Raw genomic sequence first — 57671 nt, 5'->3', positions numbered from 1 at the left:
GTTGGTAATTTGTTCCATAAATCTTTTATTTCTCAGAATTTGATATCCCTGCAAAAGTAATAAAAGGTTTAGTATTTTTTACAGGACTTAGCTGCTGACTTACTTTATAACTGGATTAAGGTTTTAATTCTGTACAAAATGAATAACCGGCACAATGACGGTTAACCAACTTTTTTAAGTATGTTTGTATATTAAATCAGATAATTGATACTACTAATATGACCCCATTTTTATATAAGGTTGCATCGTGCTTTTACGATACTTATGGTACGGAAATAAACGAGTTGGCTTTTGTTTTCCCGAATAGGAGAGCCGGCCTTTTCTTCCAAAAGTATTTATCCGAAATTGCGCAAAAACCGATTTTCTCGCCGCTTACGCTCACCATCAGCGATTTGTTTACTCAACTCAGCGGAAAACAATCGGCCGACAGAATCAGCATGCTTTTTTCATTGTACACTATTTATATTGAAAAAAGCGGATCGCAGGAGTCTTTCGACGAATTTCTTTATTGGGGAGAGATGTTGTTGAATGACTTTGATGACATTGATAAATATATGGTAAATGCAGCCAAACTGTTTTCGAATGTAACAGATTTACGGGAGATCGAGTCAGATTTTAGTTTTCTCGATGCCGAACAGATAGCAGCCATTCGTTCATTTTGGTCCTCATTCTATCCGGTGAATGATTCTCCGAACCAGAAAGAATTCTTGCATGTATGGCAACTTTTGTTTTCACTTTATGAAAGTCTCAGAGAAAAGTTGGCACACGAGGGGAAAGGCTACGAAGGCATGATATTCAGGGATGTGGCAGAATCTGCTGCAGAAGATAGCTTAAACCTACCTTATAAAAAGATTGTTTTTGTGGGGCTTAATGCCCTTACCAAAGCTGAAGAGTCTTTTTTAGGTTATCTGAGAGATAAAGGGGTGGCCGACTTTTACTGGGATTATGCTTCTCCCATGGTGATGGATGCAGATAATAAGGCTTCCTTCTTTGTAAGAAGGAACCAGCAGCTTTTTCCTTCTCAGTATGTGCTGCCATTGGATGAAATTGATCAGCCCCGGATTGAGGTGATAGGTATTCCATCCGGCATCGGACAGGCAAAGCATGTGCATACCATCCTTTCCGAACTTTGTGAAAGTGAAGATTTTGGGGCTCCTGAAGCATTTAAGACGGCCGTGATTCTTCCGGATGAAACGTTGCTTATTCCGGTATTAAATGCAATTCCCCAAAACATTAAGAAGATAAATGTTACCATGGGATATCCATTGGCCGGAACTCCGGTAGCCTCTTTGATGGACTATATACTGGCATTGCAAAAGAACATACGTTTCCAGGATGGAAAGGCTCTGTTTTACTTCCGGGATGTATTGTCTATTTTGAATCACCGGTATATTAATACGTCATCGCCGGATCTTGTAAGCGAATTGATCCGCACGATTACAGAGAATAATAAAGTATATATAGAGTCGGACGAGCTTAGCCGGAACAGCCTTCTTTCTATTCTGTTTTATCCTGTTGCCGGAACCGATGCATTCTCTGAATATATTATCCATATACTGGAAGAGCTGAATAAAGTATTGTCGTCTGATAATGACGACGAAAACGAAGGCGAATTTCAGCGGACCCACGATCTGGAGCAGGAATTTATCTTTCATTATTTCGCAACCGTAAACCGAATGCAGGAGGTGATGAAGGATGCCGGAATAGAAATGACGGTTAATACTTTCTACCGCCTGTTAAGAAGGCTTACCGATACGATAACGATTCCTTTTCATGGAGAACCTCTTTCGGGTTTACAGATTATGGGGGTGTTGGAAACGCGCGCATTGGATTTCGACCGGATCATCATTCTTTCAGTAAACGAGGGCATTTATCCAACCAGAAAAGGGGCAAACTCATTTATTCCATATAATTTACGTAAAGGATTCGGTTTGCCTACTTACGAACATCAGGATAGTGTTTGGGCCTATCATTTCTATCGTTTGATATATCGCTCAAAGCAGGTCAGCTTACTTTATGATACGCGGAGCAACGGTCTTCAAACCGGCGAAGTGAGCCGGTTTGTTTATCAACTTCGTTACCATTACGAAATGGACATCAAGCAAAGTCTGCTGGTATACAACGTTTCATCTTCTAAAACTCCGGCTATCTGTGTGCCTAAAACCCCAAAGGTGGCCGAATTGTTGGCTCAATACAAAAAGGGAGGAAGAAAAGCCATTTCCGCCAGTGCAGTAAATACCTATCTGGATTGTCCGTTAAAGTTTTATTTTACAGTCCTTGAAGGATTGGAAGAAGAGGAGGAGGTGAGTGAAACTATTGAAAGTAATGTGTTTGGTAGTTTGCTCCATAAAGTAATGGAGGTATTGTATGAACCCTTCAGAGGTAAGATGGTTACTGCAGATCTGCTTGATAAAATTGTGAAAGATAAAGAGTTGCTAACACAGACCATTGCTAAAGCTTTTGCCGAAATCTTCTTTAAATCGGCAACTGTTCGTCCCCTTTCCGGTCAGAACTTTCTGATCGGTGAAATGATTCGCAAATATGTAATCAAGGTCCTGGAGCGAGATAGTAAGCTAACTCCATTTATATATATTGAATCGGAAAAAAAAGTGTATGCCGAATTTGTTCTTAATCCGAATGAAACAATTCAACTTAAAGGTTTTATTGACCGTATAGATGAAGTTAAGGGAAGCCTCCGTATTATTGACTACAAGAGCGGAAGCGGTACATCTGTCTTTACAACGGTTGACAGTCTCTTTGACAAATCACTGAAAGACAGGCCTAAGGCTGTTATGCAGGTTTGTTTGTATTCGTGGATGTATGGATTGACAGAACCAACAAAAAGTATTCAACCCGGTATATATTATATGAGAAATCTGTTTTCTGATGCGTTTGACAGTGCGGTCTATCAGAAACCTGCCAAAGAGAAAATACCATTAAGTGAATTCGCCTCTATTCGGGATAACTTTGCGGAAGAACTGGGTAAATGCCTTCGCGAGATATTTGATTATACCATTCCTTTCCGGCAGACTGAAACTGAAAATGCCTGTATGTACTGTGCTTTTACCGGAATTTGTGGCAAATGATTGGTCATTTATCTTATAATTATGTATGTTTGCAGTTATAAATTAAAAAAAGAAAAAGGATGAAAGGAATTGTTTTGGCTGGAGGTTCGGGAACCCGTTTGTATCCTATTACAAAGGGTGTATCCAAGCAGTTACTGCCGATATATGATAAACCGATGGTTTATTATCCTGTTTCAGTGCTTATGTTGGCCGGTATTAGAGAAATTCTTATAATATCAACCCCCCAGGATTTACCTGGATTCAAGCGTTTGCTTGGAGATGGTTCTGATTTTGGCGTAAAATTCGAATATGCCGAACAACCTTCACCCGATGGCCTTGCCCAGGCATTTATCATTGGGGCAGATTTTATAGGCAACGACAGTGTTTGTCTGGTCTTAGGAGATAATATCTTCTATGGTCAAAGCTTTACGCGTATGCTTCAGAGTGCGGTTAAGGATGCAGAAGAAGCTAATAAAGCCACTGTATTTGGATATTACGTAAACGACCCTGAACGATACGGAGTGGCTGCCTTCGATAAAGATGGTAATGTTATCAGTATAGAAGAGAAGCCAGCTCATCCCAAATCGAACTATGCAGTAGTGGGACTTTATTTTTATCCGAATAAAGTTGTCGAGATCGCCCGTAACTGCAAACCCTCAGCAAGAGGAGAGCTTGAGATAACAACTGTTAATCAGGAATTCCTTGATCAGCAAATGCTTAAAGTGCAGTTGTTAGGTCGCGGATTTGCCTGGCTGGATACCGGCACGCACGATTCCCTTTTTGAAGCCTCTTCCTTTGTTGAAGTAATTGAAAAACGTCAGGGATTGAAAATTGCATGTCTGGAAGAGATCGCCTATAAAAATGGTTGGATAACCGATAAAAAACTTGAAGAGGTGGCTCAACCAATGAGAAAAAATCAATATGGTGATTATCTTTTAAAATTATTAGACAGAAATATACATTAAATTGTAAAATATTGATTATCTTTGTGAACTTTGAAGTTTTGACGTGATTGCCTAATTCTCTTTTTGCTAGGCTTTTATATGGTTTTAATTACTTAAAATTCATATTTAAGCATCAATTAAAACAAAATTGTATAAACAATTATAGGTTTAATTTGTTTTAATTAAGTAAAAGAGTTAATTTGGTTTTTTAATTTTTATATGAAATTAGGTAGTTGATTGTTTAATTAAAAGTTTAACAAAATGAAAACGAAAGTTTTTCTTCTAGCAATTTTTGCAGGTTTTGTATTGTCTTCTAATGCACAGGAATTTAAATCTCAGATTGGTTCCAGCAAAGAAGCCGGATACAAAACAGATTTTAAGAAAAATAAATTTGGTGACAACTGGTTTATTTCAATTGCAGGAGGCGCAAGTATGCTTCTAGGTGATCAAAATGATAATGCAGATTTTGCAAATCGCCTTAACTTTGCTCCTCAGGTGTCTTTTGGTAAATGGTTTAGTCCTTATTTAGGTTTCCGTACTCAGTTAAATGGTGGTTCCATTCACAGTTTTCAGAATAAACAACCATTTATGCATCACAACAAATATATCGCAGCTCATGTCGATTTGTTGTGGGATGTTACAAACTTTTGGGGAAAGTATGATGAAGCAAAAGGATTCCGTTTGATTCCATGGGTAGGTATGGGTTATGCCAATAGATTCAAACATGAAAGTGTAATTCGTTCTGAATCTCCTACACTTAATGCTGGTTTGTTAACAGCGATTCGTTTAAGCAATCGTGTTGACTTGAACTTCGAAGCTCAGGGTTCACTGCTTCAGGAGCATTTCAACCGTGTACAGGAAGGTCATACTTCGGATGGTATTCTTCAGCTTACTGCAGGTTTGACATTTAAGTTGGGTAAGTCTAACTTTGAAGTGCTTGAGCCAATGGATTATGCTTTGTTAAATGATTTGAACGGCCAGATTAACAACCTGCGTGCTGAAAATCAGGAATTGGCAAAACGTCCTAAATCTTGTCCTGAATGTCCGGAACCAGTTGCTCCTGTTGTAACAAACAATGTAGTAGACAACGTAGTTTATTTCCGTTTGAACAGTGCTAAGGTAGACAAGAATCAGCAGATTAATATCTACAACACTTCAGAGTTTGTTAAAGAATATGGTACAGCTGTAAAGGTTATCGGTTATGCCGACAAGAAGACAGGTACTTCAAACTACAACCTGAAGCTTTCTGAAAAACGTGCGAGAGCGGTTGCGAAAGAGTTGATGGACAAATACGGAATTTCTTCTGATAAGATTACAATTGAGTGGAAAGGTAGTGACGAACAACCTTACAACGAAAACAATTGGAACCGTGTTGTTATCATGAGAGCTGAAAAGTAATATAAATTGATAAATAGAATAAGAAGGTTGCACAATAATGTGCAACCTTTTTTGTTATATTAATATTACATTTTCTGTTTGAAGAACTGACTATTTTATGGAACTCAACAAAAAACAGGCATACCTGATTCAGTGGCTTATTGGCATGGGAGATTTGATTGTAGTCAATCTGGTCTTTTTTGTAACTCTGTATATAACACCTGAGTTTTTTGTACAACCCATCTTTTATAAGATCAGAGAGGTTGTTTTGTTGTTAAATTTCTGTTACCTGTTTTCCTTATCCTTTGCCCCATTGCAACTGCATGAGTCGGTCATCTTTATCGAAAAGATTGCGCAACGATCTTTTTTACTTATCACTATCCATCTGTTGCTTTTTATTACCTGTCTCTTATTCCTTAATCTGGGTGATTCACTCGCAACATTCCTTGTTATATATTACGTCGCATCGGTATTGATTTTCACAACCTGGCGGATAATGGTCCGGGTTCTGCTAAAGTTCTACAGACGTAAGGGGCATAATTCAAAAAAAGTAGTTATAGTTGGAGCCGGAAAGAATGGTCTGGACCTGTTTCAGGTAATGAAGAATGATTTAGCTTATGGTTTTGATGTGGCAGGTTTTTTTGATGATAATGTTTCTTTGCGTTATTCGCTACCTAATTATTTGGGAATGACTCACGAAGTGGAAGATTATGTGAGTGAGCACGAGGTAGATGAGATATATTGTACACTTCCCGGAACGCAAGATGCCAAAATCTTGAGAATGATGAATTTTGCGGAAAAGAATATGATCCGGTTTTACATAGTGCCCGAACTGTATAGAAATGTAAAAAAAAGTCTTGTACTTGAAATGATAGAGTCTATACCCTTGCTGACAGTGAGGAACGAACCACTCCAATTTGCCTATAACCGGGCTTTGAAAAGGTCTTTTGATATTGTTTTTTCTTTTCTGGTACTTATAACCCTTTTCCCTGTTCTATATATTATCATTGGAATTTGCATAAAATTATCCTCAAGGGGGCCTGTATTATTTAAACAGGTACGCACCGGTATGTATGGCCAGGATTTTTATTGTTATAAATTCCGTACAATGAAAGTGAATGCCGAGGCCGATTTGCTGCAGGCGGTAAAAGACGATCCCCGTAAAACCAAAGTCGGAGATTTCTTGCGCAGAACCAACCTGGATGAATTTCCTCAATTTATTAACGTATTGTTTGGCGATATGTCTGTAGTGGGTCCGCGTCCTCATATGCTCAAGCATACAGAGCTCTATTCTTTTCTAATAGATAAATATATGATACGTCATTTGGTTAAACCCGGTGTAACCGGTTGGGCGCAGGTGACAGGCTACAGAGGTGAAACCAAAACCCTCGAACAAATGGAAGGCCGTGTAAAAAGAGACGTATGGTATCTTGAAAACTGGAGCTTTTTCTTAGATCTTAAGATTATTGTACTTACCGTAGTTAACATGTTTAAAGGCGAAAAAAACGCCTATTGATTTATTTGCTGCACACTTTTTGAGTATTTGTGTAACTGCATTCCGATTTTGTTATATCTTTGCAGCCGATGGGAAGAATTCTGGCTATAGATTATGGGCGCAAAAGAAGTGGATTGGCTGTTACAGATACATTACAGCTTATAGCCACGGGGTTGACTACCGTTCCGAGTGGTGAGTTGGTGAAGTATCTTTCCGACTATGTCTCGAAGGAACCCGTAGATTTATTTGTTGTAGGATTGCCTAAGCAGATGAACAATGAGCTGTCGGAAAATATGATACATATTGAAGCTTTTGTAAAACATCTCAAAAGAATTATTCCAACTATTCCCGTTGTGTTTTCGGATGAACGCTTTACATCCGTACTGGCTCACAGAGCCATGCTGGAAGGTGGCTTAAAAAAGAAAAAAAGACAAGATAAAGGCTTGGTTGATGAAATTAGTGCTGTAATTATCTTGCAAGATTATTTAGAAAGTAACAAATATCAGTTTAAGTTATGATTTTACCCGTATTTTTATATGGACAGGCCGTGTTACGTCAGAAGGCCGAAGATGTTGCAAAAGATTATCCTGAAATTAAAAAACTAGTCGCCGATATGTATGATACGATGTATCATGCGGATGGGGTTGGACTGGCTGCTCCTCAGATAGGTTTGTCAATACGTCTGCTTGTTATTGATGCAAATGTATTGGGTGATGATTTCCCGGAATGCGTAGGTTTTAAAAGAACGATGATTAATCCGGATATTATTGAAAGGAGTGAAGAGGAGATTCTTTTAGAAGAAGGCTGCCTTAGTATTCCGGGTATAAGTGAAAAAGTATCCAGAGCCAAAGTTATAAAGGTGAAATATCTGGATGAAAACTTTGTTGAACACGAGGAAACCATAGACGGTTTTGCTGCCCGCGTAGTGCAGCACGAGTGCGAACATTTGGAAGGTAAAGTTTTTATTGACAATATATCGGCCATACGCCGTCAATTAAATAAAGGAAAAATCAATAGTATTCTCAAAGGAACAGTAAAATGTTCTTACAGAGCTAAAGCTGTTGGTAAATAAATGTTTCATTTAATTTATTAATATGACATCATTAAGTAAAAACATTCAGGATCTTCGGGAACGTAAAGCTCTTGTAGAGATGGGTGGTGGTGAAGCTGCGATTGAAAAGCAGGTTGCGATGGGTAAATTAACCGCTCGCGAACGAATCATTACCTTATTGGATAAGAATTCTTTTCATGAATACGACTTGTTCGTTGACCATGACGGCCGTGATTTTGGCATGGAAAATAAAGTGTTGCATGGAGATGGAGTAATTACCGGTACCGGTACCATTTTTGGCGCACCTATTTGTATCTACGCTCAGGACTTTACAGTTGCAGGTGGATCTTTAGGATTAAAGCACGCACGTAAGATCACTAAAATCATGGATCACGCCTTGAAAATGAAGTGCCCAATCATTGGAATCAATGACTCGGGTGGTGCTCGTATTCAGGAAGGGGTAGGGGCTTTGGCTGGCTACGGAGAAATTTTTTATCGCAATACAATCTGTTCGGGGGTAATTCCTCAGATTTCTTTAATCTTAGGCCCATGTGCCGGAGGTGCAGTATATTCTCCAGCATTAACAGACTTCGTATTTGTGGTAGAAAATATTTCAAAGATGTTTATTACCGGTCCGAATGTAATTAAAACAGTTTTAGGCGAAGATATTTCAATGGAGGACCTTGGCGGTGCCCGCGTACATGCCGAAATTACAGGTAATGCCCATTTTTATGCACAGAGCGAGCTTGAATGTTTTGACCAAATCAAGAAACTGGTAAGCCTTATTCCATGGAATAACATGGAACGTGCAAAATCTATCGAACCAAAAGAACCTTCTGCAAAATTAAACATCGAACAGGTTGTTCCTGCAGATCCTAAGAAACCTTATGATGTACGCGATGTTATTAAGTGTATTGTTGACGACTCTGACTTCCTTGAAATTCAGGAGCTTTGGGCTGCAAACATTGTAATAGGATTTGGTCGTATGGGTGGCGAAACAGTTGGTTTCGTAGCTAATCAGCCTATGGTGTTGGCCGGTGTGCTTGATTGCGACAGCTCAGACAAGGCTGCTCGTTTTATCCGCTTCTGCGATGCCTTTAATATTCCTATTATTACACTTGAAGATATGCCAGGTTATCTGCCTGGAGTTGACCAGGAGCATGCAGGTGTGATTCGTCACGGTGCTAAGGTATTGTATGCTTATTCTGAAGCTACTGTTCCTAAGGTTACCGTAATCTTGCGTAAAGCATATGGTGGTGGTTACATTGCCATGAATTCACGTCACCTTGGTGCCGACTTTATGTTTGCATGGCCAAGTGCCGAGATTGCCGTAATGGGTCCGGAAGGTGCTGCCAATATAATTTTCAGAAAAGAGATTATGGAAGCAGAAGACCAGGATGCAATGCGTCAGGAAAAAGTGAAAGAGTATATTGAGAAGTTTGCCAATCCATATGTGGCGGCATCCAAAGGCTTTATTGACTCTGTAATTGAGCCAAAGGAAACACGTTCGTTGCTACTACATGCATTGAAACTGTCTGTATTGAAGAGCGAAGACCGTCCTGCAAAAAAACACGGAATACCTCCGTTCTGATCAATAAATATAAGAGCTGGCCTGTTGCCGGCTCTTATGAAATATATCTTTCATTAAACTGAATAAAATGGAAAAGAATGAATATGTTGATTTTGTAGTTACAGCACGTAAATACAAAACATTATTAACAAATAAATATTTAGCTCGCGAAGTTTGGCAGAAGCCTTTTCCGGGTGATGTTATTTCTAAACTTCCAGGAACCATTATTCGTGTAGATGTAGAGCAGGGACAAGAGGTTAAAGCCGGCGAATTGCTTCTAATACATGAAGCTATGAAAATGCAAAATCGAATAGTTGCTCCAGTGTCTGGTGTTATCATTGAGATGCATGTTCAGGAAGGAGAAAAAATCAGTAAGAATCATTTGATGCTAAAAATAGAACCTAAGTGAGATAAATTACTTATTTTTGCCTTTCAAACTTATGCAATTTAGGATGAAAAAGGCAATACTGTTTTTACTGATACAATTATGTTCACTTTCGCTGGTCGCTCAGATAAATACTGACAGGGTACTTGCTATTGGGAGGAATGCATTATATTTTGAAGATTATGTACTTTCTATTCAATATTTTAATCAGGTTATCAGATCGAAGCCCTGGTTGGCAGAACCCTATTTTTACAGGGCGATAGCGAAAGTGAATTTAGATGATTTCAAGGGGGCCGAAGAAGACTGTACTTTATGTCTTGAGCGGAACCCTTTTTTAGTACAGGCCTACTACTGCCGGGGTATTGCAAGGCAAAGTCAGGATAATTACGAAGGTGCCATTGCCGATTATACAAAAGGACTTGAGTTTAAGCCCGAAGACCGTCAGATGCTTGTTAACAAGGCGGTTGCAAATATTCAGATGAAAAACTTCAAGGCTGCTGAGACTGAATTCGATAAACTTATGAAGCTCTTCCCTAAATATACGGTAAACTACCTGACCCGTGGTGCTATGTATCTTGAAAAGGGCGATTCTATCAAAGCGTTGGCCGACTATAATAAAGCCATTGAGCTTGATCCCTACTATGCCCAGGCTTATGGCAACAGAGCGTTGTTGCATTATCAGATGAATAAACTTCCGCAGGCCTTGGATGATCTAAACGAAGCTATCCGTCTCGAAACCAGAGAAGGGGGATATTATATAAACCGTGGATTGGTGAAATACCAGCTGAATGACCTCAGAGGGGCCATGGCCGACTATGATCAGGTGATCTGGATGGATAGTCAGAATCTGATTGCCCGTTTTAACCGGGGATTACTCCGCTTCCAGGTTGGAGATAACAACCGGGCAATCGAAGACTTTGATGTAGTAATTGAACTGGAGCCCGATAACTATATGGCATATTACAACCGGGCCTTGTTGTTTATGGAAACGGGTAATTATAGGGGAGCTATAGCCGACTTTAATGTTGTGTTGGAGCAATATCCAAACTTTCTGCCGGGTTATTACAGCCGATCAGAGGCAAAACGCAAGTTAAGGGATGAGAAGGGGGCCGATAGAGATTATTGGACAGCCTTTGAAATGGAGCAGAAGATGAAGAAAGACAAATCGGCTGCCAAACCAAACAACGCTGCAGTGGCACAGAATGGTTCAGGTACGCAGACCGATAACGAAGAAAATACCCGCGAAAAATCGGATAAAAATATAAATAAGTTCAACAGACTTGTAGTATACGACAAAGAAGAGGAGCGCAAGAGCAAGTATCAGAGCGAAGTTCGAGGTCGTGTTCAGGACCGCCATGTACGTGTAGACCTGGAGCCGCTGTTCGTTCTTACATACTATGAAAAGGCAGAGCAGGTAAAGAAGATCGTGTATTACGACAAGATGATCGAGTCTTATAATTCAAAAATGCTGCTTCCAAGGAAATTGCTTGTTACAAATGAAGAGGCAGCCCTTACCGAAGCGCAGATTGGAATGCATTTTGCATCCATTAACGACTACTCTGCCAAGCTGGCCGCAAATCCGAATCTTGCCAATGCATACTTTGGCAGAGCGCTTGATTATATGCTGGTGCAGGACTTTGCCGAAGCAATTGAAGACTTTAACAAAGTGATCGAACTGGATCCCTCTTTTGCCATGGCCTATTTTAACAGAGCAGTTGTCCGTTACAAGCGTCTCGAATACGAGCTTTCGCAGACGGACACCTACAGCAGTCAGGAGCAAAATAACAGTCTTAACCTCAGTACAGCCTCTAAACAGCAGAGCCTCGTCGCACCATCGGCCGATGCTTCAACGGCTAAGTTGAAAGATAACAAACGTGCTTACGAACATGAACTGATCGTCCGCGACTATGATAAAGTTATCCAACTTAATCCGGGTTATGTATATGCCTATTTCAACAGGGGTAACCTGCGGTGTGTACAGCGCGATTTCAGAGCCGCTATCGAAGACTATAATGAAGCTATAAGACGTGATCCGGAATTTGCGGAAGCCTATTTTAACAGAGGACTTACGCGATTGTCTTTAGGAGATACCGATCGGGGTATTGCCGACTTGAGTAAGGCTGGCGAACTTGGAATTATAAATTCGTATAGCATTATAAAGCGCATGACAAGTAACCAGTAAATCCGTTGTTTGATAATAAGATGTTCCAATTTTAATTTTATTACAGTTGGATAATGAAGATTTTAGGTAAATAGTTAATAATTTAAAAAAAGAATGCTACCTTTGCATCCTAGTTTGAAAATGAATGTGCAGAATATGATAAAGATTACATTTCCGGATGATTCCGTAAGAGAATATGCTGAAGGAACAACTGCGATGCAAATTGCAGAAAGCATCAGTTCCCGTTTGGCACAGGATGTGTTGGCTGCCAGCGTTAATGGAGAGATATGGGATTTAACGAGACCTATTACTTCGGATTCGGCAGTTAAATTGTTTAAGTGGGATGACGCAGAAGGAAAGCATGCTTTCTGGCATTCCAGTGCTCACCTTATGGCCGAAGCGCTTCAGGAGCTGTTTCCCGGTACCAAGTTTGGTATAGGCCCGGCGATAGAGAACGGATTTTACTATGATGTAGATCCTGAAACGCCAATAAAAGATAGCGATTTTCCGGCTATCGAAGCTAAAATGCTGGAATTGGTTGCGCGCAAGGAGAGTATTAAAAGAGAAAGTATCTCCAAAGAAGATGCCATCAAAATGTTTGGCGATCGGGGAGAAACCTATAAAACAGAGCTGATCGGCGAATTGGCAGACGGTACGATTACCACCTACACGCAAGGTAACTTTACCGACTTGTGTCGCGGACCGCATTTACCAAACACGTCTTACATTAAGGCTGTTAAGATATTGAGCGTTGCCGGTGCCTATTGGAGAGGCGACGAAAAACGTAAACAGCTGGTTCGTCTCTACGGTATCACCTTCCCTAAGAAGAAGATGCTTGATGAGTATCTGGCTCTATTGGAAGAGGCTAAGAAACGTGACCACCGTAAGTTGGGTAAAGAACTTGAATTGTTTACCTTCTCTCAGGCAGTTGGACAGGGATTACCTTTGTGGTTGCCCCGTGGAACGCAATTACGTATGCGCCTGGAAGACTTCCTGAAACGTATTCAGAAGCGTTATGGTTATCAGCAGGTAATTACTCCGCATATCGGACAGAAGGAATTATATATTACCTCTGGTCACTATGCCAAATATGGAAAAGATTCATTCCAGCCTATCCATACACCGCAGGATGGCGAAGAGTTCTTGCTAAAGCCAATGAACTGTCCGCATCACTGCGAAATTTTCAAAGCATTTCCGCGTTCTTACAAGGATCTGCCTATTCGTTTTGCAGAGTTCGGTACGGTATACCGTTACGAGCAAAGCGGCGAGTTGCATGGATTGACTCGGGTTCGTGGATTTACGCAGGATGATGCCCACCTGTTTTGCCGTCCGGATCAGCTGAAGGATGAGTTCCTGAAAGTGATGGATATTATATTCATAATTTTCAAAGCACTCGACTTCGAGAATTTTGAAGCACAGATTTCATTGAGAGATCCGAATAATAAAGAAAAATATATCGGTTCTGACGAGAACTGGGACAAAGCAGAACGAGCTATTGTTGAAGCATGTCAGGAAAAGGGTCTTAAGGCTAAAGTAGAACTTGGCGAAGCTGCATTCTACGGACCAAAGCTCGACTTTATGGTTAAAGACGCCATTGGCCGTCGCTGGCAGCTTGGAACGATTCAGGTTGACTATAACCTGCCCGAGCGCTTTGAACTAGAATATACCGGAGATGATAACAAGAAACACCGTCCTGTTATGATTCACCGTGCTCCGTTCGGTTCTATGGAACGATTTGTTGCAGTTCTTATCGAGCACACCGGAGGTAAATTCCCCTTGTGGCTTACACCAGACCAGGTGGTAATCATGCCTATCAGCGAGAAGTTCAACGAATATGCATACAAGGTATCTTCAATACTCGAAGATCAGGATATAAGAGTCCTTGTTGATGATAGAAATGAGAAAATTGGCCGTAAGATACGTGACAATGAATTGAAGCGCATCCCATATATGCTGGTTGTGGGAGAGAAAGAAGCAGAAAATGATGAAGTTTCTGTAAGAAAACAGGGCGAAGGTGATAAAGGTTCGATGAATATTACTACCTTTGCATCGCTTTTGAATGCAGAAGTGGAAGAAATGATGAACCACTGGCAAAAGAAAGAAGGTAAATAACTAATAAGGAGGAGAATAAATCTTTTTGAATGAAGAATGACAATCTGAAAGAACAGTATCGAATTAACGAACGTATCCGTGTACGTGAGGTTCGTTTAGTGGGTGATAACGTAGAACAAGGGGTTTTCCCTACATCACAGGCATTGCGAATTGCTGAAGACTTGGGACTTGATCTTGTTGAAATTTCGCCAAATGCTGCCCCCCCCGTTTGTAAAGTAACCGATTATCAGAAATTTCTCTATCAGCAAAAAAAGCGTCAGAAAGAGCAGAAGGCTAAATCTGTTAAAGTGGTGGTAAAAGAAATTCGTTTCGGACCTCAGACAGATGACCATGATTATGACTTTAAATTAAAGCATGCTAAAGGGTTCCTTGAAGAAGGAGCTAAGGTTAAAGCTTATGTTTTCTTTAAGGGAAGATCGATCCTTTTCAAAGAGCAGGGAGAAGTTTTGCTTCTGAGATTTGCCAATGATTTGGAAGATTATGGTAAGGTTGAACAGCTTCCGGTGTTGGAAGGCAAGCGTATGATTATTATGCTTACTCCCAAGAAAGCTCCGGTTCCACAGCCGCAAAAGCCACCTCAGTCTGCAGCTCCGGTTAAAAAGGTTATTGTAACACCTAAACCAAAGCCTGTCTCTGAAGAGAATAACGAAAATGAATAAAAACGTTTGAAAGAACGTTTATTAGTTAATAATTAAAATAAATTGGAAAATGCCTAAGATGAAGACTAATTCCGGTGCCAAAAAGAGGTTCGCCCTTACCGGATCAGGTAAAATCAAAAGAAAACACGCTTTTAAAAGTCATATTTTGACTAAAAAGACTACGAAGCGCAAAAGAAACCTTACACACATTGGTCTTGTAGACAAAGTGGATGTAAACAACGTTAAGCAGTTGCTTTGCCTTAAGTAATCTTAATTAACAGCGAGTTTTAAACAACGATTTTTATTAACCGAGTGCATTAGCAAATTAAAGTTCATCGAAAGATGGCGCTAACATTCAAAACAGATTAGAATTATGCCTAGATCAGTAAATCATGTTGCTTCAAGAGCAAAAAGAAAAAGGATTTTAAAACTTACCAGAGGTTATTATGGTGCAAGAAAAAACGTTTGGACCGTAGCAAAAAACACCTGGGAAAAAGGTTTGACTTATGCTTTCCGTGACCGCCGTAACAAGAAACGTAACTTCCGCGCATTGTGGATTCAACGTATCAACGCAGCTGCACGTTTGGAAGGTATGTCTTACTCACGTTTGATGGGAGCTTTACACGCTGCCGGAATCGAAATGAACCGTAAGGTATTAGCCGATTTGGCTGTAAATCACCCAGAAGCCTTCAAAGCTATCGTAGCAAAGGTTAAGTAAGTTTTTTATTAACAATATTAAATATCGTGAGCAATGTATATTGTCTCACGATATTTTTTTTGTACATAGGTGAGCTTCTTCCAGTACAGAATTAACATTCAGGTTTTAAACATCCTATCCCTTATTATATCCTGCTTATTTATTGCTGACTTATTTTCGAGGACTGGCTTGTGTACTTCCCTTAAGCATACGGGGGCCTATTTGTTTCATAACGATAAATTATCTCTGTTGTAACTATAAACTATTATCTTTATAACTATGAACTATTCGTTTGACATATGTTGAACGCAAGTTATCCAATTGTTTACTTTGCGTTCAACATATGACAAACGCAAGATGCACAATTGGCAAACGAATAGATCTTCGTATTCAAAATATTAGATCATAATAGGGAATGTAGTATGTTATAAGGATGATAGGTTTAGTTTAGTTAAGGGTTGGTGTGGGCTATAAATGGATTTACCATGCCATATAATTAGTTTATAGATAAAATAAGAAAAGTGAGTATATTAATGGATGAAGAAGCATGTATCTCAACTAAATGAGAGATGAAGAAAGTGTACAGGGGAGATAAAAAAAGCGGAAACCGTTTAAGATTTCCGCTTTGATATATTAAAGAAAGCCGCACTGAAGATATGAATAAACTCCGTGTGACAGGTTTTGAGTGCTTCGCCGTCTTTGTAATCCGCTGTGCGATGCATGCCCCGAAGGGTGCGGCCCGCCATTGACAACGAGAGCTTGTCTCGGAATTAAAAATACTGATGAGTTTGCCAATCGAACAAGTGCGGCTTAACTCATTTTCTGTACAACAAAGATAGAAAATGTAATTGGAATAGCCAAATTTTTTAGTCTAAAAATCGTTGCTAAAACCATAAATCTACCTTTAAAAATCATTGCATTTACAAATAACCATCCGGATGTTGGTTGTCCTCGTGCGTTGCAATTAAGCAGTTATTTTATACTTAATTTGGGGGACATCTTCAAACAACTCAGGACTATAAAGAAATACGAAATATGTTTATCCTGCGTTAAAATATTTTCTTATAAATATGACAATAAGGTGTATCTTCTTTTTTATCGTAATAATGTTGATGATAGTCTTCTGCTACCCAAAATTTACAGGCGGGCTCTAATGCGGTAGCGACCTTGTGCCCCATATTCGATAAAATAGCAATATACTTTTCTGCTGTTTCTTTCTGTTTTTCGTCTGTATAGAAAATTACAGATCTGTATTGCGTGCCTATGTCGGGACCCTGACCGCCAACTTGTGTAAAGTCGTGTGTCTCAAAATATAATTCCAATACCTTGTCGAATGAGATCTCTTCCGGATCAAAATTCACTTCCACTGTTTCCACATGCCCGGTAAGTCCGGTTTTAACTTCGGGATAGGTAGGGTTTTCAAGTTCGCCGCCCATATAACCAACAAAGGTAGACGTAACGCCAAATGCTTTGTTCAGATGATATTGAGTTCCCCAAAAACAACCTGAAGCCAAATACGCTTTTTCATTTTTTTTGTTTGCAGATTCCATCATTATATAAAATTTGGATAAATTATTTATCTTTGCACAAATGTACTAAATTTAATGGAGAAAAATCAACACCTAAATCCCTTTCAAAAAACTGTTGTAGGGGTTCAATTCTTGTTCGTGGCTTTTGGTGCCACAGTCTTAGTGCCGCTTCTCGTTGGGTTAGATCCCTCTACTGCGCTCTTTACCGCAGGACTTGGCACACTTATCTTTCATTTAGTTACCAAAGGTAAAGTTCCGGTTTTTTTAGGAAGTAGTTTTGCATTCATCGCGCCTATTTTGAAGGCGACCGAATTGTACGGCCTTCCGGGAACATTATCCGGATTTGTAGCTGTGGGTGCCGTTTATGGAATAATGAGTTTGCTTATCAAATGGCGTGGAATTAGTTTTATTCACCGGCTTTTTCCTCCGGTAGTGGTAGGTCCTGTAATTATTCTTATCGGTTTATCTTTGGCTGGAACCGGAGTAAACATGGCTAAGGATAACTGGATTCTGGCTCTGGTTGCTTTATTTACGGCAGTATGTGTTACAATGCTGGGTAAGGGTTTGCTTAAGCTTATTCCTATTTTTTCAGGAATAATTGTTGGCTATGTAGTAGGTCTGCTGTTTTTTGACATTGATTTGGCACCGGTAGCTGCTGCACCCTGGTTTTCGTTACCTCAATTTGTAACTCCACATTTTTCTTTGGAAGCAGTTCTGTTTTTAGCCCCGGTTGCCATCGCTCCGGTGATTGAACATGTGGGTGATATTTATGCGGTAAATTCGGTTACAGGAAAAGATTTTGTGAAAGATCCTGGATTGCATCGTACCATGTTGGGTGATGGATTGGCTTGTGCTGCGGCCGGTATCATCGGAGGACCTCCCGTAACTACCTATTCGGAAGTAACAGGAGCTATTTCTCTTACCAAAATTACAGATCCTGTTGTTATTCGTATTGCTGCGGTTGCAGGTATCTTGTTTTCAGTTTTTGGAAAGGTAAGTGCATTGTTAAAAACTATTCCTGCACCAGTGTTGGGTGGAATTATGATGCTGTTGTTCGGAACGATTGCTTCGGTTGGTATCAATAACCTGATCAGAAATAAAACAGATTTGGGTAATACCCGTAACCTGATTATTTCGTCGTTGATTCTTACCTTCGGTATCGGCGGTGCAGTATTTCAGTTTGGCGAATTTACCATTGCAGGAATTGGTTTAGCTTCATTGATCGGTGTTATTCTGAATTTGGTCTTGCCTAACCATACTAAAGTGGCTCACGAATAATGTGTATTATTTAATGAGGCATCATTCCTTTTAATGATTTCAATCAGTCCCGGTCTGGTCTGCGTACACATTTAGACCAACCTGAGGCTGTTTATCATACTATATACCGGTTGTTAGTTTCGGAAAGTTCTGCAAACTATCAATCGGTATAATTGTTTTACGTTGCAACATCTACGAATCCTTATTTGGTGTGCACACATTTTAAATAAGAAGTTACTTCCAAACAGTCAAACGCAACCTTATCCGATCACTTTAACATAAAAAGGCTCCCATTTTATTGATACTTTTTCAATCATCACAAGAATTAATAAAGTATTTTATGTAAGTTTGCAGTATCGTTTGTAAAAGAAAACAATTATACATATTTATACCTTTATGTACAGAAACAGAACATGTGGAGAATTACGCCTTGCCAATGAAGGGGAAGTCGTAATTTTGGCCGGCTGGGTCCAGAAAACCCGTAAAATGGGAGGGATGACCTTTGTCGATATTCGTGACCGTTATGGTATTACGCAGCTGGTGTTTAATCAGGAAACAAATGCCGATCTTTGTGAAAAGGCAAATAAACTGGGACGCGAATTTGTAATTCAGGCAACCGGAACAGTAAAAGAGCGTTCAAGTAAAAATATGAATATTCCAACAGGCGAGATCGAAATCATTGTTTCGGACTTAAACGTCTTGAATAGCTCGGTTACACCTCCGTTTACGATTGAGGATGACACGGATGGCGGAGACGACCTGCGTATGAAGTATCGTTACCTGGACTTGCGTCGTTCTTCTGTACGTGCCAACCTGGAGCTTCGTCATAAGATGACCATTGCCGTGCGTCAGTATCTTGACCAACAGAATTTCCTGGAAGTGGAAACTCCGGTGCTTATTAAATCGACTCCCGAAGGTGCACGCGACTTTGTTGTTCCTTCGCGTATGAATGCCGGACAGTTTTATGCACTGCCACAGTCGCCTCAAACCTTTAAGCAATTGCTGATGGTTTCGGGATTTGACCGTTACTTCCAGATTGTGAAGTGTTTCCGTGATGAAGACCTTCGTGCCGACCGCCAGCCTGAGTTTACTCAGATTGACTGCGAAATGAGTTTTGTAGAACAGGAAGATATTCTTTCATTATTTGAAGGAATGGCCAAATATTTGTTTAAAACCATCCGTGGTATAGAATATAAAGAATCGTTTGCACGTATTACCTGGCACGATGCCATGAAGTATTATGGAAGCGACAAACCGGACCTTCGCTTTGATATGAAGTTTGTAGAATTAATGGACATCATGCAAGGTAAAGGGTTCTCTGTTTTTGATAATGCAGCCTATGTAGGAGGTATTTGCGCAGAAGGTGCGGCATCTTATACCCGTAAGCAGCTGGATGCCCTTACCGATTTTGTTAAACGTCCGCAGGTTGGAGCCAAAGGAATGGTTTATGCACGCGTAGAAGCAGATGGAACTGTTAAATCGAGTGTGGATAAATTCTATACCCAGGAAACGTTGCAGGAGATGAAAGCAGCCTTTAATGCTAAACCGGGCGACTTGATTCTTATCCTTTCTGGAGATGATGTAATGAAAACACGTAAGCAATTGTGTGAATTACGTCTCGAAATGGGAAATCAACTGGGACTGCGTGACAAAAATAATTTTGTATGTTTATGGGTTGTGGACTTCCCCTTGTTTGAGTGGGACGAAGAAACTAAGCGTTTCTATGCAATGCACCATCCATTTACGTCGCCAAAGCCGGAAGATATTCCGCTGTTGGATACTAACCCCGGAGAAGTTCGCGCCAATGCCTATGATATGGTTATCAATGGTGTCGAAGTGGGAGGTGGATCTATTCGTATTCATGACAGTGCCTTGCAGCAGAAGATGTTTAAATTACTTGGATTTACAGACGAGAAAGCTCAGGAACAATTTGGCTTCCTGATGAATGCATTTAAATATGGTGCTCCTCCTCATGGTGGATTGGCTTATGGTCTGGATCGTTGGGTTTCTTTGTTTGCCGGTCTCGATTCGATCAGAGATTGTATTGCATTCCCGAAAAACAACTCGGGACGCGATGTTATGATTGATGCACCTGCACCAATTGATATCGAACAGCTGGAAGAGTTGAATCTGGTAGTAGACATAAAGGAATAAGATGGTACGTGTAAGAGATATACTGAAAGAAATAGAACAGTATGCTCCGCTGCCATTACAAGAAGACTTTGATAATGCCGGTGTGCAGGTTGGAGATATTAACCAACCTGCAACCGGTGTGCTTTTTTGTGTAGATGTTACCGAAGAGGTTATTGATGAAGCCCTCGAATTGGATTGTAATCTTATTATTTCGCACCATCCGCTGGCCTTTAAGCCCTTTAAATCGTTGACCGGTTCTACCTATATCGAACGATGTATGATAAAGGCCTGTAAACATGATCTGGTGATTTATGCAGCGCATACCAACCTGGATAATGCCACGGGAGGAGTGAACTATAAACTGGCCGAAATGATAGGGTTGCAAAATGTGCGTATATTAAGTCCCCTGAAGTCTTCCTTGCTTAAACTGGTTACATTCGTACCCGCGTCGCATGCCGAAGCGGTAAGGCAGGCATTGTTCAATGCAGGGGCAGGTTGTATCGGCAATTACGATTCATGCAGCTTCAATGTGAGTGGAGAGGGTAGTTTCAGAGCAAAAGAGGGTGCTAATCCTTTCTGCGGAGATATAGGCGACCTGCATACAGAACCCGAAGTACGTATTGAAACAGTGCTTCCCGTAAGTATGAAAAGTGCAGTGATAAAGTCGCTGATGTCTGTTCATCCCTACGAAGAGCCTGCATACGATTTGTATCCGCTGGCAAATAACTGGACACAGGCAGGTTCCGGTGTAGTAGGAGAGTTGCCCGAAAGTGAAGATGAACAGAGCTTTTTACTACGGATTAAAAATATATTCCATTTAAAAAGCTTGACGCATTCTCCTTTTACAGGTAAAAATATACGTGAAGTTGCTATTTGCGGTGGAAGCGGAGCATTCCTGATAAAAGATGCCATAGCTTATGGCGCCGATGTATTTATTACGGGCGAAGCGAAGTATAACGACTATTATAATGTGGAAGATCGGATATTATTGGCTGTAATTGGTCATTATGAGTCGGAAGAATGTACAAAAGAGATATTCTATACAATAATATCAAAAAAATTTCCTACCTTTGCCCTGCATTTTTCGAATGTTAATTCAAACCCGGTAAAATATTTATAGAATGGCTACAGAGAAACAATCAGCTGAAAAAGAAGTTACAGTTGAAGAAAAGCTTTCCAGGCTGTATCAACTTCAGACGATGGTGACTGAGATCGATAAGATCAAGACGCTTCGTGGTGAACTGCCTTTGGAAGTTCAGGATTTAGAGGATGAGATAGCAGGTCTTGAAACTCGTCTTCAAAATTATCAGTCTGAAATTAAGTACTTCGAGACTTCTGTTGTAGAACAAAAGAACAAGATTGCTGATTCAACCGGACTGATTGAAAAGTATAAATCGCAGTTGGATAACGTACGTAATAACCGCGAATTCGATAATCTTTCGAAAGAAATTGAATTCCAGGGACTGGAAATTGAATTCTCTGAAAAGAAAATTCGTGAGTTCAGTGCTGCTGCAGTTGCGAAAAGAGAGGAAATCGCCCAGATTACCGAGACATTGGATGGACGTAAGGCCGACCTTGCTCAAAAACAAGGGGAATTGGAAGAGATTGTTTCTGAAACCAAACAGGAGGAAGAAAAACTTAGAGAAAAGGCCAAAAAGCTTGAAGCTTCCATCGAACCTCGTTTATTATCGGCATTTAAACGTATCCGTAAAGGTGCACGCAACGGTTTGGCTGTTGTTTATATCCAGCGTGATGCATGTGGTGGTTGCTTTAATAAAATACCGCCCCAGAAGCAGATGGACATCAAACTTCGTAAGAAAATCATTGTTTGCGAATATTGTGGTCGTATTATGATCGACCCGGAATTGGCAGGCGTAGAAGTATAAACAATTACCGAAGCATACAGATAGGGATACGCAAAACGTATCCCTATGTTGTTTTATGAAGGAACAAATACAGCAATACATTATTCAGCACCAATTGCTATCCGGAGAAAAGCCGGTTGTAGTTGGAATAAGTGGCGGAGCAGATTCTGTTGCTTTGCTTCATATACTTGTATCCTTAGGATATAAATGCATTGCAGCTCATTGTAATTTTAATTTGCGTGGAGACGAATCCTTCAGAGACGAGCAAATTACGATCGATTTTACCAAACGGTTACAGGTTCCTTTATGTAAAATATCCTTCGAAACCAATAAATATGCACAGGAGAACAGACTTTCTGTAGAAATGGCTGCCCGAGAACTGCGGTATAGATGGTTTGAAGAGCTTCTTAATACATACGATGCCGATGCGGTTGCCGTGGCTCACCATCGGGATGATAGTGTGGAGACACTGCTTATTAATCTGACAAGGGGTAGCGGGATTACAGGTTTAACGGGTATTAAACCTAAAAATGGGAATGTAGTACGTCCATTGCTGTGTGTATCCAGAGAGGATATTTATGCTTATATAGAAAATAACGGTTTGGAATATGTAACAGACAGTTCCAATAGTTCTGATATATATACGCGTAACTTTATCCGGTTGAAAGTAATTCCCTTATTGGAAGAGATCAATCCGTCTGTTAAAGCTTCTTTGGCCCGAACGGCAAATCATTTGTACGATGCTTCGCTGATTTATAATCACTCGATTGAAGAAGCCAGAAAAGTAATAATCCAAAACAACCGATTGTCTATTTCTGTTTTATTATCGTTCCCAGCACCGGCAACCATTCTGTATGAAATGCTTAAACCCTATGGGTTTAGCCGAACAGTCTGCGAATCTATCTTTACTGTACTTGATAAAGATTCCGGGAAAATCTTTTATTCATCCACGCACCGCCTGCTTAAAGATCGTTCCGATTTGCTGATTGATGTTCTGTCGGGAGAGGATAACAGAGCTTATCTGATTAACCTGGAAGATGATAATGTAGATTTGCCCGTTGAACTTAAACCTGAGATAGTTGTTATTAAAGAAGACTACCAGATCGAAAAAGATAAAAAGTTTGCTTATTTTGATTTTGATAAATTATCTTTTCCACTCGTTTTAAGACATTGGCAAGAGGGAGATTGGTTTGTTCCATTCGGAATGAAAGGAAAGAAAAAAATTAGCGACTATTTTAGTGATAAGAAATTTTCGCTGTTCGATAAAGAGAAAACATGGCTTTTATGCAGTGGACAAGATGTAATCTGGATTGTTGGTGAACGTACAGATAACAGGTATCGCATTGAAAAAACAACAAAAAGAGTTTTAAAACTAAAATTTATCGATTGAAATTACTAAATGTGAAAACTATTTAGTAAATTTGCACAGTTTTACTACACAGATATGTTTTCGGTACATCAAATCGAGTAAACAGTCCGGTATTATTCAAAATGATTTTATTACCAAATTTATAATGATACAATGATGACGTTGTGCACGCATCGTAATGATGAGCATGTTGTGCGCCGTTGATATTATTCCTACGCAATATGCAAAAATATAACATTCTAGAACTAAATGAAAAACTCCTGACGGAATTGCAATCAATTGCCTCAGAGTTAGGTATCAAGAAAGCCGAATCTTTAAAGAAAGAAGAGCTTGTCTATCGAATTCTTGATGAGCAGGCTATTTCATATGCAGGTATTCAGGCAGAAAAAGAAAAAGAAAAAGAGGCTAAAAAAGCCGAAAAACAACAAGCAAAAGCAAAAGCTCCTCAGGCTAAATCAGCAGCACCCAAGGCAAAGAGCCCTAAACCTAATACAGATAAAGAGCCAAATGTCAAGCAAGTTGCTGTAAAAGAAACAAAATCAACCTTAGCTCCTCCGGTATTGAAATCTGCTGCAGAGACGAAAGCAGTACCAGAGGTAAAAGCTCAGGAGGTTAAGCCTGTGGTAGTTGAAACACCTGCTACTGAAGAGGTAAAGCCTATTGCTGAATCGCAGGAACGCAAGAAGAGAATTCGGATTGAGAAAAAGGAAAAGGTAGCTGGAGCAGCTGTTTCGGCAGATTCAAAAGATCAGACAGTAGTTGTTACAACAACTCCGGTTCAACCAGTTCAACAATCGGTTCAAAATACAATCGAATTTAAAGCAGAGAAAGAACAACCGGTTGCCGAAGCCGAAAAGAAGGTTACACCAACTGTTGAAGTGGCTGCCGATAAAGAAAAGGTAGAACAACAGGATGCCCCTGCTGCAACTGCTTCTGATGAACCTAAAAGAGTTGTATTCAGACACAGTGGTGCAGGAACCAGCTCCGTACTTGATCAGGTATTTCCATTCTCATCTACTCCTTCAAGACCAGAAGCTCCCAAAGCTGCTCAACCAGAAAATCATGCTCGTCAGCAGAACCAACGCCAAGCCAATTTTAATAATCCAAGAAATGCATCTCAGCCTGTAGCTTCACAGGAGAAGCCATATGAATTTGATGGAATACTGATTGGTACGGGTGTATTGGAGATGATGCCGGATGGTTATGGATTCCTTCGTTCATCTGATTATAATTATCTTACTTCGCCGGATGATGTATACGTTTCTCAGTCTCAGATCAAACTGTTTGGTTTAAAAACAGGAGATGTGGTAGAAGGAGCCATACGTCCTCCAAAGGAAGGTGAAAAGTATTTTCCACTTGTTAAAGTGGATAAAATCAATGGCCGTACTCCCGAAGAAGTTCGCGACAGGGTACCGTTTGATCATCTTACCCCTTTGTTCCCGGATCAGAAGTTCATGCTTACTGCACGTAATACTCCAAAAGTATATGATAAGATTGCAGTTCGTGTGGTAGATTTATTCTCACCCATTGGAAAAGGACAACGCGGACTTATCGTTGCACAGCCTAAAACTGGTAAGACAATGTTACTTAAGGATATTGCCAATGCAATTGCAGCCAACCATCCAGAGGTATATATGATTGTTTTATTGATTGACGAACGTCCTGAAGAGGTTACGGATATGGCCCGTAGCGTAGATGCAGAGGTAATTGCTTCTACATTTGACGAACCGGCCGAGCGCCATGTGAAAATTGCCGAAATTGTTCTGAACAAGGCAAAACGAATGGTCGAATGCGGACATGATGTCGTTATTTTGCTTGACTCGATCACTCGTCTGGCTCGTGCGTATAATACTGTACAGCCGGCTTCGGGTAAAGTATTGTCGGGTGGGGTGGATGCCAATGCACTTCAGAAACCAAAACGTTTCTTCGGTGCTGCCCGTAATATCGAAAACGGAGGTAGTCTTACTATTCTTGCCACCGCTTTAACTGAAACTGGTTCAAAAATGGATGATGTTATTTTTGAAGAGTTTAAAGGTACAGGTAACATGGAGCTTCAGCTTGATAGAAAATTATCTAATAAGCGTATTTATCCAGCTGTAGATATAACGGCTTCAAGTACAAGACGTGATGATCTGCTGCAGGATGAAGCCACATTAAATCGTATGTGGATCTTACGTAAATATCTTTCGGATATGAACTCGCTGGAAGCAATGGAGTTTGTTAAGAAACGTATGGAGCAAACTTATGATAACATGGAATTTCTGGCTTCTATGAACGGATAATTTTCCAAATAGTATAAAAAGAAAAAGGGCGTCTCTAAGCAGTGATGCCCTTTTCTTTTTATATTTGCAATGCAATACTGAAATCAACAACAGATGAATAAGATAAAACCACTACTATATTTTTTCGTATGGCTTGTTTTGCCTCAAATTCTTTTCTCTCAAACCGGAGAAGACAATTATAAATTTAATCGCGTAGATGTTGGAAGCGGACTTTCAAACAGTGAAGTGAAATGTGTTTATAAGGATAAAACCGGTTTTGTCTGGTTTGGAACTCCTTCGGGTTTGAATCGGTACGACGGATACGAAATTACGATTTATAAACATAATCTGCAGGACAATGCAAGTAGCTATAATAATGATATTCTGCGAATACAGGAAGCAGAAGATGGACTGCTGTGGCTAACTACACGAGCCGGTTATGCAATCTATAATCCTTTAAAAGAGCAGTTTGAAGAGGATTTGCACAGTATCTTCAACAAGTTTGCCGGAGTTACTTCTTTTACAAATTTGTATATTGATCTGGGGAAAAATTATTGGTTTATCACTCCCGAAGATGTTCGTTTGTACGATGTTAAAAAGAAAAAACTAATTATAAACAAGCAAGGTGGCGCCGGGAACCTCAGTACCGGTATAATTACAGATATCAAGCAAGGCAGTAACCGTTACTGGTTTTTGTTCGATAATGGCTTGGTTGAATGCATGGATGCGCAGACACATAAAATTATCAAACGAGACAGCTCCATGTTACAAAAAATAAAAATGAGAAATCTGGTCGATATGCGTTTATTTGTAGATAGTGCAGGCGACTTATGGATGTATGGTATTGGCGAACATTTTGGATTGGGTTATTATAATGTGCAGCAAAACAAATGGCATGTCTATTCCGAAACAGCAAATGCTCCGTATCGGATAACAAAAAATATTGTTACATCTGTTGATGAAGACGACAAAGGTTTGATTTGGATTGGTACCGATCATGGAGGCATTAATATAGTAAATAAGAAATCCGGCAAGATTACCTATCTTTCTCATAATGAGAAAAATCAATTTAGTATCACTCAGAATACCATTAAATGCTTATACCGTGATGATACAGGTATCATGTGGGTAGGGACCTATAAGATGGGGGTATGTTATTATCATGAAAGTGTTTTTAAATTTAAATCTGTTACAGAAAAGGCTGAGTTGCCATATAATGATATAAATTGTTTTCATGAAACTTCCGATGGTAATATCTGGATTGGAACCAATGGTGGCGGACTAATTTATTTTGACAGGAAAAATGAAAGATATATAAATTATCCGCATCGCCCGGGAGATCCAAACAGCCCTTCTGGAAATGTTATCGTTAGTCTGTCCGGCGATTCGCAAGGCCGGCTCTGGATTGGATATTACCTGGAGGGACTGGATTGTTTTGATGGCAAGAAGTTTACGCATTACGGATTTAATCCAAATAATCCGGATGTACTTACAGATAACAACATATGGGATATCATGAACGATACCTCTGGTAATTTATGGGTGGGTACTCTGCGGGGAGGTGTAGTTGTAATAGATGCTGCAACAGGGAAACGATTAAAGCATTTTATTACGGATGGATCTGTTTATTCAATAATCCAGAAGAAATCTGGTGAAATTCTGATTGGTGCTCAAAGTGGATTATGGATATATAATGTTGCAGCTGATAAACTAGAACAATATGAACCTGGATTATTTAATAAAATGCAGCTCAGCAAATATGATATTAATAATCTTTACGAAGATAGCAGGGGATTGTTGTGGATAGGAACGCGCAATGGATTAATTACGTTTAATGCTTATACACGCGACCTGCGTACATTTAACGTAAAGGATGGTCTTTCTGCAGACTTGGTTCAAAGTATTCAGGAAGATGCGGATCATAACTTATGGATCGGGACTAATAGTGGTTTGTCTTGTGTAAAGGTTACTACAGCCAATGAAACTCCAGGTTATTTCTTTAAGATAGTTACTTACGACCGTTCGGAAGGGTTGCAAGGTGAAATGTTTAATTACAATGCAGCCTATATTACTTCGAAACAGGAATTAATTTTTGGGGGTTCTTTAGGATTCAACATCTTTACACCCAATGCCATTATTTATAATAACAATAAGCCTAAGGTTGTAATAACTGATTTTCAGCTTTACAATAAAAGTTTGAAACCCGGAGAAAAATATAACGGTCGCACCATCCTAAAAGAGAGTATTACCCATACTCAAGAGATCGAATTAGATTATTCCGATAATTACTTCTCCATCGTATTTGCAGCACTTGATTATTGTATGCCAAACAAATCGCGTTTTTATTATAAGTTGGATGGTTTTAATACTCAGTGGCTGGAAGCCGACGGAATAGGTCGTAAAGTTACCTATACAAACCTAAACCCGGGAGAATATACCTTCTATTTAAAAGCGGTCAATAATGATGGCTTAGAGAGTGAAAACCCTATTAAATTACTCATAACGGTTCGTCCTCCTTTTTGGCAGACTGCTTGGGCTTATGCCTTTTATTTACTTGTTATTTTGTCTCTGATTTACTACTACATAAGGTATTCAACCAGAAGAGCAGAAAAGAAACTGGCCTATGCCAGAGAGAAAATGCGAACATCGCAACAATTGGAGTTGGACGAAATCAAATTACGCTTCTTTACAAATATTAGTCATGAATTCCGTACTCCGCTAACGCTAATTCTAACGCCATTGGAAGAGCTTTTAAAGAAGAAGGAGAATTCGGACGAAAAAGAAATGCTGCTTATAATTCGTAAAAACGCAAAGAATCTATTGAATCTGGTAAATCAACTGCTGGATTTTCGTAAATTAGATGTTAACGGCCATACCTTGCAGCCTTCTGTAGGAGATATAGTTCTTTTTGTAAAGGATTTATGTAGTTCATTCAATGAATTGATGCAGCGAAAATCGATTAAGTTTTCCTTTACATCTTCCATCGATCATTTGTATGCCAGATTTGATGAAGATAAGTTGTCTAAGGCGTTGCTGAATATTTTATCCAATGCACATAAGTTTACGCCGGCTAATGGAGAGGTAAAGGTAAATATGGAACTTGTTGAATTACCAGATAATAAAACAGAGAAGTCGATACGGATTTGTATCTCCGATTCGGGAATTGGAATTCCAACTGATAAACTCGACAAAATATTTGAACGTTTCTATCAGATTAAAAGTGCCGACACTAACTCGTATCAAGGTAGTGGCATAGGCCTCCATTTAGCTAAAGAATTTATAAATCTGCATGGCGGTGATATTGAGGTTGAAAGTGAAATGGGTAAAGGGAGCTGCTTTACTGTTACCATACCCTATAAAGAGGGTGATGTGTCTGAACAAATTTCCGTAAAAGGAAATGATGACATGCTTGAAAATGAAACGTTGACCGAAGAAAAAGATGAACAACTTCAATCTCTTCCCAAAATTTTATTGGTGGAAGATAATGATGACTTCCGCGATTTTGTTGCAGAAAGGCTTCGGCATCATTATGTAGTTTTAAAGGCTTCTGATGGAATGGAGGGAATGGCGATTGCCCTGAAAGAAATACCAGATATTATAGTAAGTGATGTTATGATGCCTAAAATGGATGGCGTAGAGATGAGTAAAGCCTTGAAAGCTGATATCAGAACGTCGCATGTTCCAATTATCTTACTTACCGCCAAGAGTGGTGAAGAGAGTAAGTTGGAAGGATTGATGGCCGGTGTAGACGATTATATAACAAAACCATTTAATCTGGAAATTCTTAAACTCAAAATTCATAATATCATTGAAGGACGAAAGAGCATCCAATCTATGTTCAAGCAGCATATTAAAATAGAGCCATCTAAGATTTCGGTCAGCTCTCTTGATGATAAACTAATTAAAAAAGCACTGGATTATACGGAAGCAAATATTTCCAATCCGGAATTTTCAGTCGAAGAGCTAAGTAGGGAGTTGGGTATGAGCCGTGTCCATCTGTATAAAAAGCTATTATCCATTACCGGAAAGACTCCTATTGAGTTTATCAGGGTGATTCGTCTTAAGCGTGCCGCTCAGCTTTTAGAGGAGAGTCAACTGTCTGTATCTGAAATTGCCTATGAGGTTGGGTTTAATAATCCGAAGTATTTCCGTAAGTACTTTAAAGATGAATTTGATGTATTGCCTTCGCAATATGGTAATCGTAAAGGGGCGGTAGACGAGTAATTTTACATTTTAGGTATACTTATGAAACAAAAGATTCCCCCCATGTAACAAAGTATCCTTGCTGCTTTAACATCAGGCATAAAGGAAGATAAAGCTTAAACATATCTTTGCATCAGTCGTTTATCTGACGACTGATGCAATTTTTTTTAGTTTAATCTTTAAATTTAGTGCAATGTTTAAGAAGCTGCTCTGTTTTGCTTTACTTTCCTTAATTCTCTTTTCTTGTAGTTCTTCATATGAGAAGGTTGTTGATGGTGTTATTATTCATCTTAATAAAACGGATGGAAATGCCAGACTACTTAAATTAACTGTTGTCAATGATAAAGTAATACGCGTTTCGGCTACTGCTGCTGATACCTTTTCAACAGCAAAAAGCTTGGTAGTGGATGAGCTGCCTGTTTTTAACGACTGGAAACTTGTCGAAAAGGATGGTAAAGTTGTTATAGAGACGGCTTCACTAAGGGCATACGCAGATCTTAAAACTGGAGAGGTGGAATTTAAGGATCTGGATGGAAATACAATTTTACAAGAAAACAAAGGTGGCGGCAAAACATTTATTCCAGTCGAAATTGAAGGTACAAAAGGGTACAATATCCGTCAAGTGTTTGAATCACCCAACGACGAGGCATTCTATGGATTAGGTCAGCATCAGGCCGATGAGTTTAATTATAAAGGCAAGAATGAAATTCTTTTTCAATATAATACCAAAGTTTCTATTCCTGTTATTGTTAGTAATAAGAATTATGGAATATTCTGGGATAATTACTCTGTAACTAAGTTTGGTGATCCACGTGATTACGCTCAATTATCTGACTTGAAATTATTTGATAAAGATGGAAATGAGGGTGGTTTAACAGCAACCTATATGGTTAATGGAGATGCAAATAATGTATTTGTATCGCGTATTGAAAATACAATAGATTACGAAAATCTTACTACAGTAAAGAAATTCCCTGCTGATTTCCCATTCTACAATTCAAAAATTACCTGGGAGGGCGAGATACAATCAGATGACTCGGGCGTACATCGCTTTTTACTGTATTATGCAGGCTACACAAAAATCTGGATAGATGGACAGCTGATGGCCGAAAAATGGCGTACAGCCTGGAATCCTTCTGTTGCCAAATTTGGAGTATCCATGGAGGCCGGGAAAAAATACCATATAAAACTTGAATGGCTTCCGGATGGTGGAGTATCCTATATCGGCTTAAAGTTTTTATCGCCTGTAGACCCTTCAGAACAAAATAAGCTTTCGCTTTCTTCCGAAATAGGTGATCAGATTGAATATTACTTCATAAAGGGAGATTCAATGGATGATGTAATGAAAGGATACCGTGGAATAGCCGGAAAAGCTCAGGTTATGCCTAAATGGGCAATGGGTTTCTGGCAAAGCAGGGAACGCTATAAAACTCAGGATGAGTTGCTTGATGCTCTTAAGGAATTGCGTCGCAGAGAAATTCCGGTAGATAATATGGTTGTTGACTGGAGTTATTGGCCACAAGAATCGTGGGGTAGCCACGAGTTTGATGCAGCCAGGTTTCCTGATCCAAAAGGTATGGTGGATAATGCGCATGCATTAAATGCAAAAGTAATGATTTCTGTTTGGCCTAAATTTTATGAAACAACAGAGCATTACAAAGAATTTGATAATAAAGGCTGGATGTATCAACGTGCCGTAAAAGACAGTATAAAAGATTGGATTGGTCAGGGGTATGTAGGTTCGTTTTACGATGCTTACAGTGAAGGAGCCCGCGATCTGTTTTGGAAACAAATGGAGGAGCACCTCTATTCTAAAGGATTTGATGCTTGGTGGATGGATGCCTCTGAACCGGATATTCTTTCCAATGCGAGTATAGAGTATCGTAAGGAGTTGATGACACCAACGGCCATGGGCCCGTCTGCCAAATATTTTAATACGTATGCGCTTATGAATGCGATGGCGATATATAAAGGACAACGGTCGGTCGATAATAATAAACGTGTGTTCTTGTTAACCCGTTCTGGTTTTGCCGGATTACAAAAGTACGGTGCGGCTACCTGGAGTGGAGATATTGGTACACGATGGGAAGATTTCAAAGCTCAGATTTCTGCCGGATTAAATCATTCTCTTTCTGGTAATCCGTATTGGACCATGGATATTGGTGGTTTCTGTGTTGAGAAGCGTTATGAAAGGGCGAAAGAGGGTTCGGAGGATATTAAAGAATGGCGTGAATTAAACAGCCGTTGGACACAATTTGGCGCCTTTGCTCCATTATTCCGTACACATGGTCAGTTCCCATATAGAGAGGTCTATAATATTGCTCCGGCAACTGATCCAGCCTACAAGAGCATTGTCTACTACGACAGATTGCGTTATCGCCTTATGCCTTACATTTATACAATGGCCGGAGAAGTATATTTGAACGATTACACAATCATGCGTCCGATGGTGATGGATTTTGGTTCCGACGCTAAAGTAAACGATCTGGGTGATCAGTATATGTTTGGTCCAAGTTTTCTTGTTTGTCCGGTTTACACCTATAAAGCCCGTTCCCGCGAAGTTTATTTCCCTCAGAATAGCGGATGGTACGATTTTTATAATGGAAATTATACTGCAGGCGGTCAAAATAAGATGGTTGATGCACCTTACGAGCGGATGCCCTTGTTTGTAAAGGAAGGATCTATCGTCCCCATTGGTGAGCCGATTCAATATGCATCCGAAAAACCTGCAGCTCCAATTACGATTTATGTTTACACAGGTAAGAATGCATCGTTTACTTTGTATGAAGATGAAGGTACAAATTATAATTACGAAAAGGGACAGTATACAACAATTCCTTTCGTATACGATGATAAATCTAAAGAATTAACCATTGGCGAACGAAAAGGAGACTTTGACGGCATGGTGAAAGAGCGTACATTCCATATTGTATTTGTTGGGAAGGATACACCGAAAGGATTTGACACAAATCCGGTTCCCGATAAAACGGTACAGTATAATGGAACACAACTGAAAATTAACAGATGAAATAATAACCACTACTGATTTTTTTTTGAAGACTAAGGTTAACAAATTTCGAGTAAACACTAATGATGACTGCAGCCTATGTGATATAGGTTGCAGTCTTTTTTGATACACTTTATTTTATTTATACCTTTACGCAATTTTAGTTTTATACATAAAAGTAAATAATTAAATAATGAAAATAGAAGAAAATTACTCTTTGGAGAGACATAATACATTTCATTTAAATGTTAAGACACGTTGGTTCATGGAGTACAATAATGAAGAAGAGTTAGTTAGAATTTTGAAAGACGAATATGTTTCTTCATTCGAGAAAGTACACATTGGCTCCGGAAGTAATTTATTGTTCCTCCATGATTATAGGGGTGTGGTTATGCACTCTGCCATAAAGGGGATGGCAATCGTTGACGAAGATGATGAAAATGTTTCAATAAGAGTGGGTGCTGGTGAGCTGTGGGATGATTTAGTTGCTTTTGCTGTCAAGAACGGATGGGAAGGCATTGAAAACTTGTCTCTTATCCCGGGAGAAGTAGGAGCAGCCGCCATACAGAATATCGGAGCCTATGGGGCCGAATTCAAAGACGTTGTTCAGGCGGTAGAAACTGTAGAGATAGAAACGGCTTCTAAACGGATTTTTCCAATTGAAGATTGTAAATATGGTTACAGATCAAGTGTATTTAAAAATGAATTGAATGACAAATATATTGTCACCTATGTGATTGTCCGCTTAAACAAACGCCCCAGGATAGCTATAGAATATGCCGATCTTAAAGCCGAACTGGCAGCCTGCAACGAAATTAATCTGGCAACAGTTAGAAAGGCTGTAATTGATGTTAGAACAAGAAAGCTTCCCGATCCCGAAACAATGGGTAATGCCGGAAGTTTCTTCATGAATCCAACTATTTCGGAGCGTCATTATAATCTTTTAAAGGAGCAATATCCTTCTATGCCATCCTATCCTTTGTCGGACGGGCGGGTAAAAGTTCCGGCAGCTTGGCTGATTGAGCAGTGTGGTTTTAAAGGAAAAGCATTCGGTCAGGCAGGAGTGTATGAACACCAGGCTTTGGTGTTAGTCAACCTTGGCGGTGCAGAAGGAACAGAGATTGCACTATTGGCAGAAACGATACGGGAAACTGTTTCTCAACGATTTGGTATTCAGATAGAACCTGAAGTAAAATATATATCTTGAGATGATGAAAATTACTTTCTTAGGAACAGGTACTTCTACAGGAAATCCTGAGATTGGATGTACATGCGAGGTTTGTACAAGTAAAGATCCGCGTGACTGGCGCTTAAGAGCTTCGGCTTTTGTGGAAATAGACGGCAAGCATTTGTTGATAGATTGCGGACCGGATTTCCGTTTGCAGATGCTTACACACTCAATTACCCGACTGGATGGCGTTCTGGTTACCCACGAGCATTACGATCATGTTGGTGGCTTGGACGATTTGCGTCCGTTTTGCAGAGACAAAGGGGTTGATATTTATGCTGAAGACAATGTTGCAGAAGCCATCATTACCCGGATGCCTTATGCTTTCAGGGAGTTTAAATATCCCGGAGTTCCAAACCTCGAATTGATTCGAATATCCGAGCAACCCTTCGACGCGGCTGGCATCAAGGTTATTCCTATAAGAATACTGCATGGTAAATTGCCTATTTTAGGATATAGAATTGGAAATTTTGCCTATTTGACTGATCTGAAATATATATCAGATGATGAAATAATGAAGCTAAGAGGATTGGATGTCCTTGTTATTGATGCTTTGCGGAAAGGACATCATCCCTCACACGAGGGGCTCGAAGAGGCATTACAGAATATCGAAAAGATTCGTCCTAAAACTGCATACCTGATACACATGAGTCACCGGATTGGTTTGCATGAATTTATTGAGAAAGAACTTCCCGCAAACGTTCATTATGCTTATGATGGATTGACGATTACCTGCTGACAGAGTCTGGCTGAACAAGGCAAGCTGTAAAGTAAATTCGTTCAGCATCTTTCGATAATTGAGGTAAAAAATTATGATTCGGATAAAAAGATTTTAACCTTCTAACGACCGAATCTGCCATTATCGGATATATGCTATCCAGTTGTGCATTATAGGGGATGCCAGAAAAGCAACATAGCTTCCCATCGCTGCTAAACAGGTCGGCATAAACCCATCCGTTGCCTAAACCCATCCGTATGGAGTCGTTTATCTGAACAGAAATATCCAGCGATGGAGCCGGCATCAATAGATTTAACGGAGCATTTCGATCCATCAGTTTCTTTTGGGACAAAATTCTGTCCGACAGGGCAGTCTGACCTATCTTTTGTTGGAGACAAATCTCATCCAGGAGCTTTTTGCTAAAACTTGCAGCCCAAACACCTTGATTGTAATAAGTAACAAAAAAACGATTGCCAGGTAAGGCATAAAAAGTAAATTCGGCCTTGTCTATCAACGTCCTTTTGGGATCGAAACTGCTGAAATAGGGATGTAAAATATTATCGGCAATTTGATAAGCTTGTTCTAATGTTGCATTAGCATAAATCACCTCTCCTTGCTCGTGATAAGATATGAGATAAAATGGAATACCCGGATTTTTGTCTATAATCTTAGCAAAAACAGGGGGGAGATGCGGGGCAAATAATTTCTTTGTATAATCGTCTGAAAGAATGATTTTGGAAAGCATGGATGGTCGGTTAATACATAGAAGAGCATTAGGATTAGGGGCAACCACCGAGAACAGGTCGCTTTGCACGGTAATTTTCTTTTCATCAATTGAAAAGAAGAAAAACCAAGTAGCCAGAATAGCTCCAATAATAGATACAAGAGCAATTATAATCTCATTGCGGTATTCTTTCATTTTCCAGATAATAATAGCAAATATAACTAATTATCTGGTAACCTGAGACAAACTAAAGGAAAAAGATTAAAGTAGAACGGAACAACAGGTCATTACAATTTCTTTGAAAAGAAATATTTGCACCATTGTTTTATACCGCATTCTTCACATTTGGGCTTACGTGCAAGACAAACGTATCTGCCGTGAAGAATAAGCCAATGATGTGCTTTAGGAATAAGGTGTTCCGGAATATGCTTTACCAACTCTTTTTCTGTTTCAAGAGGTGTTTTACTGTTATTGGTAAGTCCAATCCGGTTTGAAACCCGGAATACATGGGTATCAACCGCCATGGCAGGCTTGTTATAGACGACAGATGCTATCACATTGGCTGTTTTCCGCCCTACACCGGGTAGCTTTTGTAGCTCATCTACGTCGGACGGTACCTCGCTGTTAAATTCTGAAACGAGTTTTTGCGCCATCCCAACCAGATGTTTTGATTTATTATTGGGATATGATACGCTGCGGATATATTCAAAAACAACTTCAGGAGTTGAAACTGCTAATACTTCGGGGGTGGGGAATGCTTCAAAAAGGGCTGGAGTTATCTGATTTACCCTTTTATCCGTGCATTGTGCGGAAAGAATTACTGCTATAAGGAGTTGATACGGATTCTTATAATGTAATTCAGATTCCGCAACCGGCATATTTTTACTAAACCAGTCAACTATTCCCTTATAACGTTCTTCTTTTCGCATGCAACTATATAAGATAACAGTCTTTTAACCCGTGTGTTTCCCCCGGGTGTGTTAATCCCGGGGGTGGTAAAAAAGACTAGGTTATCAACTTAATTGGCAGACTCAAACTGTTTCAGGAAACGTACATCGTTTTCTGAGAACATGCGTAAGTCTTTTACTTGGTATTTCAAATTTGTAATACGCTCGATACCCATACCGAGTGCATATCCGGAATAAACAGAACTGTCTATTCCACAGTTTTCCAAAACATTGGGATCCACCATTCCACATCCCAAAATTTCTACCCAACCTGTATGTTTACAGAACGGACATCCTTTTCCTCCGCAAAGGTTACATGATATATCCATTTCTGCAGATGGTTCAGTAAATGGGAAGTAGGAAGGGCGTAAACGAATTTTGGTATCTGGTCCGAACATCTCTTTTGCAAAGAAAAGCAAAGCTTGCTTCAAATCGGCAAAGGATACATTCTTATCAACATACAACGCTTCAACCTGGTGGAAGAAACAGTGTGCGCGATACGAAATAGCTTCATTACGATAAACACGTCCGGGACAGATTATACGGATTGGTGGCTCCTGGTTCTCCATCACGCGAGTTTGTACGGAAGAAGTATGAGTTCTTAACAATACATCCGGATTGTGTTGAATAAAAAAGGTGTCCTGCATATCTCTGGCAGGATGATCTTCTGCAAAATTAAGAGAAGAGAATACGTGCCAATCGTCCTCAATTTCAGGTCCTTCAGCGATACTAAAGCCTAAACGGCCAAATATATCGCAAATCTCCTTCTTGACAATAGAGAGAGGATGTCGCGTACCTAGTTGTACAGGATAAGCTGTACGTGTTAGATCAATATCATTGTTGGTAGTCTGAATATTCTCGAAAGCCTCTTTCAGATCATTAATTTTCTGTTGAGTTGTTTCTTTCAGTACATTCAGGAACTGTCCGACTTCTCTTTTTTGATCAGCTGCTACGTTACGAAAATCATTAAAAAGAAGAGATACTTCTCCTTTTTTACTTAAATATTTAATTCGTAAAGCTTCCAGTTCTTCGGCATTTGCCGCTTTCATATCCTCTACTTCCTGAAGCAGAGCCTTTATCCTATCGATCATTGCAAATCTCCTTTATTTTACAGCTTGCAAAGTTAACTTTTCTTTTTACATTGACAATGTTAATAAAAGATTATTCTCTATTATCAGTAAGAAACCCGGATAAAATTTTTTTTCAATAAAAATATAGAACTAATAATTCAGCTTAAATCAAACAAATATTTACATTTGTGTTTGTTAATCTAAATCGCTATTGATATGAAACGAAACGCGCTGTTGCATCAACTGGTTACTCATGAAAATACCTTCGACTTTATTGTTATCGGTGGGGGAGCTACTGGTTTAGGAATTGCTTTGGATGCGATAACCCGTGGGGCAAGTGTCGCATTGTTTGAACAAGACGATTTTACCAAAGGAACATCCAGTCGAAGTACAAAGTTAGTTCATGGCGGAGTTCGTTATTTGGCTCAGGGAGATGTCTCATTGGTTCTCGAAGCTCTTCGAGAACGGGGATTACTAAGGAAAAATGCTTCACATTTGGTGAAGAATCAATCTTTTTTGATTCCATGTTATCGTTGGTGGGAAGGTGCTTTTTATACAATCGGACTGATATTATATGATTTAATGGCTGCAAACCTGGGATTCGGCCGTTCTTTTTGTATTGGTCCGAAGCGGGCCGTTAAAACAATTCCTATGTTACGCAAAAAGGGAATGAAAGCCGGAGTAATATATCACGACGGACAGTTTGACGATTCGCGTCTGGCAATCAATATCGCTCAAACGGCGGTTGATGCAGGGGCATGTGTCCTAAATTATATGAAGGTTACGAACCTGATTAAACAGGAGGGAAAGGTTTGTGGCGTTGAAGTGATGGATATGGAAACCGGCGAGCAACATGTGGTTAAATCGAAGGTTGTTATCAACGCAACAGGTGTTTTTGCAGATGATATACTTCAGATGGACGAACCCGGGATAAAGCCTACTGTACGTCCCAGTCAGGGAGTTCATTTGGTGCTCGACGCGTCGTTTTTACAAAGTAATTATGCCGTTATGATACCAAAAACTGCCGATGGACGGGTATTATTTGCAGTTCCCTGGCATGATAAAGTGGTAGTTGGCACTACGGATACACTGATGAAGCATGCATTGCTGGAGCCGGTTGCCCTAGAACAAGAGATTGATTTTATTTTAAATACTGCCGGTAAGTACCTTACCAAGCCCCCGCAAAGAAAAGATGTTCTATCTGTATTTGCAGGTCTAAGGCCTTTGGCAGCACCTAGAAGTGAGGATAAAAAAACAAAAGAGATTTCCCGGAGTCATAAATTGATTGTAGAAAAATCGGGATTAATAACTATCATAGGTGGTAAATGGACAACTTATCGAAAGATGGCTCAGGATACGATTGATTTGGCATATGCCAGGATGCATTTAAAGGCTCCGGAATGTGTTACTGAGACCTATAAAATCCACGGATGTAAAGAAAATCCGGATTATAACGATCCGCTGTATGTATATGGTACGGATGCAGAGGAAATCAGATCATTTATTGCTTCGTCACCAACCTTGGGTGAAAAGTTGCATCCTCAGTATACATATTCAGTGGGAGAAATTATTTGGATCGTTAGAAATGAAATGGCTCTTACGCTTGAGGACGTCTTAGCAAGGAGACTCCGTATACTTTTCCTGGATGCGAAAGCAGCCCTGGAAATGGCTCCCCGAACAGCCCGGATCATTGCTACAGAGCGTCAGAAAGACCAACAATGGATAGATAAGCAAATCCAATCCTTTAACGATTTGGCTTCCAGCTATATTATAACAAATTAAACCGAATTCTAATATACTAATATCTTAAAATGTAAATTAATACAATTATGAATTTCAAGAATAAATATGTACTTGCACTTGATCAGGGAACTACTAGTTCGCGTGCCATAATTTTCAATCATCAGGGAGAGATTGTAATAACCTCTCAAAAAGACTTTCAGCAATACTTTCCTAAACTCGGATGGGTTGAGCACGATCCGAATGAAATTTGGTACTCTCAAAGCTCGGTTATTATGGAAGCTATGGCAAAAGCAGATCTGACAGATAAAAACATAGCCTGTATAGGAATTACTAACCAGCGTGAAACGACCATTGTGTGGGATAAAGAAACGGGGTTTCCTGTTTACAATGCAATTGTCTGGCAAGACAGACGGACGGCCGACTATTGTGAAGAGCTTAAAGCAAATGGGTATGCCGAGATGATTCATAATAAAACCGGACTGGTAATAGATGCCTATTTTTCGGCTACTAAAATAAAATGGATATTAGATAATGTAAAAGGAATCAGAGAAAGGGCGAATAGAGGAGAGCTTTGTTTTGGAACTGTTGATTCCTGGTTGGTTTGGAAATTATCCAGAGGAGAAAAACATATTACAGATGTAAGCAATGCATCCCGTACCATGTTATTCAATATTCATACACTTGAGTGGGATAAAGAATTACTGGAATTATTCACAATACCAGAATCAATGCTACCTGAAGTTAAAACCAGCAGTGAAGTATATTGTGAAACCAAAAGTCCGATCTTTTCATCCGGAATTCCTGTCGCAGGAATAGCCGGTGATCAGCAGTCGGCTTTGTTTGGTCAGCTTTGTCTGGAAGAGGGGATGACTAAAACAACCTATGGTACAGGCTGTTTTATGGTTATGAATACAGGAAAGAAGCCGGTTGTGTCACATAATAACCTGTTAACCACCATCGCATGGAAGATTGGTGAAGAGGTAACTTATGCCCTGGAGGGCAGTGTGTTTGTGGGAGGTGCAGTGGTACAGTGGCTGCGTGATGGAATCAGACTTATACCCAACGCTGCTGTTACAGAGCAGATGGCCGAGTCTGTTCCCGACAATGGAGGCGTATACTTCGTACCTGCACTAACAGGTTTAGGCGCTCCCTATTGGGATCAATATGCCAGGGGAGCGATCATGGGTATAACACGTGGTACTACTGCAGCACATATAACACGTGCAGCTCTTGAAGGAATTAGCTATCAGGTGTATGACGTTCTGAATTCAATGGAGAATGATATTAAATCGAAGCTCAAGGAAATTCGTGTGGACGGAGGGGCTGTTGCCAATTGTTTTTTGATGCAGTTTCAGGCAGATATATGTCGTTGTCCGGTGGTCCGGCCTAAAGTTCTTGAAACAACTGCTTTAGGAGTGGCTTATCTGGCTGGTCTGGCTGTAGGATATTGGAAAGATATGTCCGATTTGCAGGAACAGTGGAGTGTTGACAGGACATTCACGTCTTCCATGTCGGAAGAAGAATCGGTAGCTTTGCTACATCAGTGGCATAAAGCTGTAGGACGTACTTTACAATGGGCCGAGTAATAATCTTAAAAATACAATTAATATGACTCCGTTTGTAGCTGAATATATTGGTACAGCAATCATGATTTTAATGGGTGGAGGTGTTGTCGCCAATGTGGTTTTAGAAAAAACGAAAGGAAATAACTCCGGTTGGATGGTAATTACTACAGCATGGGCTATGGGTGTTTTTATAGGTGTGGTAGTTGCCGGGCCGTATAGTGGCGCCCATTTAAATCCAGCCATTTCAATTGGTCTGGCGGTAGCCGGTACTTTTCCCTGGAGCAATGTTTTATCCTATATTGTGGCACAGTTCTTAGGTGCTGCTACCGGTGCGCTGATGGTTTGGATGTTTTATAAGGATCATTTTGACATTACAGAAAACAAAGTATCCAAATTAGGTGTTTTCTGTACAGTTCCTGAAATAAGGAATCCGTTTAGGAACTTTTTATCGGAAGTAATTGGTACATTTGTTCTGATGTTTGTGGTATTCTATATTACAAAAGGAGAAGCTCAGATGTTAAATGAGAAGGTGACAATTCCTATTGGTTTAGGCTCTGTAGGTGCAATCCCGGTCGCTTTTACGGTTTGGGTTATTGGTCTTTCTCTTGGAGGTACCACCGGCTATGCGATTAATCCCGCGAGAGATTTAGCTCCCCGGTTTATGCACACCGTTTTGCCCATTAAAGACAAAGGAGGCAGTCAGTGGTCATATTCCTGGGTTCCGTTGATCGGTCCGCTTCTGGGATCTACGTTGGCCGCTATGCTCTATTTGATATTGCTGGACTGATTATAAGAAGATGTAAATTGATATAAAACAAATACCATTTTTTGGCTGGAAAAAGGCTGATTTACCAACCAGGAAATTCAACTAATTAAACGTTATGATTAACAGAGAACTCATAAACCCCCAAAGTATTGTTATTGTTGGCGGATCCAACAATGTACAGAAGCCGGGAGGAAGGCTGGTGCGTAACCTGCTTGATGGAAAATATAAAGGAGACTTATACGTAGTTAATGCCAAAGAAACCGAAGTGCAAGGGGTTAAATCTTATGCAAATGTTGCAGAAATCCCCGATACGGAGCTCGCTATCATATCTATCCCGGGGAAAGCGTGTCCCGAGGTAGTTGAAGTTCTGGCCAAACAAAAAAATGTTCGGGCTTTTATTATAATATCCGCAGGATTCGGAGAAGAAACTGTTGAAGGAGGAATTATTGAAAATCAACTGTTGGACATAATCAACGAAGCCGGAGCCTCATTTATAGGACCTAATTGCATCGGTGTGATGAATACTAATTATCACGGAGTATTTACTCAGCCGGTTCCTGAATTTCATCACGATGGAGTAGATTTTATTTCAAGTTCGGGTGGTACTGCGCTTTTCATTCTCGAATCGGCCTTAACAAAAGGATTGCGTTTCTCGTCGGTATGGTCTGTAGGTAATTCAAAGCAAAACGGGGTAGAGGATGTACTTGAATACATGGATCGTAATTTTAATCCGGTTACAGATTCAAAAATAAAGATGCTTTATATTGAAAGCATAAAACAGCCTGATAAGTTGCTGTATCACGCGTCATCGTTGATAAAAAAAGGATGTCGCATTGCAGCCATCAAAGCCGGAAGTACCGATTCAGGTAAAAGAGCTGCATCATCGCATACAGGTGCCATTGCAAGTTCGGATTCGGCGGTAGAGGCATTGTTCCGTAAAGCCGGTATCGTACGCTGTTTCAGCAGGGAGGAATTAACTACCGTAGCCAGTATTTTTACCTTGAATGAGGTGAGAGGAAAGAATTGTGCAATCATCACCCATGCCGGAGGTCCCGCGGTTATGTTGGCAGACGCACTCTCCAAGGGGCATCTTAATGTTCCGAATCTGGAGGGACCAATTGCAAACGAACTCAAATCGAAACTATATCCGGGTGCAGCTGTGGGAAATCCTATCGATATCATAGGTACGGGAACTCCGGAACATCTTGCAACTGTAATTGATTATTGCGAGAATAAATTTGACGAAGTCGATTTGATGATGGTTATTTTTGGTAGTCCGGGAGTAGTGAACGTTTATGATGCCTATGAGGTACTTCATAAAAAGATGGGACAATGTAAGAAGCCTATCTTCCCAATATTGCCTTCTATTGTTACGGCTGGTCCCGAAGTACGCAGCTTTATAAAGAAAGGTCATGTTAATTTTTCGGACGAAGTAACATTAGGAACAGCCTTGTCCAGGGTATTGAATACGCCAACGCCGGCCAGTACGGATATACAATTGTATGGAGTGGATGTGCCCGAAGTAAGAAGGATCATCGATCAGTTGCCAGCTGACGGGTATTTGAATCCTTCGCAGGTGCGCAGACTACTCGGGGCCGCAAATATACCGATGGTTGCCGAGTTTACTTCGGACGATAAAGACGAAATAATTGAATTTGCCAGAAAGGTAAAATATCCTGTGGTGGCTAAGGTTGTAGGACCTGTTCATAAAAGTGATATAGGCGGCGTAGCACTAAATATCAAATACGAAGAACATCTTCTTTTTGAATTTGAACGGATGATGCGTTTGCCAGAAGTAACTTCCATCATGGTACAACCCATGCTGAAAGGAACCGAATTATTTTTAGGAGCTAAATATGAAGAAAAGTTCGGGCATGTTGTTTTATGTGGACTTGGAGGAATTTTTGTTGAAGTACTCAAAGATGTATCGTATGGTCTGTCTCCATTGTCGTATGATGAAGCGTACTCCATGATCAGGTCTTTAAGAGGTTATCCCATTATTAAAGGAACAAGAGGGCAGAAAGGTATTGATGAACAACAATATGCCGATATTATTGTACGGCTATCCACCTTGCTGCGTTTTGCAACGGAAATAAAGGAAATAGACATCAATCCTTTGCTTGCAACCGATCGAGGCCTGTTTGCTGTGGATGCCCGCATCCGGATAGAAAAGAAATAGATATCGTATAAGAAAGAAGGAGGGAACCTCAGGTTATTGAGGTTCCCTCCTTTATTTTATGCATATCATAGTTTCCAAATAATTATTTATAAGCAGAGATATTTAAAGACTTTGCCTTAAGCTTTCTCCTTTTTAGTATTATCTATAATATAGATTTCATCAGGGTTGAACTTCCGTTTTAGATACAACGTCCGACTTCTCTGTTTTGTGTTTATCTCTCAGTTGTACGCTTCGGCAAGATGAAAAAGAACAAGCCAAAACACAAACAATTAAGAATACTAATGATTTGTATTTCATGATTGTACCATCTTATTTAATTCCTTGTTCAAGTTATGCTTCATATATATAACAATCCGGGCAGTGATTAAATAGTCTTTACCATGATAAAATCATTCATGTAGAAATCATTTCCGATATGATGATCCCTGGTGCTTTCTATTTCAAATCCCATGTGTTTGTAAAAGTCGACTGCCGGATTAAATCTGTTTACATAAAGCTCAACTTTAGATGCTGTTGGAAAATGTGTTTTAATGTATTCAATTCCCTGTTCAATAAGATATCTCCCGATTCCTTTTCCATGAACAGTGGGCACGGCATAAATTTTCTGAAAGTTAAACAGGAAATCATCCTTTTGTTCGATTGAGCAATAAGCACAGGGAGTATGATCGTCTTCAACGATGAAAAACAGATGGTGCAGCTCGTTCATCTGTTTTTTAATATTTTCGATTGAATACATCATTTCAAACATATAATCCAATTGAGCTTTCGTTAATATGTTTTTATATGTATCTTCCCATGTTTGGGAAGCAAGAGATTGTATCAACTGGCAATCTGATTCTGTGGCTTGTCTGAATGTAAGCATATTTAGTTATTTTACTGACAAAGTTAGTAAATGTTGACTATATAAAAGTATATTTTGACTACAATTAAATGCTGTCTCTTTTGCCATTTAAATCAAAAAACAATATTTTTGCAAAAAGCAATTTATTATCAATACCATAGTAAAACATTTAATCTATTATAAAAGATCCTACTTTAGATTTGTGATTTTGATAAAAGAGCGTTATTTATTTGGTTTATAATAATTTGTGATTACGATATAATCTTTGAATAACAGAGCTGCCACATCATGCTTGTTTTTTTTGAGTTTTTACATTAAATTAATGTATTATTCGGGGAAAAGAATAACTTTGTGGACGTTATTTTTGGACAATTACATAAAACTATAGATGGAAATGGATACAAAGATTCAGGAACTGACCGATAAGATCTACAAAGAAGGAGTAGAGAAAGGTAATGAGGAGGCGTCTCGCATAATTGCTGAAGCAGTGGAAAAACAAAATTCCATACTTAACAATGCCCAGGCGGAAGCACAACAGATTATTGCAGCAGCCGAAAAACAGGCTTCGGAACTTAAAAAGAATACTGAAGCTGAATTAAAGTTATTTGCTGCACAATACGTAGAGGCATTGAAGAGTGAAATTGCGAATCTTATAAATGGTAAAATTGCGACTTCAAATGTATCTGCGATTGTATCAGATAAAGAATTTATGCATAAAATTATGCTCGAGATGGCTAAAGAATGGGTAAAGAAAGAAGCTCTTACCATTCAGACTGAAGATGCTGAATCTTTGAATAAATATTTTGAAGCCAATGCCAAATCTCTTTTAGATAAAGGGGTGAAAATTGAACAAGTAAATGGAAAACCGGCTTCGTTTACCATATTACCAGCTGACGGTTCTTATAAAGTTTCTTTCGGTGAAGCCGAATTTGTTGCTTTCTTTAAAGAATTTCTTCGTCCGGCTTTGGTAGAAATGCTATTCTGATATGAGTAAATATTATGCATTAATCGCTGGGCTGCCCAATATTTCGCTGGAAGATACCAAAGTAAACTATACACTTTTATCTTTTAGAGAAGAATTGGACTCTATACTCACAAGTAGCGATATAAAGCTGATAAACCTCTATTTCAATAAATTCGACAATAAAAATCTGAAGTCTTACTTCCGGTTCCGCGACCTGGATCCCGATCCGCGTGGACGAATTACCTATGAGGAATATCAAACGCTAATACAAGCCCTCAAGGAGGGAGTAAAAGCTCCCAAAAACAGCAAATTGCCTGCCTATTTTGCCCAATTTCTTTCTGTTTATCTTGCCAATCAGGATAGTCCGGAATTAATAACATGGGAAGACTATTTGGCTTCACTTTATTACGCTTATGCAATGAAGTGCAGTAATAAGTTTGTTTCGGAATGGTTTGAGCTGAATCTGAATATCAACAATATTCTTTCGGCAATAACTTGCAGAAAATTCGGATGGGACAAGAAAGCTTATATTATTGGAAATAATAAAGTGGCAGAATCGATCCGATCGTCTAATGCGCGCGACTTCGGACTAGGGGATGAAGTAGATTATCTTCCTGAACTTATAAGGATTGCAGAAGAGCCGGATTTAACATTACGTGAAAAGAAGCTGGATGTGTTAAAGTGGAACTGGCTTGATGAAAAGACATTTTTTAAAACTTTTGATATAGAAAGTGTCTTTGCCTATATGCTTAAACTGGAAATGATTGAACGTTGGGTTACCCTGGATAAAGAGGCCGGAGAGAAAACATTCCGCGAACTTGTAAAAGGGATGAAGAAAGGAAGTGTGAGTGCATTGGAAGAATTTAAAAGAAACAATAATAAATAGTTATGGCAACGAAAGGAATTGTGAAAGGAATCGTATCTAACCTTGTTACATTAGAGGTTGATGGTCCGGTTTCGCAGAATGAGATCTGTTACATTTCCGTTGGAGGCGTAAAGCTGATGTCGGAAGTAATTAAAGTAATAGGTAAGAACGCTTTTGTTCAGGTATTTGAAAGTACCCGTGGTATGCGGGTAGGAGATGAAGCTGTATTTGAGGGTCATATGCTTGAGGTTACTTTAGGACCCGGTATGCTATCCCGCAACTACGACGGATTACAGAACGACCTCGATAAAATGGACGGTGTATTTCTGAAGCGTGGAGATTACACCTATGCCTTGAATAACGATCAACTTTGGGAGTTTAAACCTTTGGCTGCCGTTGGCGACAAGGTGGAAGCCGGTAGCTGGTTGGGCGAAGTGAATGAAAATTTACAACCCCATAAAATCATGGTGCCTTTTGTTTTGGAAGGTTCGTTTACCATAAAATCGATTGTGGGTGCAGGTTCCTATAAAATAGAAGATACCATCGCTGTTATAACGGACGAAGAGGGTAACGACACTGTGGTTACAATGATTCAGAAGTGGCCGGTAAAAAAGGCTTTAACATGTTATAAATTAAAACCGAGACCTTATAAACTGCTGGAAACCGGTGTTCGTATCATCGATACGGTAAACCCCATTGTTGAAGGTGGTACAGGATTTATTCCCGGACCGTTCGGAACTGGTAAGACCGTTCTGCAGCACGCCATATCTAAACAGGCCGAGGCAGATATCGTAATTATCGCAGCTTGTGGAGAACGTGCAAATGAGGTTGTAGAAATCTTTGCAGAGTTCCCTCACCTGGTAGATCCGCACACCGGTCGTAAATTGATGGAACGTACTATTATCATTGCTAATACTTCAAACATGCCGGTGGCAGCTCGTGAAGCTTCGGTTTATACAGCTATGACCATCGCCGAATACTATCGTAGTATGGGATTGAAGGTATTGTTGATGGCCGACTCTACTTCACGTTGGGCACAGGCATTGCGTGAAATGTCTAACCGTTTGGAAGAATTGCCCGGACCGGATGCATTCCCGATGGACTTATCTGCCATTGTTGCCAACTTCTATGCGCGTGCAGGATTCGTAGAACTTAAAAATGGAGCTTCTGGATCTGTAACCTTTATAGGTACCGTATCACCTGCCGGTGGTAACCTTAAAGAACCTGTTACCGAAAATACAAAGAAGGTGGCCCGTTGTTTCTATGCGTTGGAGCAGGAGCGTGCAGACCGCAAGCGTTATCCGGCTGTAAATCCGATAGACAGTTATTCAAAGTACCTTGAATACCCCGAGTTTCAGGAGTATATTGCCAAGCATATATCTCCAAACTGGATTGAAATGGTTGACGAAATTAAAACACGTATGCTGCGTGGTAAAGAGATTGCCGAGCAAATCAATATCCTGGGTGATGATGGTGTGCCTGTAGAATATCATATTACGTTCTGGAAATCGGAGTTGATCGACTTCGTTATTTTGCAACAGGATGCATTTGATGCCATTGATGCAGTTACGCCTCTTAACCGTCAGGAATTCATGATGGACAGAGTGAGCCGGATTTGTCGTTCGGACTTCAGATTTGATGGCTTTACTGAGGTAATGGACTATTTCAAGAAGCTGATCAATGTCTTTAAACAGATGAACTATTCTGAGTGGGAAAGTGCAGAATTCAAGAAGTTTAACGAGCAGTTGGATGAGATACTTGCTGAGCGAATTGTAAATAATTAAAGATATGGCAACAAAAGCATTTCAAAAAATATATACGAAAATTACCCAGATTACGAAAGCTACTTGTTCGCTTAAAGCTGCAGGAGTAGGGTATGATGAGTTGGCTTCTGTAGATGGCAAGCTGGCTCAGGTAGTAAAAATTATCGGCGACGAGGTAACTTTGCAGGTTTTTTCGGGTACGGAAGGTATTCGTACCAACGCAGAGGTTGTTTTCATGGGCAAGGCTCCTTCACTTAAAGTAGGAGATCAATTGGCCGGTCGCTTTTTCAATGCCTACGGTGATCCGATTGATGGCGGACCAATACCCGAAGGTAAAGATGTAGAGATTGGTGGTCCCTCTGTGAATCCGGTACGACGTAAACAACCTTCCGAACTTATTGCTACAGGTATTGCGGGTATCGACCTTAATAATACGCTGGTAACAGGTCAGAAGATTCCGTTCTTTGCAGACCCCGACCAGCCTTTCAACCAGGTAATGGCGATGGTTGCCTTGCGTGCACAATCGGACAAGATTATTCTGGGCGGAATGGGTATGACCAACGACGATTATCTTTTCTTTAAAAATACTTTCAGCAATGCAGGAGCTCTCGATCGTATTGTAAGTTTTATCAATACTACGGAAGATCCCTCGGTGGAGCGTATTCTTATTCCGGACATGGCTTTATGTGCTGCTGAGTATTTTGCTGTTGAGAAGAACGAGAAGGTGTTGGTATTGCTTACGGACATGACCAACTATGCGGATGCTTTGGCAATCGTATCTAACCGTATGGACCAGATTCCTTCCAAAGATTCAATGCCGGGTTCGTTGTATTCGGATCTTGCCAAGATTTATGAGAAGGCAGTACAATTCCCGGCCGGTGGATCAATTACAATTATTGCGGTAACTACTTTATCGGGTGGCGATATTACGCATGCAGTACCCGATAATACAGGATATATTACTGAAGGTCAGCTGTATTTGCGCAGGGATAGCGACGTGGGTAAAGTAATTGTTGACCCGTTCCGCAGCTTGTCTCGTCTTAAACAGCTTGTTACAGGTAAGAAAACGCGCGAAGACCATCCGCAGGTTATGAATGCAGCTGTACGTTTGTATGCCGATGCCGCAAATGCAAAGACAAAACTTGAAAACGGATTCGACCTTACGGATTATGATATTCGTACGTTAAACTATGCCAAAGACTATTCTAAAAAACTTTTGGCTATCGACGTAAACCTGAATACTACAGAGATGCTTGATGTTACCTGGGAATTGTTCTCTAAACATTTTAAACCACAGGAAGTGAACATCAAGCAAGCGCTTGTTGATCAATACTGGAAAGTAAAAGAATAACCTATGGCTATAAAGTTTCAATATAACAAAACTTCGTTGCAGCAGCTTGAGAAACAACTCAAAGTACGCGAACGCTCTCTTCCAACCATTAAAAGTAAGGAGAGTGCCTTACGTATTGAGGTGAAGCGCACAAAAGACGAGGTAAGATCATTGGAACTCCAGCTTGAAGAAGAAATTCGCAGTTACGAAAATATGGTTGCTCTATGGAATGAGTTCAATCCTTCACTTATAAAGGTTAAGGATGTTACACTTTCCACAAGAAAAATTGCCGGTGTACTTGTGCCTGTTTTGAATGATATAGAATTCGAGATAGGTACGTACAGTCTGTTCAATTCCCCTTCGTGGTATGCCGATGGCATTGAGTTGCTTAAGGTTTTGGCACGTACGGGTATAGAGGCCGAGTTTTCGGGCATGAAGCTGGAGTTGTTGGAGCATGCAAGGAAGAAGACTACTCAAAAAGTAAATCTTTTTGAGAAAGTACAGATTCCGGGCTATAAGGATGCGATCCGCAAGGTGAAGAGATTTATGGAAGACGAAGAAAGTCTGTCCAAATCTTCGCAAAAAATCATGAGATCTAACCAGGAAAAACGTAATCTCAAAGAAGAGGAGGAGGTAGCATGATTGTAAAGATGAATAAATATGCCTTTATGGTTTACCATAAGGAATACGAAACATTCTTATCGGATTTGCGTGATGCCGGGGTGGTTCATCTGGTTGAAACCAAATCGACGGCAGATAATAAGGAGCTGCAAGAGTCTCTTATACAACGTAAAAGGATTGATACCCTTAAGAGATACTTTAAGACCTTGCTGGCGGACCAGAAGGATGTTCAGCAAGCTCCTGCAAGGGATATTTCTGTTAAAGAGGGATTACGACTGGTACAGAAGATAGAAGAATGTCAGGATAAGAAAGCGTTGCTGGAATCGGCCAGGCAGACACTCGAAAAAGAGATTGCTTACATGGAGATCTGGGGCGAATTTACCTATTCAAACATTAATAAACTTCAGCGTGCAGGTTATCATGTTACCTTTTTTACCTGTCCGACATCTAAATTTAATGAAGACTGGGTAGAGAAATACAATGCTATACAGATATCCACTTATCAATCGGTTGTGTATTTTATTACCATAACCAAAATTGGAGAGGTAATTGAAATTGATGCCGAACGGCCAAAGATGCCGGATAGGGGATTGGCAAAGTTAAGAGCCCGTTATAATAAGCAGCTTGAAGACATCAAGGCGATTGGAGACAGACTGAAGCAATATGCGGTGGAGGATTACAATACGCTGGATATGCTGGACAAAAAACTGCATAATCAGTTTAATTATTCCAATGCCATCGTGCAGGCAACCAAGGAAGCCGATGATAAGCTGATGCTGATGGAGGGCTGGGCTCCAAGGGAGAAGGAAGAAGCTCTTGAGAAGATGCTGGACGATAAAGGTATTTATTACCAGAAGCTCGAAATAAAGGATGAAGACAATGTGCCTATTCAATTGAAAAACAACCGTTTTTCGCGCTTGTTCGAACCTATCACCAAGCTGTTCTCATTGCCAAACTACAATGAGTTTGATCCAACGCCGTTTTTCGCACCCTTCTTTATGATGTTCTTTGGATTCTGCTTTGGTGATGCCGGTTATGGAATCATTATTGTTACGGTTTGTACGCTGCTCAAACGTAAGGTTGGTCCGGACTTACGTCCTTTCCTTACTTTGTTCCAGTTTCTGGGATTGGCTACCATTATTTTCGGTCTGCTTTCCGGATCGTTTCTGGGAATTGCATTAGCGGATGTGAAGGCTTTATCTGCTTTTAAAGCATACTTCCTGAATTCCGATAATTTAATGACGCTATCTATTATAGTTGGACTGCTCCAAATTGTATTTGGAAAATGTGTGGCTGCGGCTCAGGTTATCTATCTGAAAGGCTGGAAGTATGGTGTGGCTCCAATTGGCTGGATTTTGGTTATAGTAGCTGCTATTGCGGCATTCGGTCTTCCTATGGTGGGTATTGCTCTTTCTCCAATGATGTTAAACGTATGTAATGGATTGATAGCAATCGGTTTACTTGTTGCATTATTATATAATTCGCCCGGAAAGAATGTATTTTTAAATTTCGGGTCAGGTTTATGGAATGCCTATAATATTGCATCAGGTTTGCTTGGGGATACTTTATCATATATTCGTCTGTTTGCCATTGGACTGACCGGGGCTATTCTTGGTGGGGTGTTCAATGAGTTGGCATTTACAATGACGGATGGAATGAATATTGTATTACGTTCGGTAATGGTATTACTAATATTGTTAATAGGTCATTCAATAAATTTCGGTTTATGTATGATTAGCTCATTGGTACACCCCTTACGTCTTACATTTGTAGAGTATTACAAGAACGCAGAATTTGGAGGCGGTGGAAAAACCTTTACTCCTTTTAAACTAGAGAAATAAATCTTATTGAAAATCAAAATAATTAAAATAATAATTTAAAAACAAGAATGATTATGGAACCAATTTTATTAGCGTATGTTGGAGTTGCCTTAATGGTTGGATTGACTGGGATAGGTAGTGCTTACGGTGTTACAATAAGTGGTAACGCTGTGGTAGGTGCTATGAAGAAGAATCCGGATGCTTTAGGTTCGTATATTGCTTTAAGTGCTTTGCCAAGTTCTCAGGGTCTTTATGGTTTTGTAGGGTATTTTATGTTGAAAGCTTTTTTAGTACCTGAAATTTCCTCTTTTGCTGCAACAGCTGTGTTTGGAGCAGGTTTAGCCATGGGATTAGTAGGCTTCTTCTCTGCAATTCGTCAGGCTGGAGTTTGTGCAAATGGTATTGCAGCTATCGGATCGGGTCATAACGTATTTGGTGCCACCATGGTTATGGCTGTATTCCCCGAATTGTATGCTATCTTAGGTTTGCTTGTGTTGATTTTAATTTCCGGCACAATTCCTGCATAATTGTATGTAAAGGAATCTGCTTCGCGGAGTATAAGTATAAAGGGCGTGTTTCTCGTTAAAGGGAATCACGCCCTTTCATTTAGTAGATTAAGCAGGAAACCCTGCTTGATTAACGCCGGAAATAGTATCATCTAACCGGAAATATGCATGGATATGTAAATCAGGCCCATGGAGACGATTAAACGTGCCCATGGGCCCAATGTATCGCCTCCATGGGCGCAATGTACAGATGTAACTGTTTTGAAGATTAATCTTCCTTTATTTGCTTTTAGAAGATACTGTATTGAGACGAAAGGACAGGTTGTTATTCGCCGTTCTTTATATCCATACTCAGCTTCATGGCAAAGAAGTTGGTATCGTTCATCGTACTGTTTTCCGGGTTTTTAGTTGCTTTTCCCTTGTAATACTGTTTTGCCCTTTCCGGATCGAGTGATAAATTGAACAGATCTTTCCACCTGAAATCGAACCGGGCTTTGCTTATTGCATTATCCCGCACCTGTGCACCTGGCTGACCTTTCGCAAGATCGGCTGCGTGAGCCGCTATTTTTGAGGCAATTACCCCCTCGCGTACATCTTCCTTGTTGGGTACATTGAGTTGCTCTTTGGGTGAAACGGCACAAATCATGGAAACGCCGTACCAGGCAATCTGGGCAGAGCCGATGGCTGCACTAATATGATCGTAGCCCGGAGAAATATCTGTTGTAACCGGCCCCAGCGAATGGAACGGAGCTCCCATACAGGCATAATTTTGCTCGGATGTATTTTCCTTTATCTTGTTTAAGGGTACATGTCCCGGTCCTTCAATAATAACCTGAACGAAGTGTTCCCAGGCTATTTTTGTAAGGGTGTTCATTGTTTTAAGTTCGGCAAACTGAGCGATGTCATTGGCATCGTAAATAGAACCCGGTCTTAGTCCGCTTCCAATCGAAACCACGGCATCATACTGACTTAAAATCGAACAAATCTCATCGAAATGTGTATACAGGAAATTTTCTTGTTTATGGATCTTCATCCACGTACTCATTATAGCGCCGCCGCGGGATACAATTCCGGTAAGACGGTTCATAGCCAAATCGATATGACTGCTTAACAGTGCGGCATGGATGGTGAAGTAATCCACTCCTTGCTCTGCCTGATGAATCAGTGTGTCTCTGAATACTTCCCAGGTAAGGTCCTCAATCTTTCCGTCTACCTTCTCCAGTGCCTCGTAAACAGGAACCGTGCCCAGAGGAACCGGACAGTTTCTAATGATCCATTCGCGGGTTTCGTGGATGTATTTACCGGTAGAAAGATCCATCAATGTATCGCATCCCCACTTGCAGCTCCACACCATTTTCTCGATGCTTTCTTCCACATCCGTCGAAAGTGTGGAATTTCCAATGTTAGCATTGGTTTTAACCAGAAACCGCTTTCCTATAATCATCGGTTCAGATTCCGGATGATTTAAGTTTGCGGGTATCACCGCTCTGCCGGCGGCAATCTCTTTCCTTACAAACTCCGGGGTGATAAACGACTTTAATCCCAGTCCTTCCACCTGTTGATTCTCTCTGATGGCCACATATTCCATCTCCGGCGTAATAATTCGGCGTTTGGCATAATACATCTGGGTGATTCGCTTGCCTTGTTTTGCTTTAAACGGATAATATTGTTTGGGGAAACAGGTAAATTCTGCAGCCGGATCCGTTGGATTGGTTGTAAAAGAGGGGACGGTAAAGTCGGCAAGCTTTACCAGATCTTTGCGTCTTGCATACCATTCTTCACGTATCCGGGGGATTCCTTCGGTAATACATAGCGCTGATGATGCATCGGAATACGGGCCGGTAGTGTCGTAAACGATCACCGGATTATTCTTTCTTTTCTCTTTTTTCCCGTTTTCGTCGGGAACCAGGGAGTCCGAAAGAGTAATAAGTCGCATGCCGACTTTCAATCTGTTAATCTCTCCCGGCACATAGATCTTTTGGGAGGATGGATAGGTAATATGCAAATTTCGTGTCGGAATCATATTTCTGTTTACAATTTGTCTATTTTAACAGAGTCCGGGGCAAGTTATTCTCCTATGTAGGTTATAAAATGACCTGATACGATACAAAGGTAGCACGAATGCGGAAAGAAAACAAAAAGGGGGTGTTAATAATCAGGGGAAACATATCAATGAATATTATTTAAGCGTTGTTTATCTTCAATTATTTGTTGTAACTTCGCAACTGTTAATTTACAAATAAGAGAATGGAAATTTTTATTATTATTTGTCTTATTCTTTTAAACGGGTTATTGTCGATGGCAGAAATTGCGTTGGTATCTGCACGTAAATCGAGGCTCGAAACCTATGCAAAAAAGGGAAATAAACTGGCTAAGGCTGCTTTGGAGCTGGCCAACCAGCCGGATAAGTTTTTGTCTACCGTACAGATCGGTATTACATTGATCGGTATCCTGACCGGTTTGTATTCCGGCGAAGCCTTTGCTGCAGAGCTGGCTTGGCTAATTGACGGTATTGAACCGCTAAAACCCTATTCACTTATCATCTCTAAAACAACGATTGTAATTATCGTTACTTATCTTACGTTGGTTTTGGGCGAGCTGGTTCCTAAAAGAATCGGGATGGGTGCTGCCGAAAAAGTTTCCATGTTTGTTGCTAAGCCGATGTCTGTTTTGTCTTTCATAGCATCTCCTTTTGTTTGGTTGCTTTCCAAAAGTACCCGCCTGGTTGTATATTTAGTCGGAATTGAAAAGACTGAAGATAATCGTGTTACGGAGGAAGAGATAAAAGCAATCATCAAAGAGGGCTTTGATGTGGGAGAGGTGCAGGAGGTAGAGCAAGACATTGTAGAGCGTGTGTTTAATCTGGGTGACAGGAACGTTGGTTCAATTATGACACACCGAAGCGAACTGGTTTGGCTGGATGTGGCAGATTCGAATCAGTCCATCAGCGATAAGGTGAAGGAGAATCTTTTCAATGTGTATCCGGTTGCGTCCGAAAGGTTTGATAATATACAGGGAATCGTTTACCTGAAAGATTTGTTTGGTAAAATAGATTCACCAGACTTCAAACTTAGTCAGGTTATCCGTCCGGCTTTATTTGTTCCGGAGAATCAAAGTGTGTACAATGCCCTGGAGCAATTTAAAAAAGCCATGGTGAAATCGGCCATGGTAACCGACGAATTTGGCGGAATTCAAGGGATTGTTACCCTGAAAGATATCATGGAAGGGTTGATCGGTCAGGTTCCCGAAGTGGGAGAAGAACAGGAAATCATTCAGCGTGAAGATGGTAGCTGGCTGGTAGACGGCCAGTTCTCTTTCTATGAGTTTCTGGAGTATTTTGATATGGAAGACTTGTATAACGAGCACGATTATAACACATTAAGCGGTTTGATTCTTGAAATACTTGAACGTGTGCCACGTACAGGCGAGAAGCTGCGTTGGTTGAGCTTCAAGTTTGAGATTGTGGATATGGATGGTGCCCGTATAGACAAGGTATTGGTTACCAAAGATATGGAGGATTAAATATCCATACAGCATAAAGGCTACGGATTATTCGTTCATTGCTGTAACATGAACGAATAATCCGTAGCCTTTTTTATTTCTATTTCTGATCGTTGGATTCAATAATGCGCAGATACCCGTCGAAAAGCTGAAATTGAGGATCGTTGTCGGCAAGAAAACGAATTACGGTAATGCTTTTCTCTGTCGGGTGGGGCAGACTCTGAATTAATTTGCTTACCTCTAGAGGTGTTGATCCGGCAGTCTTCTCTATGGCGCTTTTAATGGTGTTGAATTCGTGATTGGAAAGCCCCGAACGGTTTCGGGCAAGACAAACGTCGCAACATCCGCAGTCGGCCGACCCATCTTCGCCAAAATATTCGAGCAACATACGGCTCCGGCACCTGCGGTCTTCTTTGATATAGTCCAGTACCCGCTGTATTCGGGTTTCAAACCGTTGCTTGCGCTCTTCGAAAGCACTTGGGGGTATAACAACATACTTAAGATCTTCCCGCGTTTGGGTATAAATTATAAGCGGTGTCTTTTTATGAGGTATGTACTTTACGATATGATATTTTGACAAACCAATCAACGTATCGTAAACCTCTTGCTGCGATACATTGGCACGTGTAGCGATCAGCGCCTCGTTAATATAGGCATAATCGGCAAACAAACCGGTGTACGAACGCAAAATAACCTGTATGATTGCATCGGATTGCTTGTCCTGATGAAGGTATTTATATAAGTCCTCCTTATTAGCTATAAAAAGCAAGCGCGAAGCATTGTCGATTTCATCGGTATATTCTATGTAACCTGAAAGTTCCAAAATCTTCAACGCGTGGTGAGTCTGCAGTAACGGAAACTTAAATGCGGAACAAAATTCGTTTAAAACGAAGTCGTGCACCGTATCCAGACCAAAACCTACGGCAATCTGGTAATAATTACCTAAAGCCTCGTAAACACGCAGTATGAAATCGCGTTCGGGAAACTCATCCGATAGCCGTTTCTTTAATTTCGTACTGTCGGTTCCATTACATAAAGCAACGGCATAGGCCCGTTGTTCGTCTCTTCCAGCACGACCGGCTTCCTGATAGTATTCTTCCAGCGAACCAGGCATATCAATGTGAACAACCAACCGGACATCGGGTTTATCAATACCCATACCAAATGCGTTGGTGGAGACAATTACACGGCATTCTCCGTTTTTCCAGCGTTGTTGTTTCAATTCTTTCTCAGCATAATTAATTCCGGCATGAAAAAAGTCTGCCGAAATACCTGCTTGTTGCAGAATGGTGGCTATTTCTTTAGTCTTCTTCCTGTTGCGTACATACACAATGGCTGTTCCGGGTACTCTATTCAGCATATGTACCAGCTCATTCATCTTGTCTTCCGTACTTCGTACTA

At 40.2% G+C, this 57671-nt stretch carries 43 protein-coding genes (1 of these 43 running past the window's edge); 35 read left to right on the top strand and 8 right to left on the bottom strand.

Annotated elements, in window-relative coordinates; translation table 11 throughout:
- Positions 1–18: the beginning of a mechanosensitive ion channel family protein gene (locus AB7E53_RS01045; RefSeq protein WP_421467190.1), read on the bottom strand. Its footprint begins 1254 nt before the window's first position; the window shows 18 of its 1272 coding nt (coding positions 1–18); its start codon is at positions 16–18; its stop codon lies beyond the left edge, outside the window.
- 200 nt (positions 19–218) lie between these two features.
- On the opposite strand from AB7E53_RS01045, the gene AB7E53_RS01040 reads away from it, so the two are divergent.
- The 13 genes from AB7E53_RS01040 (at position 219) to rplT (ending at position 15516) form a co-directional block, all read left to right on the top strand.
- Complete coding sequence (locus AB7E53_RS01040; protein WP_446773648.1) at positions 219–3086, top strand: PD-(D/E)XK nuclease family protein; 2868 nt, start codon at positions 219–221, stop codon at positions 3084–3086.
- Positions 3087–3145: 59 nt separating this feature from the next.
- The gene (gene rfbA / locus AB7E53_RS01035) at positions 3146–4030 is read left to right on the top strand and encodes a glucose-1-phosphate thymidylyltransferase RfbA (RefSeq protein ID WP_079683026.1); all 885 of its coding nucleotides are present in this window, start codon (positions 3146–3148) and stop codon (positions 4028–4030) included.
- A gap of 240 nt (positions 4031–4270) precedes the next feature.
- Positions 4271–5407: an OmpA family protein gene (locus AB7E53_RS01030; RefSeq protein ID WP_079683024.1), complete on the top strand. Its 1137-nt coding sequence runs from the start codon at positions 4271–4273 to the stop codon at positions 5405–5407.
- Positions 5408–5504: 97 nt separating this feature from the next.
- Positions 5505–6902: an undecaprenyl-phosphate glucose phosphotransferase gene (locus AB7E53_RS01025; RefSeq protein ID WP_079683023.1), complete on the top strand. Its 1398-nt coding sequence runs from the start codon at positions 5505–5507 to the stop codon at positions 6900–6902.
- A 68-nt stretch (positions 6903–6970) separates the two neighbouring features.
- Positions 6971–7399 carry a Holliday junction resolvase RuvX gene (gene ruvX, locus AB7E53_RS01020; RefSeq protein ID WP_079683022.1) on the top strand — a complete coding sequence of 143 codons (429 nt, stop codon included), beginning with the start codon at positions 6971–6973 and terminating at the stop codon, positions 7397–7399.
- Positions 7396–7953, top strand: a complete 558-nt coding sequence (gene def, locus AB7E53_RS01015) for a peptide deformylase (RefSeq protein WP_446773646.1) — start codon at positions 7396–7398, stop codon at positions 7951–7953. Before ruvX ends, def begins: the two co-directional genes overlap by 4 nt.
- Before the next feature lie 22 nt (positions 7954–7975).
- Positions 7976–9523 (top strand): acyl-CoA carboxylase subunit beta, encoded by a 1548-nt coding sequence (locus AB7E53_RS01010; RefSeq protein WP_179398234.1) that lies wholly within the window; start codon positions 7976–7978, stop codon positions 9521–9523.
- 67 nt (positions 9524–9590) lie between these two features.
- Positions 9591–9911: an acetyl-CoA carboxylase biotin carboxyl carrier protein subunit gene (locus AB7E53_RS01005; RefSeq protein ID WP_068183970.1), complete on the top strand. Its 321-nt coding sequence runs from the start codon at positions 9591–9593 to the stop codon at positions 9909–9911.
- 43 nt (positions 9912–9954) lie between these two features.
- Entirely contained in the window at positions 9955–12069 is a 2115-nt protein-coding gene (locus AB7E53_RS01000) for a tetratricopeptide repeat protein (RefSeq protein WP_179398235.1), read from the top strand.
- Positions 12070–12204: 135 nt separating this feature from the next.
- A complete protein-coding gene (gene thrS, locus AB7E53_RS00995; protein WP_350456616.1) occupies positions 12205–14160 on the top strand; it encodes a threonine--tRNA ligase in 1956 nt (651 codons plus the stop codon).
- A gap of 29 nt (positions 14161–14189) precedes the next feature.
- Positions 14190–14819, top strand: a complete 630-nt coding sequence (gene infC / locus AB7E53_RS00990; RefSeq protein ID WP_371689122.1) for a translation initiation factor IF-3 — start codon at positions 14190–14192, stop codon at positions 14817–14819.
- Between the two features lie 49 nt (positions 14820–14868).
- The gene (gene rpmI / locus AB7E53_RS00985; RefSeq protein ID WP_068183964.1) at positions 14869–15066 is read left to right on the top strand and encodes a 50S ribosomal protein L35; all 198 of its coding nucleotides are present in this window, start codon (positions 14869–14871) and stop codon (positions 15064–15066) included.
- A 105-nt stretch (positions 15067–15171) separates the two neighbouring features.
- Positions 15172–15516 carry a 50S ribosomal protein L20 gene (gene rplT, locus AB7E53_RS00980; protein ID WP_068183962.1) on the top strand — a complete coding sequence of 115 codons (345 nt, stop codon included), beginning with the start codon at positions 15172–15174 and terminating at the stop codon, positions 15514–15516.
- Between the two features lie 1028 nt (positions 15517–16544).
- Here rplT and msrA read toward each other — a convergent pair.
- Complete coding sequence (gene msrA, locus AB7E53_RS00975) at positions 16545–17048, bottom strand: peptide-methionine (S)-S-oxide reductase MsrA (protein WP_246303305.1); 504 nt, start codon at positions 17046–17048, stop codon at positions 16545–16547.
- Between the two features lie 51 nt (positions 17049–17099).
- On the opposite strand from msrA, the gene AB7E53_RS00970 reads away from it, so the two are divergent.
- From AB7E53_RS00970 to AB7E53_RS00925, 10 genes are all read left to right on the top strand, one after another.
- Positions 17100–18302 carry a uracil-xanthine permease family protein gene (locus AB7E53_RS00970; RefSeq protein WP_179398238.1) on the top strand — a complete coding sequence of 401 codons (1203 nt, stop codon included), beginning with the start codon at positions 17100–17102 and terminating at the stop codon, positions 18300–18302.
- A gap of 375 nt (positions 18303–18677) precedes the next feature.
- Entirely contained in the window at positions 18678–20435 is a 1758-nt protein-coding gene (gene aspS, locus AB7E53_RS00965; protein ID WP_079683014.1) for an aspartate--tRNA ligase, read from the top strand.
- Position 20436: 1 nt separating this feature from the next.
- Complete coding sequence (locus tag AB7E53_RS00960; RefSeq protein WP_446773644.1) at positions 20437–21534, top strand: Nif3-like dinuclear metal center hexameric protein; 1098 nt, start codon at positions 20437–20439, stop codon at positions 21532–21534.
- A gap of 1 nt (position 21535) precedes the next feature.
- Positions 21536–22300 carry a zinc ribbon domain-containing protein gene (locus AB7E53_RS00955; RefSeq protein WP_079683012.1) on the top strand — a complete coding sequence of 255 codons (765 nt, stop codon included), beginning with the start codon at positions 21536–21538 and terminating at the stop codon, positions 22298–22300.
- 55 nt (positions 22301–22355) lie between these two features.
- Positions 22356–23669, top strand: a complete 1314-nt coding sequence (tilS, locus tag AB7E53_RS00950) for a tRNA lysidine(34) synthetase TilS (RefSeq protein WP_446773642.1) — start codon at positions 22356–22358, stop codon at positions 23667–23669.
- A gap of 200 nt (positions 23670–23869) precedes the next feature.
- Positions 23870–25930 (top strand): transcription termination factor Rho, encoded by a 2061-nt coding sequence (gene rho, locus AB7E53_RS00945; protein WP_446773640.1) that lies wholly within the window; start codon positions 23870–23872, stop codon positions 25928–25930.
- 93 nt (positions 25931–26023) lie between these two features.
- The gene (locus AB7E53_RS00940; RefSeq protein ID WP_446773638.1) at positions 26024–30133 is read left to right on the top strand and encodes a two-component regulator propeller domain-containing protein; all 4110 of its coding nucleotides are present in this window, start codon (positions 26024–26026) and stop codon (positions 30131–30133) included.
- Positions 30134–30305: 172 nt separating this feature from the next.
- Positions 30306–33140, top strand: a complete 2835-nt coding sequence (locus AB7E53_RS00935; protein ID WP_446773636.1) for a TIM-barrel domain-containing protein — start codon at positions 30306–30308, stop codon at positions 33138–33140.
- 172 nt (positions 33141–33312) lie between these two features.
- Entirely contained in the window at positions 33313–34326 is a 1014-nt protein-coding gene (gene murB, locus AB7E53_RS00930; RefSeq protein WP_446773634.1) for a UDP-N-acetylmuramate dehydrogenase, read from the top strand.
- A 4-nt stretch (positions 34327–34330) separates the two neighbouring features.
- Entirely contained in the window at positions 34331–35086 is a 756-nt protein-coding gene (locus AB7E53_RS00925; RefSeq protein ID WP_079683084.1) for an MBL fold metallo-hydrolase, read from the top strand.
- On the opposite strand, the gene AB7E53_RS00920 is transcribed toward AB7E53_RS00925, so the two are convergent.
- The 3 genes from AB7E53_RS00920 to pheS all read right to left on the bottom strand — a co-directional run bounded on the left by AB7E53_RS00920 (position 35076) and on the right by pheS (position 37827).
- A complete protein-coding gene (locus tag AB7E53_RS00920; protein ID WP_446773632.1) occupies positions 35076–35984 on the bottom strand; it encodes a hypothetical protein in 909 nt (302 codons plus the stop codon). The genes AB7E53_RS00925 and AB7E53_RS00920 overlap by 11 nt on opposite strands.
- Positions 35985–36076: 92 nt before the next feature.
- Complete coding sequence (nth, locus tag AB7E53_RS00915) at positions 36077–36718, bottom strand: endonuclease III (protein ID WP_068183937.1); 642 nt, start codon at positions 36716–36718, stop codon at positions 36077–36079.
- Between the two features lie 89 nt (positions 36719–36807).
- The gene (gene pheS, locus AB7E53_RS00910) at positions 36808–37827 is read right to left on the bottom strand and encodes a phenylalanine--tRNA ligase subunit alpha (RefSeq protein ID WP_179398246.1); all 1020 of its coding nucleotides are present in this window, start codon (positions 37825–37827) and stop codon (positions 36808–36810) included.
- A 195-nt stretch (positions 37828–38022) separates the two neighbouring features.
- Between pheS and AB7E53_RS00905 the strand changes: the two genes are divergently transcribed.
- The 4 genes from AB7E53_RS00905 to AB7E53_RS00890 all read left to right on the top strand — a co-directional run bounded on the left by AB7E53_RS00905 (position 38023) and on the right by AB7E53_RS00890 (position 44059).
- Positions 38023–39588 (top strand): FAD-dependent oxidoreductase, encoded by a 1566-nt coding sequence (locus AB7E53_RS00905; protein WP_446773631.1) that lies wholly within the window; start codon positions 38023–38025, stop codon positions 39586–39588.
- Between the two features lie 47 nt (positions 39589–39635).
- Positions 39636–41135 (top strand): glycerol kinase GlpK, encoded by a 1500-nt coding sequence (glpK, locus tag AB7E53_RS00900; protein WP_446773629.1) that lies wholly within the window; start codon positions 39636–39638, stop codon positions 41133–41135.
- A gap of 22 nt (positions 41136–41157) precedes the next feature.
- A complete protein-coding gene (locus AB7E53_RS00895; protein WP_446773627.1) occupies positions 41158–41901 on the top strand; it encodes an MIP/aquaporin family protein in 744 nt (247 codons plus the stop codon).
- Between the two features lie 94 nt (positions 41902–41995).
- The gene (locus AB7E53_RS00890; protein ID WP_068183919.1) at positions 41996–44059 is read left to right on the top strand and encodes an acetate--CoA ligase family protein; all 2064 of its coding nucleotides are present in this window, start codon (positions 41996–41998) and stop codon (positions 44057–44059) included.
- A 364-nt stretch (positions 44060–44423) separates the two neighbouring features.
- Here the strand turns inward: AB7E53_RS00890 and AB7E53_RS00885 are convergent, their stop codons facing one another.
- Entirely contained in the window at positions 44424–44921 is a 498-nt protein-coding gene (locus AB7E53_RS00885) for a GNAT family N-acetyltransferase (RefSeq protein WP_079683000.1), read from the bottom strand.
- A gap of 373 nt (positions 44922–45294) precedes the next feature.
- Here AB7E53_RS00885 and AB7E53_RS00880 point away from each other — a divergent pair, with 373 nt between their 5' ends.
- The 7 genes from AB7E53_RS00880 to AB7E53_RS00850 are packed head-to-tail and all read left to right on the top strand — an operon-like array spanning position 45295 to position 52790.
- Positions 45295–45885, top strand: a complete 591-nt coding sequence (locus tag AB7E53_RS00880; protein ID WP_079683083.1) for a hypothetical protein — start codon at positions 45295–45297, stop codon at positions 45883–45885.
- 1 nt (position 45886) lies between these two features.
- A complete protein-coding gene (locus tag AB7E53_RS00875; protein WP_179398252.1) occupies positions 45887–46750 on the top strand; it encodes a DUF2764 domain-containing protein in 864 nt (287 codons plus the stop codon).
- A 2-nt stretch (positions 46751–46752) separates the two neighbouring features.
- Positions 46753–48513: a V-type ATP synthase subunit A gene (locus AB7E53_RS00870; RefSeq protein ID WP_079682998.1), complete on the top strand. Its 1761-nt coding sequence runs from the start codon at positions 46753–46755 to the stop codon at positions 48511–48513.
- A 4-nt stretch (positions 48514–48517) separates the two neighbouring features.
- Positions 48518–49843 carry a V-type ATP synthase subunit B gene (locus AB7E53_RS00865; protein ID WP_179398253.1) on the top strand — a complete coding sequence of 442 codons (1326 nt, stop codon included), beginning with the start codon at positions 48518–48520 and terminating at the stop codon, positions 49841–49843.
- A gap of 3 nt (positions 49844–49846) precedes the next feature.
- Positions 49847–50464: a V-type ATP synthase subunit D gene (locus AB7E53_RS00860; protein ID WP_068183904.1), complete on the top strand. Its 618-nt coding sequence runs from the start codon at positions 49847–49849 to the stop codon at positions 50462–50464.
- A complete protein-coding gene (locus AB7E53_RS00855; RefSeq protein WP_446773625.1) occupies positions 50461–52284 on the top strand; it encodes a V-type ATP synthase subunit I in 1824 nt (607 codons plus the stop codon). The genes AB7E53_RS00860 and AB7E53_RS00855 overlap by 4 nt, the downstream gene beginning before the upstream one ends.
- Positions 52285–52337: 53 nt before the next feature.
- Positions 52338–52790, top strand: coding sequence for an ATPase (locus tag AB7E53_RS00850; protein WP_179398255.1), 453 nt, complete (start codon positions 52338–52340; stop codon positions 52788–52790).
- 304 nt (positions 52791–53094) lie between these two features.
- On the opposite strand, the gene thiC is transcribed toward AB7E53_RS00850, so the two are convergent.
- Entirely contained in the window at positions 53095–54792 is a 1698-nt protein-coding gene (gene thiC, locus AB7E53_RS00845) for a phosphomethylpyrimidine synthase ThiC (RefSeq protein ID WP_446773623.1), read from the bottom strand.
- A 224-nt stretch (positions 54793–55016) separates the two neighbouring features.
- On the opposite strand from thiC, the gene AB7E53_RS00840 reads away from it, so the two are divergent.
- Positions 55017–56291, top strand: a complete 1275-nt coding sequence (locus AB7E53_RS00840) for a hemolysin family protein (RefSeq protein WP_446773621.1) — start codon at positions 55017–55019, stop codon at positions 56289–56291.
- Positions 56292–56370: 79 nt separating this feature from the next.
- Here AB7E53_RS00840 and AB7E53_RS00835 read toward each other — a convergent pair.
- Positions 56371–57671: helicase-related protein (locus AB7E53_RS00835; RefSeq protein WP_446773619.1), on the bottom strand; the 1301-nt coding region annotated here is incomplete at its 5' end.

This window comes from Macellibacteroides sp., from assembly GCF_050251695.1.
Classification (GTDB): Bacteria; Bacteroidota; Bacteroidia; order Bacteroidales; family Tannerellaceae; genus Macellibacteroides; species Macellibacteroides fermentans.
Note: the sequence above shows the minus strand (reverse complement) of the source record. Positions and strands in the feature narration are given on the sequence as shown.

Excerpts from the sequence above, each read along its gene's own strand:
- AB7E53_RS00955 (WP_079683012.1), top strand. The coding sequence starts at position 21,536 with ATGGCTACAGAGAAACAATCAGCTGAAAAAGAAGTTACAGTTGAAGAA.
- infC (WP_371689122.1), top strand. The coding sequence starts at position 14,190 with ATGAAGAATGACAATCTGAAAGAACAGTATCGAATTAACGAACGTATC.
- AB7E53_RS00850 (WP_179398255.1), top strand. The coding sequence starts at position 52,338 with ATGGAACCAATTTTATTAGCGTATGTTGGAGTTGCCTTAATGGTTGGA.
- AB7E53_RS00840 (WP_446773621.1), top strand. The coding sequence starts at position 55,017 with ATGGAAATTTTTATTATTATTTGTCTTATTCTTTTAAACGGGTTATTG.
- AB7E53_RS01000 (WP_179398235.1), top strand. The coding sequence starts at position 9,955 with ATGAAAAAGGCAATACTGTTTTTACTGATACAATTATGTTCACTTTCG.
- rplT (WP_068183962.1), top strand. The coding sequence starts at position 15,172 with ATGCCTAGATCAGTAAATCATGTTGCTTCAAGAGCAAAAAGAAAAAGG.
- def (WP_446773646.1), top strand. The coding sequence starts at position 7,396 with ATGATTTTACCCGTATTTTTATATGGACAGGCCGTGTTACGTCAGAAG.
- rho (WP_446773640.1), top strand. The coding sequence starts at position 23,870 with ATGCAAAAATATAACATTCTAGAACTAAATGAAAAACTCCTGACGGAA.
- AB7E53_RS00960 (WP_446773644.1), top strand. The coding sequence starts at position 20,437 with ATGGTACGTGTAAGAGATATACTGAAAGAAATAGAACAGTATGCTCCG.
- nth (WP_068183937.1), bottom strand. The coding sequence starts at position 36,718 with ATGCGAAAAGAAGAACGTTATAAGGGAATAGTTGACTGGTTTAGTAAA.
- aspS (WP_079683014.1), top strand. The coding sequence starts at position 18,678 with ATGTACAGAAACAGAACATGTGGAGAATTACGCCTTGCCAATGAAGGG.
- AB7E53_RS00890 (WP_068183919.1), top strand. The coding sequence starts at position 41,996 with ATGATTAACAGAGAACTCATAAACCCCCAAAGTATTGTTATTGTTGGC.
- AB7E53_RS00940 (WP_446773638.1), top strand. The coding sequence starts at position 26,024 with ATGAATAAGATAAAACCACTACTATATTTTTTCGTATGGCTTGTTTTG.
- AB7E53_RS00870 (WP_079682998.1), top strand. The coding sequence starts at position 46,753 with ATGGCAACGAAAGGAATTGTGAAAGGAATCGTATCTAACCTTGTTACA.
- AB7E53_RS01040 (WP_446773648.1), top strand. The coding sequence starts at position 219 with ATGACCCCATTTTTATATAAGGTTGCATCGTGCTTTTACGATACTTAT.
- pheS (WP_179398246.1), bottom strand. The coding sequence starts at position 37,827 with ATGATCGATAGGATAAAGGCTCTGCTTCAGGAAGTAGAGGATATGAAA.
- AB7E53_RS00925 (WP_079683084.1), top strand. The coding sequence starts at position 34,331 with ATGAAAATTACTTTCTTAGGAACAGGTACTTCTACAGGAAATCCTGAG.
- thiC (WP_446773623.1), bottom strand. The coding sequence starts at position 54,792 with ATGATTCCGACACGAAATTTGCATATTACCTATCCATCCTCCCAAAAG.
- AB7E53_RS00880 (WP_079683083.1), top strand. The coding sequence starts at position 45,295 with ATGGATACAAAGATTCAGGAACTGACCGATAAGATCTACAAAGAAGGA.
- AB7E53_RS01030 (WP_079683024.1), top strand. The coding sequence starts at position 4,271 with ATGAAAACGAAAGTTTTTCTTCTAGCAATTTTTGCAGGTTTTGTATTG.
- rfbA (WP_079683026.1), top strand. The coding sequence starts at position 3,146 with ATGAAAGGAATTGTTTTGGCTGGAGGTTCGGGAACCCGTTTGTATCCT.
- AB7E53_RS01025 (WP_079683023.1), top strand. The coding sequence starts at position 5,505 with ATGGAACTCAACAAAAAACAGGCATACCTGATTCAGTGGCTTATTGGC.
- AB7E53_RS00885 (WP_079683000.1), bottom strand. The coding sequence starts at position 44,921 with ATGCTTACATTCAGACAAGCCACAGAATCAGATTGCCAGTTGATACAA.
- ruvX (WP_079683022.1), top strand. The coding sequence starts at position 6,971 with ATGGGAAGAATTCTGGCTATAGATTATGGGCGCAAAAGAAGTGGATTG.
- AB7E53_RS00895 (WP_446773627.1), top strand. The coding sequence starts at position 41,158 with ATGACTCCGTTTGTAGCTGAATATATTGGTACAGCAATCATGATTTTA.
- murB (WP_446773634.1), top strand. The coding sequence starts at position 33,313 with ATGAAAATAGAAGAAAATTACTCTTTGGAGAGACATAATACATTTCAT.
- AB7E53_RS00970 (WP_179398238.1), top strand. The coding sequence starts at position 17,100 with ATGGAGAAAAATCAACACCTAAATCCCTTTCAAAAAACTGTTGTAGGG.
- AB7E53_RS00935 (WP_446773636.1), top strand. The coding sequence starts at position 30,306 with ATGTTTAAGAAGCTGCTCTGTTTTGCTTTACTTTCCTTAATTCTCTTT.
- msrA (WP_246303305.1), bottom strand. The coding sequence starts at position 17,048 with ATGATGGAATCTGCAAACAAAAAAAATGAAAAAGCGTATTTGGCTTCA.
- AB7E53_RS01005 (WP_068183970.1), top strand. The coding sequence starts at position 9,591 with ATGGAAAAGAATGAATATGTTGATTTTGTAGTTACAGCACGTAAATAC.
- AB7E53_RS01010 (WP_179398234.1), top strand. The coding sequence starts at position 7,976 with ATGACATCATTAAGTAAAAACATTCAGGATCTTCGGGAACGTAAAGCT.
- AB7E53_RS00855 (WP_446773625.1), top strand. The coding sequence starts at position 50,461 with ATGATTGTAAAGATGAATAAATATGCCTTTATGGTTTACCATAAGGAA.
- tilS (WP_446773642.1), top strand. The coding sequence starts at position 22,356 with ATGAAGGAACAAATACAGCAATACATTATTCAGCACCAATTGCTATCC.
- AB7E53_RS00865 (WP_179398253.1), top strand. The coding sequence starts at position 48,518 with ATGGCAACAAAAGCATTTCAAAAAATATATACGAAAATTACCCAGATT.
- AB7E53_RS00920 (WP_446773632.1), bottom strand. The coding sequence starts at position 35,984 with ATGAAAGAATACCGCAATGAGATTATAATTGCTCTTGTATCTATTATT.
- AB7E53_RS00905 (WP_446773631.1), top strand. The coding sequence starts at position 38,023 with ATGAAACGAAACGCGCTGTTGCATCAACTGGTTACTCATGAAAATACC.
- glpK (WP_446773629.1), top strand. The coding sequence starts at position 39,636 with ATGAATTTCAAGAATAAATATGTACTTGCACTTGATCAGGGAACTACT.
- rpmI (WP_068183964.1), top strand. The coding sequence starts at position 14,869 with ATGCCTAAGATGAAGACTAATTCCGGTGCCAAAAAGAGGTTCGCCCTT.
- AB7E53_RS00875 (WP_179398252.1), top strand. The coding sequence starts at position 45,887 with ATGAGTAAATATTATGCATTAATCGCTGGGCTGCCCAATATTTCGCTG.
- thrS (WP_350456616.1), top strand. The coding sequence starts at position 12,205 with ATGATAAAGATTACATTTCCGGATGATTCCGTAAGAGAATATGCTGAA.
- AB7E53_RS00860 (WP_068183904.1), top strand. The coding sequence starts at position 49,847 with ATGGCTATAAAGTTTCAATATAACAAAACTTCGTTGCAGCAGCTTGAG.